A 57671-nucleotide genomic window follows, 5' to 3' on the forward strand; every position below is an offset into this window, starting at 1 on the left:
ATCCGCATCGACCACGCTCCGCGCCGGGCCGCCACCCGGGGCTCCGAAAGAGGCAGCCATCAGCGAGTTCGGGCCCGCACGCGCGGCCCTCGCCGACACCTACGTCGGGGAGGACGCGGTGCTGACCTACGCCCGGGCGCAGTCCGCGCGGACCGGCATCAGGGCGATCGGGCCGAGCGGCGGCGCCTGTCTGCGGCTGCTCGCGGCGGCGCTGGACGCCAAGGCGGTCGCCGAGATCGGCACCGGCACGGGCGTCTCCGGCGTCTACCTGCTGCGCGGGATGCGGCCGGACGGCGTGCTCACCACCGTGGACTCCGAGCCGGTGCGCCAGCAGCTGGCGCGCGAGGCCTACCAGGCGGCCGGGTTCGCGGCCAACCGGTCCCGGTTCATACCGGGCCGGGCGCTGGAGGTGCTGCCCCGGCTCGCGGACGGCCAGTACGACCTGGTGTTCTGCGACGGCGATCCGGCGGAGTCCCGGGAGTACCTGGCGGAGTCGCTGCGGCTGCTGCGGCCGGGCGGGATGGTCTGCTTCGAAGGGGTCTTCCAGGAGGGCCGGCTGGCCGAGCCCGAGCTGCAGGACCCGCAGACGCACGCGGTGCGCGACCTGGTCCGGGACGTCCGGGAGAGCGAGGCGCTGCTGCCGGCCCTGCTGCCGGTCTCGGACGGGCTGCTCTGCGCGGTCAAGCGCTGACGCCCGGCGCGCGGCGGGGACGGGCGGGCGGCACCGGCGGGCCGCCCGGGAGGCGGCTGTGGGCCGGTTCGGGGCCCGGGAACCACAGAGCCCGGGTCGACGAATCGTCGTACCCGGGCCCGGCAGCACATCTCCAGGAGATGGCGAGCACCCGCTGCGGTCAGCCGCAGGCCTTCTTCAGGGCCTCGCCGAGGGCGTCGGCCTCGTCAGGCGTGAGCTCCACCACGAGGCGTCCGCCGCCTTCGAGCGGAACGCGCATGATGATGCCCCGCCCCTCTTTGGTGACTTCGAGCGGGCCGTCACCCGTCCGCGGCTTCATGGCCGCCATGCTCGTTCCCCTTCCTGCAACCGCTCAGCTACGCACCGGCAGTCCGTCCACCGCCGGTATCGAACGCATTGATCGGAAGCCATTATCCCGCATGCCACCGCCTGATGACCAACATCACTCTCGGTGCAACCAGGGCCGGAACCATCCCAAGCGGGGCATTTCCCGGCATAAGCCCCGGCGCGGCGGCGGTCCGTACGCCACCGGAAGGTGCGATACCTCACACTCCCCACGCGGCCGCACGCTCCGGCATCCTGACACACGACCGACCCGTCGACGATCACAAGGGAGTCCCCTCGCCCATGTCCGATTCCGTGCTGTACGAGCTGGACGGCGGCCTGGCCGTCATCACCATCAACCGTCCGGAGGCGATGAACGCGCTGGACACCGCGACCAAGGTGGCACTGCGGGACACCGTGGCCGCAGCGGCCGAGGACCGGGCGGTGCGGGCGGTGCTGCTGACCGGCGCCGGCGACCGGGCGTTCTGCGTCGGACAGGACCTCAAGGAGCACCTCGGCATGCTCAAGCGGGCCGAGGAGACCGGCGAGGGCGCGCTGAAGACCGTCGCCGAGCACTACAACCCGCTGCTGCGTGCGCTGGCCGGGATGCGCAAGCCGACGGTGGCGGCGGTCGGCGGCGTGGCGGCCGGTGCGGGCGCCTCGCTGGCCTTCGCCTGCGACTTCCGGATCATCGCCGACACGGCGGGCTTCAACACCGCGTTCGCCGGGATCGCGCTGACCGCCGACTCGGGCGCGTCCTGGACGCTGCCCCGGCTGGTCGGGCACGCCAAGGCGACCGAGCTGCTGATGCTGCCGCGCACGGTGAAGTCGACCGAGGCGATGGAGCTGGGCCTGGCCACCAAGGTGGTCCCGGCGGCCGAGCTCGCCGCCACCGCCCGGGTCTTCGCCAAGGAGCTGGCCGAGGGCCCGACGGTGGCGTACGGGGCGATCAAGGAGTCGCTGGCGTACGGCGCCGGGCACACGCTGGACGAGCTGCTCGACAAGGAGGACGAGCTGCAGACCCTGGCCGGTGCGAGCGAGGACCACCGGATCGCGGTCCGCGCCTTCATCGCCAAGGAGAAGCCGAAGTACCTGGGGCGCTAGCGACCCTGCGGGCCGCGGGCGTGGCAGTCGGCGAGGTGGTCGTCGACCAGCCCGCAGGCCTGCATCAGCGCGTAGGCGGTGGTCGGGCCGACGAAGCGGAAGCCCGCCTTCTTCAGCGCCTTGGCCAGCGCCGTCGACTCGGGCGTGACGGCCGGCACCTCGTCCAGGCTGCGGGGGGCCGGCCGGTCCGGGTCACCGGCGAACTGCCAGATCAGGGCGTCCAGGCCGCCGTCGAGGTCGCGCGCGACCCTGGCGTTGGCGATCGACGCCTCGATCTTGGCCCGGTTGCGGATGATGCCGGCGTCGCCGAGCAGCCGCTCGACGTCGTCCGGGCCGAACTCGGCGACCTTCGCGATCTCGAAGCCGGCGAACGCGGACCGGAAGCCCTCACGGCGGCGCAGGATGGTGATCCAGGACAGCCCGGATTGGAAGGCCTCCAGGCAGACCCGCTCGAACAGCGCGTCGTCCCCGTGGACCGGCCGGCCCCACTCGGTGTCGTGGTAGACCCGGTAGTCGTCCGTCGAGTCGCCCCAGGCGCAGCGGCGCAGGCCGTCCGGGCCGACCACGGCCCCGCTCACCGGCCCTCGCCCGGCTTGGCGTCCTCCGGGCCGGCGGCCGGCTCGGCGCCCTTGCCCAGGTTGACGGCGGGCTCGACCACCTTGGCGAACTCCTCCAGGCCGGGCAGCGGCTCGGCGCCGGCGCCCGGGCGGCCGGTGGCCTCGACGGCGCCGCGCACCGCGGCGAGGGCCTCCAGCTCGGCGATCCGGGCGTCCCGGTAGGCCAGTTCCGCGCCCAGCCGGTCCAGGACGTCGTCCACCTCTTCCATCCGGTAGCCGCGCAGGGCCATCGGCAGCCTGATGTCGGCGACGTCGTCGTGGCTCAGCGGACGGTCCTGCGGCAGCCGCACGGCGATCCGGTCCTGCTCCGCCTCCGGCAGCGAACCGCCCCCGCCGAGCGCCACCAGTGCGGCGCCGCCGACCACCACGGCCATCGCCACCACGATCACCCAGAACACGTGCGGTCCTCCCGAACTCCCGGCCGGCCCCCGTCCTGGTGGGATCATGGTTCCCGAGAGGCCGGGGGCCATCATCGCACCCGCAGCAGCTGTGGAGGAGACATCGGTGGCACTGCGCCTGGGACCACGGGAATTCGGTGACGACGAGCTGGTGATCATGGCGATCGTCAACCGCACCCCGGACTCGTTCTTCGACAAGGGCGCCACGTTCGCCGACGAGGCCGCGTTCACCGCCGCCGACCGGGCGATGGCCGAGGGCGCCGCGATCCTGGACATCGGCGGGGTGAAGGCCGGGCCGGGCGACGAGGTCACGGTCGAGGAGGAGCTGCGGCGTACGGTGCCGTTCGTGGCGGAGCTGCGCAAGCGCCACCCCGAGGCCGTGATCAGCGTGGACACCTGGCGGCACGAGGTCGGCGAGGCGGTCTGCGAGGTGGGTGCGGACCTGCTGAACGACGCCTGGGGCGGGGTGGACCCGAAGCTCGCCGAGGTCGCCGCCCGGTACGGCGCCGGCCTGGTCTGCACGCACGCGGGCGGCGCCGAGCCGCGCACCCGCCCGCACCGGGTCGGCTACGAGGACGTGATGGCGGACATCCTGCGGGTGACCGTCGGGCTGGCCGAGCGCGCGGTGGAGCTGGGCGTGCGGCGGGACTCGGTGATCATCGACCCGGGGCACGACTTCGGCAAGAACACCCGGCACTCGCTGGAGGCGACCCGGCGGCTGCCGGAGATGACCGCGACCGGCTTCCCGGTGCTGGTCTCGCTCTCCAACAAGGACTTCGTCGGCGAGACGCTCGACAAGCCGGTCGACGAGCGACTGCTGGGCACGCTGGCGACCACGGCGGTCTCGGCCTGGCTGGGCGCGCAGGTCTACCGGGTGCACCAGGTGGCGGAGACCCGGCAGGTGCTGGACATGGTCGCCTCGATCCGGGGCACCCGCCCCCCGGCGGTGGCCCGCCGGGGGCTGGCTTGAGACCCGGGCCGTGGCCCCGGATCCCGGTCCCCGGTTCCGGAGCTCCCGGCTCCTGACACCTCGGTCCTAGAGCCCGTTCACCGGGCGGCGGGCGTCGGCGAGGATCTTCAGGACCTCGTCGATCTCGTCGGTGATGTGGAAGAGCTCCAGGTCGTGCGGGGCGGCCTTGCCCTGCGCGACGAGGGTGTTCTTCAGCCAGTCGAAGAGCCCGCCCCAGTACTCGCTGCCGAAGAGGATCACCGGGAAGCGGGTGACCTTCTTCGTCTGCACCAGGGTGAGCGCCTCGAACAGCTCGTCCAGCGTCCCGAGGCCGCCGGGCAGCACCACGAAGCCCTGCGCGTACTTCACGAACATCGTCTTGCGGACGAAGAAGTAACGGAAGTTCAGCCCGAGGTCGACGAACTCGTTGAGCCCCTGTTCGAAGGGCAGCTCGATGCCGAGGCCGACGCTGAGGCCCCCGGCGTCCGAGGCGCCGCGGTTGGCGGCCTCCATCGCGCCGGGGCCGCCCCCGGTGATCACCGCGTAGCCGGCCTCGGCCAGAGCGCGGCCGATGGCCACGCCGGCCGCGTACTCGGGCGAGTCGACCGGTGTCCGGGCGGAGCCGAAGACGCTGATCGCGGGCGGGAGTTCGGCCAGCGCGCCGAATCCCTCGACGAACTCGGAGGTGATCCGCAGCACCCGCCACGGATCGGTGTGCAGCCAGTCGGTCGGGCCGGTGGTGTCCAGCAGGCGCTGGTCCGTCGTGCTCTCGCCGACCTGGTCCCGGCGTACCAGCACCGGGCCCTTCTGCTTCTCGGGCCACGCCTTCTTCGGGCGCGGCTCGCCCACCCGCTCGGGACCGTGACCGTAGTGCTTCTCGTCTCCAGTGCCTGTCATGACGAAACCCTACGCCCGTTGATCCCCGTTTTCAGGCAACGGTGGGAGGTCGGTTGGGCAACCGGAAGGTGGCGTTCGGCCGCCGCCCGTCCGGCCGCCCGTCCGGTCGCCCGCGGTCGGAGGTCAGGCGGTGAGCCAGGCCCGCAGCCGCTCCTCGGTCTCCGCGATCGCGGAGAGCGAGCAGTGCTCCTCCCGCTTGTGCGCGAGGTTCGGATCGCCCGGGCCGTAGTTGACCGCCGGGACGCCGAGCGCACTGAAGCGGGCCACGTCGGTCCAGCCGAACTTGGCCCGGGCGACGCCGCCGGTGGCGGCCAGGAAGGCCTGCGCGGCGGGCTGGCCGAGGCCGGGCAGCGCGCCCGGGGCGGAGTCGGTGACGGCCACCTCGAAGCCGTCGAAGACCTCGCGCAGGTGCTTCTCGGCGTCCGCCTCGCTGCGGTCCGGCGCGTAGCGGAAGTTGACCGTCACCACGCACTCGTCGGGGATGACGTTGCCGGCCACGCCGCCGTCGATCCGGACCGCGTTGAGGCCTTCGCGGTACTCCAGGCCGTCGATCTCCACCCGGCGCGGCCGGTAGTCGGCGAGCCGGGTGAGCACCTCGGCGGCGTGGTGGATGGCGTTGTCGCCGAGCCAGCTGCGGGCCGCGTGGGCGCGCACGCCGGTCAGCCGGACCTGCACCCGCATGGTGCCCTGGCAGCCGCCCTCGACGGCGGCGCCGCTGGGCTCCATCAGCACCGCGAAGTCGGCGGCCAGCCAGTCCGGGTGCGCGGCCGCGAGGTGGCCGAGGCCGTTGCGGTGGGCCTCCACCTCCTCGCAGTCGTAGAAGACGAAGGTGAGGTCGCGGTTGGGCTCGGTCAGGGTGGCGGCCAGCCGCAGCTGCACGGCGACGCCGGACTTCATGTCGGAGGTGCCGCAGCCGTAGAGCAGGTCGCCCTCGACGTAGGAGGGCAGGTTGTCGGCGATCGGCACGGTGTCCAGGTGCCCGGCGAGCAGGACGCGCTCGCCGCGGCCGAGGCCGGTCCGGGCGACCACGTTGTTGCCGTACCGGTCCACGGTGAGGTGCGGGTAGCCGCGCAGGGCGGCCTCCACGGCGTCGGCCAGCGCCTGCTCGTCGCCGCTGACCGACGGGAAGTCGACCAGGGCGGCGGTCAGCGCACCGCCGTCGAGGGTGAGGTCCAGGGGCGTCTTCGGGCTGCTCATGGTCGCCAGCGTAGTCCCGGCGCCCCGGCCCGCCGCGCCCCCGCTGTGGCAGCGCTGTGACACCGGGACGGCAACCTACGGCCCCGCACATCCGTCCGAGTGGGTACGGTGTCGGTTCAGGTGATCGGTGGAGAGGGGCGGCGGTGGCCAGGAGGAAGAGCGGCAGGCGGAACGGCGACGCGGCGCCCCGGCGGCGCCGTCGGCCGCTGCGTGTGGTGCTGATCGGCCTGCTGGTGCTCGCGGCGGTCGCGGCCGGCCTGTTCTGGCTGCGCGACCAGAAGCTGACGCCCGAGGGGTGCTCGGTGAAGACCCCGGCCGGCGAGGGGACGCTGGAGGTCCCGCAGGCGGCCAACGCCGCGACGATCGCCGCCGTGGCGCACGCGCGCGGCCTGCCCGACCGGGCGGTGACGATCTCGCTGGCGACGGCGATGCAGGAGTCCAAGATCCGCAACCTGTCCGGCGGCGACCGCGACTCGGTCGGGCTGTTCCAGCAGCGGCCCTCGCAGGGCTGGGGCACGGTGGAGCAGATCCAGGACCCGGTCTACGCGACCAACAAGTTCCTGGACGGCCTGGTCAAGGTGCCCGGCTACACCCGGCTGCCGCTGACCGACGCGGCCCAGCAGGTGCAGAAGAGCGGCTACCCGCAGGCGTACGCCAAGCACGAGACCAAGGCGACGCTGCTGGCCTCCGCGCTCACCGGCCGCGAGGCCGCCTCGCTCAACTGCGTGGTGCACGACTTCGCCGCCCCCGAGTCGGACGAGGACGCCGCCTCGCCGAGCGCCTCCGCGGCGCCCTCCGCCTCCCCCGCCGCCGGGCCGGACCGGACGCAGGTGCTCACCGACCGGGTGCGCCGCGAGTTCGGGCGGACGGTCACCCCGGCCGCCGGCTACAGCTCCACCATCAAGGGCGCCGAGAACGCCGTCTCGCTCACCCCGGACCCGGCCGCCAGCACCGACGCCGGCCCGGAGGCGGAGCGCCAGAACGGCTGGGAGGTGGCGCACTGGGCGGTGACGCAGGCCCAGAAGCTCGGCATCGAGACGGTCGCCTACGACGGGAAGATCTGGCGCAAGGGCAAGTCCGAGGACGGCTGGAAGCCGCAGCCGACCGGAACCTCGACCAAGCTGGTGCTGGTCACCCTGGCCGCGCCCGGCAAGAGCTGACGCACTGGTGTCCGGGTTGCCGCTGAACGGGTGAAACCGGTCAACCCCGGTGGACGCCGGGCCGGCCGCCACCGACCGGGCGCAGAACCGTCACTGCCCTTGGCCCACCCGGCGTCCGACCGGTCCGGCGGGGTCCCTCCGGGCCGATGACGGCGGCCATACGATCCGATCGTCGGTCAGGTCCATTCCTTGCACCGGCCGAAACCTTCTGGCTTCTCAAGCGGTAATGACGTCGTCCGCCCGGCGGACGGGACGGACCCAAGACCCTTCGAGGAGCCCCATGTCTCACCCCCTCACGCGCCGGATCGCCCAGGCCGCGCTGCTCGTGGCGGCCGGCGCGACCCCGCTGGTCGCGGCCGGCTCCGCGTCCGCCGCCGACGCCCTGCTGCCCAAGTCCGACCTGGCGGCCCCGCTGGGCCAGCTGACCAACACCGACGCGGGTTCCACCCTCCAGCACACCACCCACGAGCTGGGCCGGGCCGCCGGCGACACCGGTGCCGCCACCGTCGCCGCGGGCGTGCCGGCCACCGCCGACGCCACCGGCAACATCGTCGCCCACCAGCTCCCCGAGGCGAACGAGAAGGCCGGCTCGCTGACCGCGCCGGTCGACAAGACCGCCGCCACCACCGGCCAGCTCTCCTACCTCACCCCGAAGGTCGCCGCCGCGCTGGCCGGCAAGGTCGGCGAGGCCGTCACCGGCAGCCAGGCCCCGACCGGCCGCAGCGCGGGCGCGGGCGCCAACCCGGTCGGCGGGCTCTCCCAGACCGCCGGACTGACCCAGGGCCTGCCCGGCACCGGCGCGCTCACCGGCGCCGTCCCCGGCGCCAACGCCCTGACCGACGCGCTGCCGCTCGGCGCGCTGCAGCGTGCGCTGCCCGCCGAGGCCACCTCCGCGGTGCCCGGCGCCGACGTGCTGGGCCTCGCCGAGCACGGCTCGGCCAACCGCCTGGGCGGCGCGGACCTCGGCCCGAACTCCCCGCTCTCCGGCCTCAGCCCGATCACCGGCCTGCTCGGCGCGATCGGCGGCGGCGGCCTGGGCGGCCTGCCGATCGGCTGATCCCGCCGATCCCGCCGGACCCCGCCGGTCCGCACTGATCCCGGCGGCGCCCGGTGACGACGGGAGGGGCCGGTGTCCTGCTGGACACCGGCCCCTCCCGTTTTCGTACGTGCTCAGCCGCGCAGCCGCTCCACGGCCGCCGCGACCCGCTCGTCTGTCGCGGTGAACGCGACCCGGACGAAGCGGCCGCCGGCCGGACCGTAGAAGTCACCGGGCGCCACCAGGATGCCCAGCTCCGCCAGTTCGGCCACCGTCTCCCAGCACGGCCGGTCCTGGGTCGCCCACAGGTAGAGGCTCGCCTCCGAGTGCTCGATCCGGAAGCCGTACGCCTCCAGCGCCGCCCGCAGCGCCGAGCGCCGGGCCGCGTAGCGCGCACGCTGCTCGGCCACGTGCGCGTCGTCCCCGAGCGCCGCGACCGTCGCCGCCTGGACGGGCGCCGGGACGATCATGCCGCTGTGCTTGCGCACCTCCAGCAGCTCCCGGATCACCACCGGGTCGCCCGCCACGAAGGAGGCGCGGTAGCCGGCCAGGTTGGAGCGCTTGGAGAGCGAGTGGACGGCCAGCAGGCCCTCGTGCGACCCGCCGCCGGCGGCGGACCCGCAGACGTCCGGGTGCAGGACGGAGACCGGGTCGGCGTCCCAGCCCAGCTCCAGGTAGCACTCGTCGCTGACCAGCAGCACCCGGTGCTCCCGCGCCCACTCCACCGCGCGGCGCAGCTCGTCCTTGCCGAGCACCCGGCCGGTGGGGTTGGACGGCGAGTTGACCCAGAGCAGGCGGACCCTGGAGCCGTCCAGCTCGTCCACCGAGTCGTACTCGACCGCCTCGGCCCCGCAGAGCCGGGCGCCCACCTCGTAGGTCGGGTAGGCGAGGCGCGGGTAGGCGACCTGGTCGCCGGGGCCGAGGCCGAGCTGGGTCGGCAGCCAAGCCACCAGCTCCTTGGAGCCGACGGTCGGCAGGACGGCCTGCGGGCCGATCTCGGCGCCGACCCGGCGGTGCAGCCAGCCGGCGACCGCCTCGCGCAGCTCCACCGGGCCCCAGACCGTCGGGTAGCCGGGCGTGTCGGTGGCGGCGGACAGCGCCTTCTGGATCACCTCCGGCACCGGGTCGACCGGAGTGCCCACGGAGAAGTCGCAGAGCCCGCCCGGGTGGGCGAGGGCGGTGCGCTTGTACGGCTCCAGCTTGTCCCAGGGGAAGACCGGCAGGAGGTCGGAAACGCGGCGCGCCGCTCCCGGATGGCCCGGGAACGGCGCGTGCGTGCTGTTCTTGGTGCTCACAGCTCAGTTGCCACCGATCGGGTCAGTGGCCGGCGTTCTGCGGCGGCAGAGCGGCGATGAACGGGTGGTCGCGCTCGATCAGGCCGAGCTTCGAGGCACCACCGGGCGAACCGAGGTCGTCGAAGAACTCGACGTTCGCCTTGTAGTAGTCCTTCCACTCCTCGGGAGTGTCGTCCTCGTAGAAGATCGCCTCGACCGGGCAGACCGGCTCGCAAGCGCCACAGTCGACACACTCATCCGGGTGGATGTAGAGCGATCGCTCGCCCTCGTAGATGCAGTCAACCGGGCACTCTTCGATGCACGCCTTGTCCTTGACGTCGACACAAGGCTGCGCGATGACGTAGGTCACGCTGTCGTTCCTCCTCGGAAGGGCTCGGCGGCCCATTCTGTTTTGCTCGCGTGCGCGGGTGAGCGCGGCGTCGTCGATGCCCGCCCCTAGTATCGCGGGTCGGAGACCGCAAATGCACAGGAGGTGGCCAGATGGTCGTCGACGGACCGGTCCAGGACCGTCCTGAGGTCCGGATAGACCGCTCTGACGTGGGACGACGCGTGTCCGTTCGGCGTGTCGCGGAGTTCTCGGACGGCCGCCCCGTGTTCCGCGATGTGATCGGCGTACTCACATCGTGGGACGATCACGGGCTGACCGTCGAGCCGCGCAACGGCGGTCCGGTCTCCTTCGACGAAAGGCTGCTGGTCGCGGGCAAGGTGGTGCCGCACTTCCCGGCCCGGCGTGCCCCGCTGCCGGGCGTGTCGCCGGTGGAGCTGCAGCGGATCGCCGCGCGCGGCTGGCCCGCCGTCGAGCAGGAGCCGCTCGGCGAGTGGACGCTGCGCGCCTCCGCCGGCTTCACCCGGCGGGCCAACTCGGTGCAGGCACTGGGCGACCCCGGGCTGCCGCTGCCCGAGGCGCTGGCCGCTGTACGGCGCTGGTACGCGGCGCGCGGACTGCCGGCCTGGGTCGAGGTCGTCACGCCCGGCGCGCCGGAGGACCTGCGGGCCGAGCTGGACCGGCTGGGCGCCGCGTACGCGCCGACCCTGGTCCGGGTGGCCGAACTGGCGCCGCTGAGCCGGATCGGGGCCAAGGAAGCCCGGGACCGGGTCCGGCTGGCGCGGACCGCCGGGCCCGACTGGACGTCACTGTACCGGCGGGTCACCGGCGAGCCGGCGGTCGAGGAGGCCGCCCGCACGGTGCTGCACGGCGGTCCCTCGGTCTGGTTCGCGACCGTCCACGACACCTACGGCTGCGAGACCGAAGGCGACGGCACCCCGCCGGTCCTTGCCGTCGGACGCTGCGTCATCGACGGCCCCTGGGCCTGCTTCGGCGCCGTCGAGGTGGCGCCGTGGGCGCGTCGCCGGGGCCTGGCCACCGCGGTGATGGCGGTGCTCGCCGCCCGGGCCGCCGAGGAGGGCGCGACCGGCGCCTACCTGCAGGTCGAGGCGGAGAACGACGGTGCGATCGCGCTCTATGACGGAATGGGCTTCGAGACCAGTCACACTTACCACTACGCCCGCCTCCCCGAGGCGTAGCGCGCACCCGCCCAGCAGCCCCTCCGTCCGCCCGTACGAAAGCCGTCGCCGCCACCGTGACCGAGCAGAGCAGAGCACGCTTCCGGACCGAGGCCCGGGCCGAGCACCCCGATCCGGTGCTGCTCTGCCTGCTCGCCGCCGCCGAGCACCCCACCCTCCCGGACTCGGACGACCTCGGCGAGGCGCCCACCCCGGAGGCCCTGCTGGCCGCCTGCGAGGCCGCCCTGGACCGGCACGCCGCCGCCGTCCGGCGGGCCGTCGCCGAACGCGCGCCGGCCGGGCCGGAGGAGACCGCCGCGCTGCTGGCCGCCGTCCTGGGCGGGCGGGAACGGTTCCACGGGCGGCAGTCCGACTACCGGCGCCTGGAGTCCTCGCTGCTGCCGGAGGTGCTGCGGCGGCGGCGCGGGCTGCCGATCATGCTCTCGCTGGTCTGGACGGCCGTCGGCCGGCGGGCCGGGCTCACCGTGCACGGCATCGCCCTGCCCGGCCACTTCATCGTCGCGATCGGCGGCCCGGGCGGCGGCGACGAGTACGTCCTGGCCGACCCGTTCCACGGCGGGCGGCTGCTCGACCCCGAGGACGCGGCCCGCCTGGTCCGCTCGGCCGGGCAGGAGTTCACGCCCCAGCTGCTCACCCCCGCCCAGCCGCTGGACATCGTGCTGCGGGTGCTCGGCAACATCCGCGCCTGGGCCGCCGACCGCCCCGAGCACGCCCGCACCCAGCTCTGGGCCGCCGAGCTCGCCCTGCTGCTCCCCCGCCACCCCGCCCAGCTGCGCCTGGAGCGGGCCGAACTGCTGGTGCGCACCGGCGACTTCCTGGGCGGCTCGGCCGAGATGGACGCCTACGCGGAGATCCTGGACGCCTTCGACCCGGACGCCGCGGCCAAGGTCCGGCTGGACGCCCGGGCGGCCCGGCACCGGCTCAACTGACCCGCCGGCTCACAACCAGCCCTTCTCCCGGGCGATCCGGACCGCCTCGGTGCGGTTGCGGGCCTCGGTCTTCTGGATCGCCATCGAGAGGTAGTTGCGCACCGTCCCCTCGGAGAGGTGCAGCCGGCGGGCGATGTCCGCGTTCACCGCGCCGTCCGCGGCGGCCGCCAGCACGTCCCGCTCCCGGGCGGTCAGCGGGTTGGCGCCCTCGGCGAGTGCCGCGGCGGCCAGCGCCGGGTCGATCACCCGCTCGCCGCGCAGCACCCGGCGGATCGCCTCGGCCAGCTCGGCGGCCGGGGCGTCCTTCACCAGGAAGGCATCCGCGCCGGACTCCATCGCCCGCCGCAGGTAGCCGGGGCGGCCGAAGGTGGTCGCGATCACCACCCTGGTCTGCGGCCGCTCCTTGCGCAGCAGCGCCGCCGCCTCGATGCCGGTCATCCCGGGCATCTCGATGTCGAGCACGGCGACCTGAACGTCGTGGGCGATCGCCGCGGCGACCACCTCGTCGCCCCGGCCGACCTGCGCGACGACGTCGATGTCCCCCTCCAGCCCGAGCAGCGCGGCCAGCGCCTCCCGGACCATCCCCTGGTCCTCCGCGAGCAGCACGCGCACGGAGGCAGGGGCACCGTCGTTCCGAATCTCACTCATGGGGTCAGACCCTATGGCGTGTCTGCCCGGTGGGGCTCGGCCCGGCCCCGGGGGACGCCCGGTGGGGCTCGGCCCGGCCCCGGGACGCCCCGGGCGGCCTCAGCCGGCCGGGGCCGCCGGGGCCGGGACGGTCCGCAGCGGGACCAGCGCCCGCAGCCGGAAGCCCTTCCCTCGCTCGCCGGGGCCGGTCTCCAGCCGGCCGCCGACCAGCGCCAGCCGCTCGTCCAGACCGGAGAGCCCGTTCCCCGGGGCGGACTTGCCCGGCCCCTTGCCGTTGTCGGTGATCTCCAGGACGGCGAACCGCTCGCCGTCGCCCTCCCAGGTCTCGTCCGCCCGCACGGTGCAGAGGGTGGCGCCGTCGCCGTGCCGGACGATGTTGGTGACGGCCTCGCGCAGCGCCCAGGCCAGCGCACCCGCCTCCTCGGTGGCCAGCCCGGGCCAGGCCTCGACCAGCTCCGGCGCCGTCTCCAGGCCGACCTGCGCGGCCGCCAGCGCCGTCCGGGCGGCGGCCAGTTCGACCGGCAGCGTGGGCCGGCGGAACCCGGTCACGGCCTCCCGCACGTCGATCAGCGACTGCCGGGCCACGTTCTCGATGTCGGCCACCTGCGCCCGCGCCGCCTCGTCCTTGCCGGCGTCCATGAACCGCCCGGCCAGCTCGCTCTTCAGCGTGATCAGCGACAGCGAGTGCCCCAGCAGGTCGTGCAGGTCCCGGGCGAGCCGCAGCCGCTCCTCGGAGGCGGCCAGGTGGGCGACGGCGGCCCGGGCCTCGCGCAGCTCCCGCATGGTGGCGACCAGCCGCTGCAGCCCGGTCATCGCGACGCCGGACAGGAAGGCGGTGAGCGCGATAGTCGGAATGTCGCCGCGGTCGGCGTGGCTGAGCAGCCCGACCACGACGGTGAGGCCGGCCATGCCGCCCACCCCGGCGAGCGCGTAGCGCACCGGCGAGATGATCGCGACGGCCACCGAGGCGTAGGTGAACAGCGTGAGCCAGGCCGTGCCCAGGGTGAAGGCGGCGACCACCGCGGTCAGCACCAGCGCCGCGACCACGACCCGGCCCGCCATCGGCGCCGCCCCGGCCTGGGAGCGGATCACCACCAGACTGACGTAGCCGGCCACGAACCCGGTCAGCGCGATCCAGCCGACCACGGTGGCGGCGGTGCCGTGGCCGCCGTGCAGCAGGTCGCCCACCGGGTAGAGCAGGTAGACCATCCAGAGCAGCATCCAGCTGACCTTGACCATCAGTTGGCGCCTGGTCTCCACCGGGGAGCCCGGGATGGTCATGAACGACGTACGCGCCACGCCCACCTCCGGATGTTCGTCGGACCGGTGGGCGTGGGGCGTTTCGGGCATGGTGGCCATCATGCCTGCCGGGTGTCCCGGCGGTACAGCACGGCGGCGGCAGCGACGAAGACCACCAGGAAGGCCGCCAGACCCGCGACGGCACCCAGGTCGAGCGTGTGGCCGGGCCGGGTGAAGGTGGCCAGCTTGTTGTAGAGGTACACCGGGTTGAACCGGGCGAAGGTCTCCAGTGTGCCGCTCACCGGGAACCACGTCCCGCCGAACAGTGCCAGCGCCATGTAGGTGATCATCACGATGGTCTGCACCGAGTCCGGCGCCGCCGCGTAGCCGAGCGCCACCCCGAGCGCCGCGAAGACGAAGCTGCCCAGCCAGAGCGCCGCCACCAGGCCGGCCCACTGGCCCGCCTCCAGCTCCACGCCCTGGGAGGCGCCGACCGCGAAGACCACCAGGATCGCGGGCAGCGTGGTCACCGCGCCGGCGGCGATCTTCGCCACGGTGTAGGCCCGGCCGGGCAGCGCGGTCAGCCGCAGCTGGCGGGTCCACCCGCTGCTGCGCTCCAGCGCGATCCGCTGCGCACTGCCGGTCAGCACCGACCCGACGGCGCCGAACGTGGCCATCGAGACCATGAAGTAGGTCTTCACCGGGAGGCCGCCGGCCGGCTCGCCGGTGCCGTAGGCGTTGATGAAGAAGACGTACATCAGCGCCGGGTAGAGGACGGTGAAGAGCAGGTACTTCCGGTTGCGCAGGGTGCGCAGGATCTCCAGGCGGATCAGGGTGGTCATCGCGCGGCCTCCGTCGCGAACTCGCTGCTGTCGGCGGCGTCCTGCTCGCCGGTGATGGTCAGGAAGGCCTGCTCCAGGCCGAGCCCGGTGACCTCCAGGCCGCGCGGGTACAGCCCCGCGCGGTAGAGCCCGGCGACGCCCGCGTCGGCGTCCGCGGTCCGGATCCGGACCGTCCGCACCCCGGGCACCCGGGCGCTGACGTCCAGCGCCAGCACACCGGGCAGGGAGCGCAGCGCCGACTCGTCGAACCGGCCGTCGGCGTCGTGCAGTTCGAAGGTGATCCGGCGCGCCCCGGCCTTCGCCTTGATCTCGGCCGACGAGCCGTCGGCGATCAGCCGGCCCCGGTGCAGCACGAGCACCCGGTCGGCGATCGAGTCCGCCTCCTCCAGGTAGTGGGTGGCGAACAGCACCGTGCGCCCGGCGTCGGCCTGGGCCCGCATGCTCGCCCAGAAGGCCTTGCGGACGGAGACGTCCATGCCGGTGGTGGGCTCGTCCAGGACGATCAGGTCGTTGGCGCCGGCGATCGCCAGGGCGAACCGCACCCGCTGCTCCTGGCCGCCGGAGAGCCGGTCGACCCGGCGCTCGGCCAGCTCGGTGATCCCGGCGTCGGCGAGCACCTCGCCGACCGCCCGGCCGCGCGGGTGCACGTCGCAGGCCAGCCGGACCAGTTCGCGGACCTTGACGTCGGCCATCAGCCCGCCGCTCTGCAGCATCGCGCCGACCCGGCCGGCGGCGATCGCGGCCCGCGGGGTGCCGCCGAACAGCTCGACGGTGCCGTGGTCGGGCTCGCGCAGCCCGAGCAGCAGGTCCAGGCTGCTGGACTTGCCGGCGCCGTTCGGGCCCAGCAGGGCCACCGTCTCGCCCGGCCGCAGGACGAGGTCGAGGCCGTCGACCGCGCGCACCCGCCCGTAGCTCTTGCTGACGTTCCGGAAGGCGGCTACCTCGGTGCCCATCGTCCCGGTCCTCTCCTCTGGTGGTGTCCTTCGCACCACCTCAGAGTCCCGTGCGCGGGGGCCGCGGCGTCAGTGCCCGCCGTCGTGCCTTCGGCATGACGGATGTCATACCGGCGGCCGGGCACCGGCCACCGGAGCCGCAGGCCGGCGGCGGCCCGGGCCGGATCAGGACCGGGCCCGGACCGCGCTCGGGCTCAGATCCCGAGCGACTTCTTCACGAAGTCGACCTGGAGCAGCAGCAGGTTCTCGGCGACCTCCTCCTGCGGGGTCATGTGGGTGACGCCGGAGAGCGGCAGCACGGTGTGCGGCCGACCGGCGGCCAGCAGGGCCGAGGAGAGCCGCAGGGTGTGCGCGGCCACCACGTTGTCGTCCGCCAGACCGTGAATGATCATCAGCGGCCGCTCCAGCCCGGCCGCGTACCCGCCGAGCGAGTTGGCCGCGTACACCTCGGGCCGCTCGGCCGGGTGGCCCAGGTAGCGCTCGGTGTAGTGGGTGTCGTACAGCTCCCAGTCCGTCACCGGGGCGCCGGCCACGCCCACGTGGAACACGTCCGGACGGCGCAGCACGGCGAGGGCGGCGAGGTAGCCGCCGTACGACCAGCCCCGGATCGCCACCCGGCCGAGGTCGAGCGGGAACTCCCCGGCGAGCGCCTGCAGCGCGTCCACCTGGTCGTCCAGGGTGGCGCCGGCGAAGTCGAAGGCGATCGACTTCTCCCACGCGGGCCCGCGCCCGGGGGTGCCGCGGCCGTCGGCGACGACGACCGCGAAGCCCTGGTCGGCGAACCACTGCGAGTTCAGGTGCGGGTTGTGCGCCTGGACGACGCGCTGGCCGTGCGGGCCGCCGTACGGGTCCATCAGGACCGGCAGCAGGCCGTCCCGCTCGCGGTCGTAGCCGGTGGGCAGGAAGACCGCGGCGGGGATGCGGCGCTCGCCGGCGAAGCGGAAGACCGGGCGGGCGGTGATCACCGGGGTCTCGGCGTAGGACTCGATGGTGGCGACGTCGTCCACCACCACGCCCTCCGGCAGGTCGCGGGCGACCTGCACCAGCGTGCCGGGCAGGTCGGGCTCGGCGGTGGCCCGGACGGTGATCCCGGCCGCGTGCACCGCGGTGCTGACGGAGGTGAACGGCCGGCCGTTGGCGGCCTCCCAGGAGAGCTGCTTGCCGTCGTGGCCGATCCGGCCGACGGCGACCCAGCCGGGCTCGGGGTCGGTCTCGGTGGCGCCGCCGGAGGCGGTGAAGAAGACCTCCTCCGCGGTCACCGCGAGCACCGAGCGCAGGTGCAGGTCGGCCCCGGTGACGGCGTGGTCGCCGACCACCAGCGCCCGCACCCCGTCCTCCCCCGCGGTGTCCGAGATCCGGACCAGCTTGCCGTCCGGGGTCCAGGCCGGGACGCCGGCGAACAGCTCCAGCCAGACCTCGTCGCGCTCCTCGTGCAGCACCTCGGTGGCGCCGGTCTCCACGTCCACACCCAGGATCTGCTGGCTGCGCTGGTCCCTGGCCTGGACCAGGAGCAGCGGCACACCACCGGCGGACCAGTGCACCCGGCCCAGGTACGGGAAGGCCTCGCGGTCCCAGACGACCTCGGTCCGGCTGCCGTCCAGGCCCAGGAGCCAGAGGCCGGTCTCGGCGTTGGCGGTGCCGGCGGCGGGGTAGGCGACCTCGGCCGGCTCGCTGCCCGGGTTGGCCGGGTCGGCGATCCACCAGCGGCCGACCGGGCTGTCGTCGGCCCGCTCGACCAGCAGCCGGTCGCTCTGCGGGGACCACCAGAAGCCGCGGTCCCGGCTCATCTCTTCCTGGGCGATGAACTCGGCCTGGCCCCACGTCACGTTCGGGCCGTCGGGCTGGGCGAAGGCCCAGTCGGCGGTGCCGTCGGTGCGGGTGAGCCGCAGCTCGCCGGCGGTGTTGGCGTACGCGACGAACGCGCCGTCCGGGGAGGGGCGCGGGTCCAGCAGCGGGCCCTCGGCGGGCAGCTCGGTGCTGCTGCCGGCCACCAGGTCGGCGAGGAAGAGCCGGCCGGAGAGGGCGAAGGCGGCGACCTTGCCGGCGCCGTCCAGGGCGTAGCCGACGATGCCGGCCGAGCCCTCGCGGCTGCGCTCGCGGCGGGCCTTCTCGGCCGGCGAGAGGTCCTCCTCGCCGCCGCCGAGCAGGGCCGCCGGGTCGGCGGCGACCCGCTCCTTGCCGGTGGCGGTGTCGAGGGTCCAGAGCAGGTTCGCCCGGTCGCTGCCCGACCGGGAGCGCAGGAAGACGACCCGGGAGCCGTCGGATGCGACGGCGAAGGACCGGGGCGCGCCGACGGTGTAGCGCAGGGTGCGCGCGTACTGCCTCGGGAAGGTGTCCGCAGGGGTGTGGGAGGTCATGACACCGACCTTATGACGTCAGGGCGCCGCCGCCCGGTGGATTGTGATCACTCGTTCGGAGCATCGGCCGCGGGTGTCCGCCGAACGGGTCCGCACCCCTTCCGACCGGCCCGTGCGCCCCATTTGTGCCACGATGCCCCGGCGTGTGCAGACTCACGGTGCGTAACGCGACCCTCACCCATCGGGTATGACTGGTCCCAGGAGTGATCGTCGGCCCCGTCCCGGGCCCCGGTCACCCGACCGCAAGTCCCGCACGGTCCCGACCGTCGCCCCCGCCCGGGGGCGGCGCACCCGAGAAGGGGTGTGAGCCGCCATGGCTTTGTCCATCTCCGCAGCCATGCTGATGCTGGTCATCGTGGTGGTGCTGATCCGCCGCTCCGGACTGAAGCTCGCGCACGCGATCATCTGCGCACTGCTCGGCTTCTACCTGGCGTCCAGCTCCATCGCCCCCTCGATCAGCGAGGTCACCAGCAACCTCGCCGGGATGATCAACGGCCTGAAGCTCTGACCCCGCGCGGCCGCTGGTTAGGCTTCCTCCCATGACCCCGACTAGCGGCCGCAGCCTGCTCCTGGTGCACGCCCACCCCGACGACGAGTCGATCGGCAACGGCGCCACCATGGCCCGGTACGCCGCCGAGGGCGCCCGCGTCACCCTGGTGACGTGCACCCTCGGCGAGGGCGGCGAGGTGATCCCGCCCGAGCTGGCCCACCTTGCGGCGGACCGGGACGACACCCTCGGCGCCCACCGGATCGGCGAGCTGACGGCCGCGATGCGCGAGGTCGGCGTCACCGACGTCCGCTTCCTCGGCGGCCCGGGCCGCTACCGCGACTCCGGGATGATGGGCGTGCCCGACAACGACGCGCCCGGCTGCTTCTGGCAGGCGGACGTGGACGAGGCGGCCGGCCACCTGGTCGCGGTGGTCCGCGAGGTGCGGCCGCAGGTGCTGGTCACCTACGACGAGAACGGCGGCTACGGGCACCCCGACCACATCCAGGCGCACCGGGTGGCGATGCGCGCGTACGAGCTGGCCGCCGATCCGGCCCACCGCCCCGAGCTGGGGCCGGCCTGGCGGATCGCCAAGGTGTACTGGACCCGGATGCCCCGCTCGGTGATCGAGCGGGGCCTGGCCGAGACCGCCGCCGCGGCGCCGTTCCCCGGCACCGCCGGGCCGGCGGACGTCCCGGGCGTGGTGGACGACGCCGTGGTCACCACCGTCCTGGACGGGGCCGCGCACGCCGGCCGCAAGGCGGCCGCGATGGCCGCGCACACCACCCAGATCACCGTGGCCGGCGCCTTCTTCGCGCTCTCCAACGACCTCGGCCAGCCGCTGATCGCCACCGAGTACTACCAGCTGGTGCGCGGCCAGGCCGGGCCCCGGCTGCCGGAGGACGACCTCTTCGCCGGACTGGACACCGCCGGCCCGGACACCGCCGGCCTCGGCACTGCCGCCGACCGCACCGCCACCGGCACCGCCGCCGACCGCACCGTCGAGGAGAGCGCCCGATGACCGAGCCCGCCGACGCCCGGCCGCCGCGCCGCTCGATCCCGGCGGCCGTCCTGGGCACCCGGGACGAGCGCCTGAAGGAGTCCCAGCCCCCGCTGGCGGGGCGGATCGCGGCTTATGTCCTGTTCTTCCTGCTGGGCTTCGCAGTCTCCGTCTGCGGAGCATTTGTGCAGGCCTTGTGGCCGCCCGTGGGAGTCCTGCTGGCACTCGCGGCGACCGGCGCCACCTTCTACGCCGGCCTGCGGATCGCCGGGACCAGGCTGGGCGCGGCGATCCCGGCGGCCGGCTGGTTCCTGGCCCTGCTGTTGCTGATGGTCCCTCGGCCCGAGGGTGACAATGTCCTCTGGACCAATGCCACGTCGCTCTCCTGGCTGTTCGTCGGATCGATCCTGGGCGTGATCTGCGCCACCCTGCCGACCCGCACCAGCTGGTTCCCCGGAGTCCCCGGCCCGCCGCGCTGACCGCCCCGCGCAGCGTCGTACCGCGGCCCGCACGACGAGCAGTCAGGGCCGCGCGGCCGTACTCTCATACCGGAGGAACCGGACGTATCAGGTTCTATCCGAACCAGTTCACCGCTCAGTTCTTCCCAGTATGGTGGTGCCGCAGAACGCCGTACCCGACGCCGCCCGCCAGGCCCGGCGCCCACGAACCGCGGTCGCGCCGCACGGCCCGGCCCGCGAACCCGGAGCAGAGCAGCATTGAGCAGCCGCGAATCTGAGAACGCCCACCCGACGCCTCGGCGCACGGGGCCGGACGCCTACCCGTCGGGCACCCCGCCCTACGGCACACCGGGGTTCCCCGGCGGCGACCGTGCGGGTGCCGGTGCCGCCCAGGGCTCGGGGCCGGGCGAGGACGAGGGCCCGAAGACCGAGACCACGCTGACCACGCGGGTCCGGATCAACATCCCCGGCTCGCGCCCGATCCCGCCGGTGGTGGTCCGCACCAGCGTCAAGAACGACGAGGCCGCCGGTGAGGAGGACGCGTCGGCCGCGGCCGACACCGGTCCCCGGCACCGTTCCGCCGCCGCCTCCTCCCCCGTGCTCGGGGTGATGGAGGGCGGCCCCCGGACGGCCACCCCGCCGAACCTGCCGCCCGAGTGGGAGATCCCGCCGGCCACCTCCGAGTCCGAGTCCACCGGAGCCTGGTTCCGGCCGCGCCAGAAGAAGGGCCCGGCCGCCGAGCCCGCCCCCGCGGCGGTCCCGGCCGGTGGCCCGGGCGCGGCGCCCGCCGCCGGCGCGGCCCCGTCGGCCGCCGAGGCGCGCCCGAACGGCGCCCAGCCGAAGAGTGACCGACCCAAGGGCGCCCGCCCGAACGGCGCCCAGCCCAACGGGGCCGGCCGCCCGCAGCAGCAGGGCCCCGGCGCGGCCCGCCCGGACGGCCGCTCCGTCCCGCCCCAGGCCGCCGCACCCGCGCCGCGCCCCGGCGGCGCCCCCGCCTCGCCGTTCGCCCCCGTCCCGGGCCCCCCGGCCGACGAGGCCGGCGTGTACGAGGACGCCCCGGCCGACCCGTTCGGCCCCGGTGCGCCCGCCGACCCGTTCGGCCCCGGTGCCGCGGCGCCGCGCCGCGTCCCGCAGGGCGCCGGCCGGCCGCAGGGCCCGGCCCGCCCGGCCGGCGGTGCGCCCGACCGGGCGAACCCGGAGGACACCTCGGTGGACGGCTTCGAGCCGATCCGCGAGGACGCCCCGCCGCCGGCCGCCATATCCGGCCTGCCGCAGAACGGCGCCGCCCACAACGGCCACCCGCAGCCCGGCCTGTTCGCCTCGGCCCCGGCCGGTGCCGACCCGTTCGCCGCCCAGCGCCCGCCGGCCGGCGCCGAGCCGTACGGCGCCGGCGCCCCGGGCGGGCTCTTCCCCGGCGCCCCCGGCCGCCCGGGCGAGCCCGGTGCACCGTCCGACCCCTTCGGCACCGGTCCCGGCCGCCCGCAGCCCGGCCCGGACGGCGAGGCCGCCCCGGCCCCCGCTCCCGCCCCGGCCCCGGCGCCCGCCAAGGCCGAACCGGCCAAGGCCAAGCGCGGCGGCACCGGCAAGAAGCTCGTCAAGCTCGGCACCTACGCCGTCGGCGGCGTCCTCTTCCTGGGCGCGGCCGCTTACGGCACCGGCCTGATGCTCAACCAGTCCGACATCCCCAAGGGCACCGTGGTGCTCGGCACGGACATCGGCGGCAGCAACCGCGACCAGGCGATCCACCAGCTCGACGAGAGCGTCGGCAAGGCCGGCCTGCTGCCGGTCAAACTGAAGATCGGCGACAAGACGGTGGACCTCGACCCGGCCGTCGCCGGACTCGGCTTCGACACCACGGCCACCGTGGACAAGCTCACCCAGCACTCGTACAACCCGGTCGACGTGATCACCTCGCTCAAGGGCGACGAGAAGGCCGTGCCGCCGGAGGTCAAGGTGGACCGGGCCAAGCTCAAGGCCGCCCTGGACGCGCTCGGCACCGGCTCCGGCCAGAACCTCTCCGAGGGCTACGTGAAGTTCGCCGAGACCGGCGAGCCGGTCGTGGTGCCCGGCAAGGCCGGCCAGGCTGTGGACTCCGCCGCCGCCGTCGACCTGGTCGAGCAGGCCTACCGCGACCGCGCCGCCGGCAAGCCGGAGCAGCCCGTCGCCGTCACCATGAACGCCGCCCAGCCCAAGATCTCCCCGCAGGCCCTGCAGGCCGCCGCGGACAGCCTGGGCAAGTCCGCGGTCAACGGGCCGATCCACATCCTGGCCGGCACCAAGAAGTGGGACTTCGGCCCGAAGACCGCCGCCAAGGCGCTCACCCTGGTGCCCGACGCCTCCGGCAAGCTCGTGCCCAAGTGGGACCTGGACGCGCTCAACGGCCAGCTGGGCGGCGTCTTCGACAAGGTCAAGGTGAAGAAGGGCGGTCAGACCGCCCTGATCACCCCGCAGGACGTCGCCGACGCCATCACCCCGCTGCTGGACAAGACCGGCGACAAGGACCGCACCTTCAAGTTCACCGTCGCCTGAGCCAACGCCGCCCGGTCGGCCCGAACCACCACCCGCCCCGTCGGCCGAGCCGCCGACGGGGCGGCGCCGTGGGGGGGGGGGGGGGGGGGGGGGGGCGCCGGGTGGGGGGCCCGCCCCTCGACAACTCGCCTCCCTGGTCAGCAAGATGTGACGCCGTACCATCACCCGTACCGTCCACCGCACCCGCACCAGGAGTACCGCCATGGGCCGCCGCCCCCTGCCCCGCCGCACGGCCCTGATCGCCTGCCTCACCGCGGTCTCGCTCTCGCTGGTGCTCTGCTCCTGCGGTTCCGGCGACGGGGACGGCGCCCAGGCCGTGCCGAGCGGTGTCGAGACGCCCAAGCTCACCGCCGTCGACATCAACGCGCACGACCGTGCCGACCTGCGCCAGGGCGGCACCCTGAACGTCGCGATCGCCCAGTTCTCCAACCAGTGGTCGCCGATCCACGCCGACGGCAACGAGTCATCCACGATGACCGTCACCAAGCCGCTGCTGCCGACGTTCTTCCGCTCCGACGCGGCCGGCACCCAGACCCCCAACCCGGCCTACCTGCAGGACGTCCACGCCGAGGTCGCGAACGGCCGCCAGGTCGTCACCTGGACGCTCAACCCGAAGGCGAAGTGGTCCGACGGCACGCCGATCACCTGGCGCGACATCGAGGCCAACTGGCGTGCGCTCAAGGGCGACGACCCGGCCTGGAAGGCGGGGAGCAGCACCGGGTTCGAGCTGGTCACGGCGGTCGAGCGGGGCAAGGACGACTTCCAGGCCGTGATGACCTTCGAGCGGCCGTTCTCCGAGTGGCAGTCGATGTTCAACGGCGCCGCGAACGCCCCGCTGCTGCCCGCGAGCCGGATCGCCACCCCGGAGCTGTTCAACACCGCCTACCTGGACGCGATCCCGGTCACCGCCGGCCCGTTCAAGGTCGAGAAGCTGGACCGGGCGGCCCAGACCGTCACCCTGGTCGCCGACCCGGCCTGGTGGGGCGAGAAGCCGGTGCTCGACCGGATCGTCTTCCGCGCCGTGCTGCCGAACGGGATGGCCGCCGCGTTCGCCAAGGGCGACGTCGACTTCTTCGACAACGGCCCGGACGTGGCCGGCTACCAGCTGGTCAAGAACATCAAGGGCGCCACCGTCCGCCGCGCCGGCGGGCCGGACTTCCGCCAGTTCACGCTGAACAGCAGGAGCCCGCTGCTGACCGACCCGACCGTCCGCCAGGCCGTGTTCCAGGCGATCAACCGGGACGCCATCACCCGCACCGACCTCAGCGGCCTGGACTGGCCCACCGTCACCCTCAACAACCACCTCCTGGTGTCCAATCAGAACGCCTACCGGGACAACTCCCTCGGCCTCAGCCGCTACGACCCGGCCGAGGCCGCCCGGAAGCTGGACGCGGCCGGCTGGAAGCTCGACGGCGACGTCCGCCGCAAGGACGGCAAGGAGCTGAACCTGCGGATGGTCGTCCCGGCCGGCGTCACCCAGGGCCAGAACGAGGCCGCCGCGACCACCAGGATGCTCAAGGACGTCGGGGTCAAGGTCACCACCGTCACCGTCGCCGCCAACGAGTTCTTCGACAAGTACGTCAACCGGCACGACTTCGACATCGCCGCCTACTCGCTGATCGGCACGCCGTTCCCGGCCAGCGGCAGCCGGGCCAACTTCGTCCAGAACGGCGGCACCAACACCTCCCAGGCCGGCAGCGCGTCCGCCGACGCCGCCCTCGACCGGGCCGCCGCCGCGACCGACGCGGCCACCGTCTTCGAAGCCATCAACCAGGCGGACGGCGAGCTGTGGAAGGTGGCCGGCGTGCTGCCGCTCTACCAGCGCCCGCAGCTCTTCGGCGCCCGCGCCAACCTCGCCAACCTCGGGGCGCACGGCCTCTCCGACATCGTCTGGGAGAACGTCGGCTTCACCAAGTAGCACCCGGAGCCGGAGCGGGCCGGGCCCCGGGGTGGGTGCGACCCCGGGGCCCGGCCCGCCGCGTGCTCAGGCCGCCGCGTGCTCAGGCCGTGCCGATGACGTCCCGGACCTCGGCGAAGTGGCACGCCGACTCGTGCGCCGCCGGACCGCTCAGCCCGGACGGCACCGCGAGCAGCGGGACCTCGGTGCTGCAGCGCTCCTGCGCCTTCCAGCAGCGGGTGCGGAACCGGCAGCCGGACGGCGGGTTGGCCGGCGACGGCAGGTCGCCGCTGAGCAGGATGCGCTCGCGCTGCTCCCGGCCGGTCGGGTCCGGCACCGGCACCGCGGAGAGCAGCGCCTGGGTGTACGGGTGCGTCGGGTGGGAGTAGATCTCGTCCTCCGTCCCGATCTCGACCATCTTGCCGAGGTACATCACGCCGACCCGGTCGGAGATGTGCCGGACGATCGAGAGGTCGTGCGCGATGAACATGTAGGAGAGCTCGAACTCGCTCTGCAGCTGCTCCAGCAGGTTGATCACCTGCGCCTGGACGGACACGTCGAGCGCGGAGACCGGCTCGTCACAGATGATCACCTCCGGCTTCAGCGCCAACCCGCGGGCGATGCCGATGCGTTGGCGCTGGCCGCCGGAGAACTGGTGCGGATAGCGGTTGATGTACTCCGGGTTCAGGCCGACCACGTCCAGCAGGTCCTGAACGGCCTTGCGGCGGTCGCCCTTCGGCGCCACCTCGGGGTGGATCTCGAACGGCTCCCCGATGATGTCGCCGACCGTCATGCGCGGGTTCAGCGAGGTGTACGGGTCCTGGAACACCATCTGGATGTTCCGGCGCACCGCCTTCAGCCCGGCGCCGGAGAGCCGGGTGATCTCCTCGCCCTTGAACAGCACCCGGCCCGAGGTGGCCCGCTCCAGGTTCATCAGCACCTTGGCCAGCGTGGACTTGCCACAGCCCGACTCGCCGACGATGCCGAGCGTCTCCCCCTTGCGCAGCTCGAAGGAGACGCCGTCGACCGCCTTCACCGCGCCGACCTGCCGCTTGAGGACGATGCCCTGGGTCAGCGGGTAGTGCTTGACCAGGTCGCTGACCTCCAGGATGGGCTCAGCCATGGAGGGTCTCCTTCCAGAAGTGGCAGGCGCTGCGGCGGCCCGGCAGGTCGGCGCCCTCGGCGTCCAGCACCGGGGTCAGCCGCGGGAGTTCGGTGCGGCAGCGGTCCGCCGCCCGGTCGCAGCGCGGGTTGAAGGCACAGCCCTCGGGGATCCGGAGCAGGCTCGGCGGCAGGCCCTGGATCGCGTAGAGGTTCTGCCCCTTCTGGTCCAGCCGGGGGATCGAGTTGAGCAGGCCCTTGGTGTACGGGTGGGCCGGCCGGGCGTAGAGCTCGTGCACCGGGGCGGTCTCCACGATCCGGCCCGCGTACATCACCGCGATCTTGTCCGCGACGTCGGCGACCACGCCGAGGTCGTGGGTGATCAGGATCAGGCCCATGTTGAACTCGGCCTGCAGCTCCGCCAGCAGGTCCATCACCTGGGCCTGGACGGTCACGTCCAGCGCGGTGGTGGGCTCGTCGGCGATGATCAGGTCCGGCTCCATGGAGAGCGCCATCGCGATCATGATGCGCTGGCGCATGCCGCCGGAGAACTGGTGCGGGTAGTCACCCACGCGCTGCCGCGCGGCCGGGATGCGCACCCGCTCCATCAGCTCGATCGCCTTGGCCTGGGCGTCCCGGCGCGAGGCGCCCTGGTGCACCCGGAACATCTCGCCGAGCTGGTAGCCGACGGTGAGCACCGGGTTCAGCGAGGAGAGCGCGTCCTGGAAGATCATCGCGATCTTCCGGCCGCGGACCGCCCGCCGCGCCTTGGGGGCCATGGTGAGCAGGTCCTTGCCGCGGAAGCGGATCGCGCCCGCGGTGATCCTCCCGGGCGGCATGTCGAGGATGCCCATGATCGCCTGCGCGGTCACCGACTTGCCCGAGCCGGACTCGCCGAGCACCGCGAGCGTCTCCCCGGCCGACACCGCGTAGCTCACGCCGTTGACGGCCTTGGCCACGCCGTCCCGGGTGTGGAACTCGATGTGCAGGTCGTCGACCTCCAGCAGCGGGGTGCCGGGCTCCAGGCTCTCCCGGCCGCCGCCGAGCAGCTCCACCGCGTCCGGGCGCGGCGCGCCGTCCCGGGCAGGCTTCGCCGGCTTCGTCGTGTCACTCATCGTCCGCGGCCCTCCTATCGCAGCTTCGGATCGAGGGCGTCGCGGACCGCGTCGCCGAGCATGATGAACGCCAGCACGGTGATGCTCAGCACGATGGCCGGGAAGAGCAGCACGTGCGGGGCGGTCAGGAAGCGGGACTGCGCGTCACTGATCATCAGGCCCCAGGAGATCGCCGGGGACTGGATGCCGATCCCGAGGTACGAGAGCGCCGCCTCGGCACCGATGTAGACGCCCAGGTTGATGGTCGACACCACGATCACCGGGGCGACGGCGTTCGGCAGGATGTGCCGGGTGACGATCCGTCCGGTGCCGGCGCCGAGCGCCCGGGCCGCGACCACGTAGTCGTTGTGCTTGTTGGAGAGCACCGCCGAGCGCATCAGCCGGTAGATCTGCGGCCAGCCGAGCACGGCCATCACCGCGGAGACCGTCCAGGCGTTGCCCTTGCCCCAGGTCGACATGATCAGCATGCCGCCGAGCAGCAGCGGGATGGCGAAGAAGATCTCGGTGATCCGGGACAGCGTGCTGTCCCAGAGCCGGCCCACCCAGCCGGCCCAGAGCCCGAGCGTGCCGCCGATGGCGACCACCAGCGAGGTGGTCAGGATGCCGACGATGATCGAGTTGCGGGCGCCCCACACGGTGCGGGTGTAGATGTCGCAGCCCTGCACGTCGAAGCCGAACCAGTGGTCCGCGCTGGGGCGCTTCAGCGAGTCGGCGAGGTTGCAGAAGCCGCCCTCGGTCGGGTCGCGGTCGGTGAACAGCTGCGGGGCGACGGACAGCGCCACCATGAGCACCACCAGGAAGGCGCCAATCAGGAACAGCGGGTTGCGGCGCAGGTCGTACCAGGCGTCGGTCCAGAGGCTGGCCACCCGCTCGGTGCCCGCGCCGCCGCCCTTGGCGGTGGCGGCGTCCGCGACGGCGCCCGCGGCCCGGGCGACCGGCCCGTTGCCGGGCGCCCCGTTCCCCGACGCCCCGTTCCCCGACGGTCCGGAGCCGGCCTGGCCCGGGATCGCCGCCTGCGTGTTCTCGCTCTTCGTCGGCTCACTCATAGCGGATCCTCGGGTCAAGGACGGCGTACAGCAGGTCGACCACCAGGTTGGCGAACAGGTAGACCAGCACCAGGGCGCTGACGATGCCCACCACGATGGTGCGTTCCCGCAGGTAGACGGACTGGAAGAGCTGGTGTCCGACCCCGGGGATGTTGAAGATGCCCTCGGTGATCACCGCGCCGCCCATCAGCCCGCCCAGGTCCATGCCGATGAAGGTGACGATCGGGATCAGCGCGTTGCGCAGGCCGTGCCGGATCACCACCCGGAACGGGCTGAGGCCCTTGGCGACCGCCGTCCGGACGTAGTCCGCCCGCATCACCTCGATCAGGCTGGTCCGGGTCAGCCGGGCGACGTACGCCAGTGAGGTCGCGGCCAGCACGTACGCCGGCAGCAGGTAGGAGCGGAAGCCCGCCTCCTCGTTGAAGGAGACCGTGAAGAAGTCGATGCCCCAGTCGTTCTTGAGCTTCACGCCCAGGAGCAGCTGGAGCACGAAGCCGATCACGAAGGTCGGGATGGAGATGACCATCAGGGTGGAGATCAGCACCAGGTTGTCGAGGAACCGTCCGCGCCGGAGGGCGGCCAGCACACCGGCGGCGACGCCCACCGCCATCTCCATCGCCACCGCGGCCAGCGCGAGGTTGATGGTGTACGGGAAGGCACGGGTCATCACGTCGACGACCTCGTTGCCGCGGTAGTCCTCGCCGAAGTCGCCCTTGAACAGTCCGACCAGGTAGTCCCAGTACTGGACGAAGAACGGGTCGTCCAGGTGGTAGCGGTCCCGCAGGACCGCGACCACGGCGGGGTCCTGCCGCTTCTCACCGGCCAGTGCCGTGATGGGGTCGCCAGGCAGCAGGAAGACCAGTGCGTAGATCAGGAACGTCGCGCCGAGGATCACAGGTATGGCCTGGATCATCCGGCGGACCACATAGCGGCCCATGCGGCCTCCTCGTGGTTCGGGGGCACGCCGGAGCCGGGCGGCGCGGGGGTGGCCCGCGCCGCCCGTCAGGGCGTACCGGTCAGCGGGTTCGAGGTCAGGCCAGCTCGACGTTGGCGAGGTCGATCCGGTTCTGGGCGTCGATGACCACGTTCTTCACGGCCTTGGTGTAGGCGCCGGAGGTCATGTACGTGTACACCGGGATGTACGGCAGTTCCTTGATCAGGATGTCGTCGGCCTGCTGGTAGAGCTTGATGCCCTCGGAGTCCGAGGTGGCCGCGTCGGCCTTGGCGAGCAGGGCCTCGAAGTCCTCGTTGACGTAGCCGCCGTAGTTGGACCCGTTCTCGATGGCGATCTTGGAGAAGATCGGCCGCAGGTAGTTCTCGATCGACGGGTAGTCCATCTGCCAGGCCATCCGGAACGCTCCGGAGTACTTGTGCTCACCGAGCGCGGTGAGGATCGCACCGAACTTCTCGAACGGCTTGAAGGTGACCTCGATGCCGAGGTTGGTCTTCAGCTGGTTGCCGACGGCCTCGATCCACTCCTTGTGGCCGCCGTCCGCGTTGTAGCCGATCTCAAGCGTGTTGCCGGGCAGGCCGCCGGCCTGGGTGAAGAGCTCCTTCGCCTTCGCCGGGTTGTACTTGGCGGCGTCGCCGAGCGCGCCCTGCCGGTAGCCCGGAATGATCGGGCTGACGAAGTCGTCGGCCGGCTTGCGGGTGCCGGAGAAGATCGTCTTGGTGATCGACTCCCGGTCGATCGCCATCGAGATCGCCTTGCGGATCTCCGGCTTTCCGAACGCCGGATTCGTCGAGATCGGGAATCCGAGGAAGCCGACCCCGGATTCCGGCTTGTAGATGTAGCGGTCACCGAACTCCTGCGCGACGGTCGACATCGCCGAGATCGGCAGCTTGTTGGTGATCTGGATGTTGTCCGCGCGCAGGTCGTTGTACGCGGTGTCCAGCTTGTCGTAAATCTTGAAGGTGACGGAATCCAGCTTCGCCTTTCCGTCCGCCGCCGGGAAGTTCTCGTACCGCTTCACCTTGATCTGCTTGTTGTGCTCCCACTTTCCGTCCATCTGGAACGGCCCGTTGCCGATCGGCGCCTCCTCGAAGGCCTTCGGGTCGGTGAAGAAGGCCTTCGGCAGCGGGTAGAACGCGGTGTAGCCGAGCATGGTCTTGAACTGCGAGAACGGCGCCTTGAGGGTCACCGTGAAGGTCTTGTCGTCGACCACCTTGAGGCCCTTGAGCTCCTTGGCGGCCGGCTTCTTGTCCTTGCCCGGCGCCAGCTCGTCGGCGCCGAGGATCTTGTCGTAGAAGGGCAGGCCCTCCTGCGCGTTGTCCTGGTTGGCCCCGTAGTTCCAGGCGTCGACGAAGTTCTGCGCGACGACCTTCTCGCCGTTGTGGAAGGTGTAGCCGTCCTTGAGCTTGATCGTCCAGGTGGTGGCGTCGGTGGTCTCGATCGACTGGGCGACCCGCAGGGTCGGGGCGTTGGTCTTGCGGTCGTACTCCACCAGGCCGGCGAAGAGCTGGGAGAGGACCTGCGCGCCCTCGGACTCGGCGGTGTTCTGCGGCACCAGGCCGTGCTGCGGCTCACCCGACTCGATGCTGATCGAGCCGCCCTTCTTGCCCGATCCGCCACTCCCCTGGTCCGCCGACTTCTTGTCGCCGCCGGTGCTGCAGGCGGAGACCGCCAGCGCCGTGCACGCCGCCAGCGCGGTCCAACGCATCGTCTTGGTGAGCCTCATTCAACTGCTCCTCGATTTAGGGGCTTACGAACGAACGGCAGGTCCCGCCACTCGGTGTGCCGGACATGGCGGAGGACGACATCGCAGGGCCGATCCACGCAGTTGGCGAGGTGACCGCTGATATGCGCAGAGCAACTATCGATCACCCGACCCCTTCCGCGGAATCGCCGTCACATCTCTTTTCAATTACATGCTCAGACCAAGTCGTGACAATGCTCGCCAATTCCTGCATATCGCGCCCGGAGGGCCCCGCTCCGGATTCCGGATAACGGACGACAGGTGCCGGTATCCGATGCTTTACGGAGCGTAATGATCAATTCCGCGGAGGAATTCCGGAGTTTCCGCAGGACAACAGCAGGGCGCGCCCTCCGGAGGGAGGGCGCGCCCTGTTTCGCCGGGTGGACCGGCGCTGTCAAACGGTTTCCGGCGGGTCGGCCGCACCCCCCGGCTCCGCCCCGCGCTCGGCCGCGAAGTGGCAGGCCGAGTCGTGCAGCGCGAGCCCGTCCAGCCAGGCGGGCGAGGCCAGCAGCGGGACCTCCAGGGCGCACTTCTCCTGCGCCTTCCAGCAGCGGGTGCGGAACCGGCAGCCGGACGGCGGGTTGGCCGGCGACGGCACGTCCCCGGTGAGCACGATCCGGTCGCGGGTCTCGCGCGCCTGCGGGTCCGGCACCGGCACCGCGGAGAGCAGCGCCTGGGTGTACGGGTGGGTCGCGTGGTCGTAGATCTCCGCGTCGGTGCCGATCTCGACCACCCTGCCCAGGTACATCACGCCGACCCGGTCGGAGATGTGCCGGACGATGGAGAGGTCGTGCGCGATGAACATGTAGGAGAGGTTGAACTCGCTCTGCAGCTGCTCCAGCAGGTTGATCACCTGCGCCTGGACGGACACGTCCAGCGCGGAGACCGGCTCGTCACAGATGATCACCTCCGGCTTGAGCGCCAACCCGCGGGCGATGCCGATGCGCTGACGCTGGCCGCCGGAGAACTGGTGCGGATAGCGGTTGATGTACTCCGGGTTCAGACCGACGACGTCCAGCAGGTCCTGAACGGCCTTGCGGCGGCCGCCCTTCGGCGCCACCTCGGGGTGGATCTCGAACGGCTCTCCGATGATGTCGCCGACCGTCATCCGGGGGTTCAGCGAGGTGTACGGGTCCTGGAACACCATCTGGATGTTCCGGCGCACCGCCTTCAGGCCGGACCCGGAGAGCCGGGAGATCTCCTCGCCCTTGTAGCGGACCGACCCGCTGGTGGCCGGCTCCAGGTTCATCAGCACCTTGGCCAGCGTGGACTTCCCGCAGCCGGACTCCCCCACGATGCCGAGCGTCTCACCCTGCATCAGGTCGAACGAGACGCCGTCGACCGCCTTCACCGCGCCGACCTGCTTCTTGAAGACGACGCCCTTGGTGAGCGGGAAGTGCTTGACCAGCTCCCGCACCTCCAGGATCGGCTCGCCGCGCCGCACCTCGTGGGTGAAGGCCACCTCCTCCGGCATCGACGCCCCCATCGCGGTGACCCCGTCAGCGGTCATGGAGGGTCTCCTTCCAGAAGAAGCAGGCGCTGCCCCGCCCGGCCAGCTCGGTGCCGTCGTCCTCGGTCACCGGGAAGAGCTCCGGCACCTCGCTCCGGCAGATCGCCTGGGCCCGCGGGCAGCGCGGATTGAAGGCGCAGCCCGCCGGGATCCGCAGCAGGTTGGGCGGCAGGCCCTTGATCGCGTACAGCTCCTGGCCCTTCTGGTCCAGGCGTGGGATGGAGTCCAGCAGGCCCCTGGTGTACGGGTGGGCCGGCCGGGCGTAGAGCTCGTGCACCGGGGCGGTCTCCACGATCCGGCCCGCGTACATCACCGCGATCTTGTCCGCGACGTCGGCGACCACGCCGAGGTCGTGGGTGATCAGGATCAGGCCCATGTGGTACTCGGCCTGGAGCTCGGCCAGCAGGTCCATCACCTGGGCCTGGACGGTCACGTCCAGCGCGGTGGTGGGCTCGTCCGCGATGATCAGGTCCGGCTCCAGTGCCAGGGCCATCGCGATCATGATGCGCTGGCGCATGCCGCCGGAGAACTGGTGCGGGTAGTCGCCGACGCGCTGCTTGGCCGCGGGGATGCGCACCCGGTCCATCAGCTCGACGGCCTTCTCCTTGGCCTCCTTGCGCGAGGTGTCGCGGTGCGCGCGGAACATCTCGCCGAGCTGGAAGCCCACGGTGAGCACCGGGTTGAGCGAGGAGAGCGCGTCCTGGAAGATCATCGCGATCTTCTGGCCGCGGATCCTCCGCCGCTCCTCCTTCCCCATCTTCAGCATGTCCTGGCCCCGGAAGCGGATCTCGCCCTTGGGGATGCGGGCCGGCGGCATGTCGAGGATGCCCATGATCGCCTGCGCGGTCACCGACTTGCCGGAGCCGGACTCACCGAGCACCGCGAGCGTCTCCCCGGCCCGCACACTGTAGTTGACGCCGTTGACCGCCCGGGCGACCCCGTCCCGGGTGACGAACTCGACGTGCAGGTCCCGGACGTCGAGCAGCGGCCCCTCGAAGGGTGCCTCCCGCTTCGGCTTCCCGGTGTCGACCTCTGTGGTCACGATCGCTCCCCTTCGCTCAGCGCAGCTTCGGGTCGAGGGCGTCGCGGACCGCGTCGCCCATCATGATGAAGGCCAGCACGGTGATGGAGAGCGCCGCGGCCGGGAAGAACATCACGTACGGCGCCGTCCGGATCACCTTCTGGGCCGAGGCGATGTCGATGCCCCAGGAGATGGTCGGGTCCTGGAGGCCGATACCGAGGAAGCTCAGCGTGGCCTCGGTGGCGATGTAGCCGCCGAGCGCGATGGTCGCCACCACGATCACCGGTGCCACCGCGTTCGGCAGGATGTGCCGGACCATCAACCGCCCGGTACCGGCGCCGAGCGCCCGTCCGGCCATCACGTAGTCGGCCTGTTTGACGGTCAGGACGGCGCCGCGCATGACCCGGGCGATCTGGGTCCAGCCGAGGACGACGAGCGCGAGGACCACGGCCCACACCGTGCGGCTGGAGAAGCCGTTCAGCAGCACCAGGGCCCCGAGCAGCAGCGGGACGCCGAAGAAGATGTCGATGATCCGGGAGAGCACCGCGTCCACGGCGCCGCCGAAGTAGCCGGCCACCATGCCGGTCAGGCCGCCGAGCAGGGTGACCCCGGCGGTGACGAAGATGCCGACGGTGATCGAGGCCCGGGCGCCGTACACCACCCGGGCGTAGATGGACCGGCCCTGGGCGTCGTAGCCGAACCAGCCGGCGCCGAAGAAGTCCGTCCAGTCCGGCCGCTTGAGGTAGTCGTGGACGAGGTCGGCCTTGCGCGGGTTGGCGTCGGTGAAGGCCCAGGGGAAGATCGACATGATGATCAGCAGCAGGATCAGCAGCGCGGAGATCAGGAAGATCGGGCGCCGCCGGAGGTCCCGCCAGGCGTCGCCCCAGAGACTGCGCGCCTCCTCCCGCTTGGTGGCGTTCTCCTCGACCAGGGTCTCCTGCTCGACCGCCATGCCCTGCTCCCCGGCGAAGTCCAGGTGGTCGACGCCCGGCTTCGGGTGCGGCTCGAAGTCGCCCTCGTCGTGCAGGTCAGGCATAGCGGATCCTCGGGTCCAGGACCGCGTAGAGCAGGTCGACGATCAGGGAGGCGACCAGGTAGACGATCACCAGGACGGTCACGATGCCGACCACGGTGGGGCCCTCCTTCTGGTTGATCGCCCGGTACAGGACGTTGCCGATGCCCTGCACGTTGAAGATCCCCTCGGTGACGATGGCGCCGCCCATGAGCGCGCCGAGGTCGGTGCCGAGGAAGGTGACCACCGGGATCAGCGAGTTGCGCAGCAGGTGCCGGCTGACGATGGTCCGCCGGGGCAGGCCCTTGGCGACCGCCGTGCGCATGTAGTCGGCCCGCAGGTTCTCGCCGATGGACGTGCGGGTGAGCCGGGCCACGAATGCGAGCGAGAGCGAGCCGAGCACGATCGCGGGCAGGATCAGCTGGGAGATGTCGGTGGAGTCCTGCACCGTCGGCGTGACCCAGCCCAGGTTGGTCGCGAAGATCGTCTGGGCGATGTACGCGAGCACGAAGACCGGGATCGAGATCACCACCAGGGTGAGGAAGAGGACCGCGGTGTCCTCGATGCTGCCGCGTCGCAGGCCGGAGACCAGGCCGAGCGCCAGACCGAAGATCAGCTCGAAACCGAAGGCGAGCAGCGCGAGCCTGATCGTCACCGGGAAGGCGTCCGCCATGATGTCGGTGACCGGGCGGCCGGTGAAGCTGGTGCCGAAGTCGCCCTGGAAGAGGTTCCCCATGTAGTGCAGGTACTGCTTCCAGACCGGCTGGTCGAGGTAGTACTTGTGCTTGAGGTTGGCCACCACCGCGGGGTCGGCGGCCTTCTGCCCGAACAGCGCCGAGACCGGGTCGCCCGGCAGCGCGTAGACCAACAGGAAGATCAGCAGCGTGGCGCCGAAGAACACCGGGATCATCTGCAGCACCCGCCGCAGCACGTAACTGCCCATCCGAGCCCTCCTTCCTAGGTGACCGATCGGCCGGGTGGCCGATGGGGCCGAGTGCCCGGGCCCCGCCCCCCGTGCGGGGAGGGCGGGGCCGGCCGAGTTGGGCCCCTCCTGCCCGATGCCGGGCAAGGAGTGGGCCCCTCCTGCCCGATGCCGGGCAAGGAGTGGGCCCCTCCTGCCCGGTGCCGGGCAAGGAGGGCAGGATCAGCCCTTGACCTCGACCTGGGTCCAGGCCGGGTTTCCGAAGGAGTCGAAGGCGACGTTCTGGACGTTGGTGGAGTAGCCCGAGTTGGTGCGGTAGTACCAGAGCGGGATGGCCGGCATGCCGCTGCCCAGCACCGCCTCCGCCTGCTGGTAGCCGGTCACCGAGCCCTGGACGCTGTCCGCCTGGTCCGCCTGGGTGGCCAGTTGGTCGAACTGCGGGTTGCTGTAGCCGAAGTCGTTGGACGCGGCGCCGGTGCGGTAGACGTCGGCGAGGAAGTTGGCGTTCAGCGGGTAGTCCTGCACCCAGCCGGTGCGGAACATGCCGTCGATCTGGTGCCCGGTGATCGCCGCGCGGGCGGTCTTGAAGTCGGGCTTCGGGTCGCCGACGCACTCCACGCCGGTGCTCTGCCGGATCGAGTTGCAGACCGCGTCGACCCACTCCTTGTGGCCGCCGTCGGCGTTGTAGGTGATCGTCAGCTTGTTGTTCGGGACGCCGCCGCCCTGGGCGATCAGCTGCTTCGCCTTGTCCGGGTTGAACGTGCAGAAGTCCCCGCACTGGCCCGACTTGTAGCCCTCGACGCCGTCCGCGACCCAGGCGCTGGCGGGCGCGCGCGAGCCCTGGAGCACCGTCTTGGTGATGGTGTCGCGGTCGATGGCCATCGAGATGCCCTGGCGGACGAGCGCCTTCTCCGGCGGGGCCCAGTCCGACTGGTACAGCGTGAAGCCGAGGTTCTGGATGGCGCCCTGCGGGGAGTCGATCGCGCGGTCGCCCAGGTCGTTCTTGTACGTGGCCAGCGCGGAGGGCGGCACCTGGTCCATCACGTCCAGGTTGTTGGACTGCAGGTCCGCGTAGGCGGCCTCGGCGGTGCTGTACATCTTGAAGACGACGCCGCCGTTCTTCGGCTTGTCCACGCCCTGGTAGTTCGCGAAGGTCTTGGTGACCACCTGCTGGTTGTGGTCCCAGCTGACGAACTGGTAGGGGCCGTTGCCGACCGGCTTCTGCCCGTACCCGGCAGGGTCGTTGAAGAAGCCGGCCGGCAGCGGGGAGAAGGCGATGTAGCCGAGCTTGTACTCGAAGTACGAGACCTTGCCGCTCAGCTTGATGGTGAAGTGCGTGTCGTCGACGACGGTCAGCCCGGACATCTTGGTCGCGGTCGGCTGGCCGCTCTCCGGGTGGACGTCCTTGTAGCCCTCGATGTCCGCGAACCAGGAGCTGTTGATCTGGTTGTTGGTGGACGTCGCACCCCAGTTCCAGGCGTCCACGAAGCTGCTGCTCGTGACCGGGGTGCCGTCGTGGAAGGTCCAGCCGGACTTCAGCGTGACGTTGAACGTCTGCGAGTCACTGGTGTCGATGCTCTCCGCGGCCTGCATGCGCAGCTTGGCGTTGCTCGGGTCGTAGTCGACCAGGCCCTTGAAGAGGTTCTGGATGATGCGACCGCCACCGGTCTCGTTGGCGTTGGCCGGCTGCAGCGGGTTCTGCGGCTCGCTGCTCTGGTAGCTGAAGGTCTTGTTGCTGTCCGACGAGCTGCTGCCGCCTCCGTCGCTGCTGCACCCGCTGGCCACCAGGGCCACGGATGTCGCACCGACGAGGACCCATCGAGCGCGGGTGGCTGCGGGCATGGAGGTCCCTCCTCAAGGTGTGTGTCGCATCACACCCCATGAGAAGCGCGGCCGTGCGGCGGCGCGAGCCGGGTACCCCCGGACGGGTGCAGGTGCCCGCCCTGCCGGGTTGACGAAACGCCGGAAGGGCCCGCGGCTCGAAAGCCACGGGCCCTTCCGGGTGACGCCTCGGGGATCAGACGGCGGCGGCCGTCTCCCGGACCTCGGCGAAGTGACACGCCGACTGGTGCTTGGCCGCACCGGTCAGCACCTCGGGCACCGCGAGCAGCGGGACCTCGGTGCTGCAGCGCTCCTCCGCCTTCCAGCAGCGGGTGCGGAAGCGGCAGCCGGACGGCGGGTTGGCCGGCGAGGGGATGTCGCCGGTCAGGATGATCCGGTCGCGGCTCTCGCGCGCACCCGGGTCCGGCACCGGCACCGCGGAGAGCAGCGCCTGGGTGTACGGGTGGGTGGCGTTGTCGTAGATCTCCTCGTCGCTGCCGATCTCGACCATCTTGCCGAGGTACATCACGCCGACGCGGTCGGAGATGTGCCGGACGATCGAGAGGTCGTGCGCGATGAACATGTACGAGAGCTCGAACTCGCTCTGCAGCTGCTCCAGCAGGTTGATCACCTGCGCCTGGACGGACACGTCCAGGGCGGAGACCGGCTCGTCGCAGATGATGATCTCGGGCTTCAGCGCGAGACCGCGGGCGATGCCGATGCGCTGGCGCTGGCCGCCGGAGAACTGGTGCGGGTACCGGTTGATGTACTCCGGGTTCAGGCCGACGACGTCCAGCAGGTCCTGGACCGCCTTGCGGCGGTCGCCCTTCGGCGCCACCTCGGGGTGGATCTCGAACGGCTCGCCGATGATGTCGCCGACCGTCATGCGCGGGTTCAGCGAGGTGTACGGGTCCTGGAACACCATCTGGATGTTCCGGCGCACGGCCTTGAGGGCCGCGCCGGACAGCTTGGAGATGTCCTCGCCCTTGAACAGGACCTGGCCGGAGGTGGCCCGCTCCAGGTTCATCAGGACCTTGGCCAGCGTGGACTTGCCACAGCCGGACTCACCCACGATGCCGAGCGTCTCGCCCTTCATCAGGTCGAACGAGACGCCGTCGACCGCCTTGACCGCGCCGACCTGCTTCTTGAAGAGGATGCCCTGGGTCAGCGGGTAGTGCTTGACCAGGTCCTTGACCTCCAGGATGGGCTCAGCCATGGAGGGTCTCCTTCCAGAGGTGGCACGCGCTGCGGCGGCCGGTGAGCTCCTTGCCGTCCTTGTCGGTCACCTGGTGCAGCTTCGGAATCTCCGAGCGGCACAGGTCGGTGGCGACGTCACAGCGGGGGTTGAACGCGCAGCCGGCCGGGACCTTCAGCAGGTTCGGGGGCAGGCCCTTGATCGCGTACAGCTCCTGGCCCTTCTGGTCCAGGCGCGGGATGGAGCGGAGCAGGCCCTTGGTGTACGGGTGCGCGGGGTTGGAGTACAGCTCGTGCACCGGGGCGGTCTCGACGATCCGGCCCGCGTACATGACGGCGATCTTGTCCGCGACGTCGGCGACGACGCCGAGGTCGTGGGTGATCAGGATCAGGCCCATGTTGTACTCGGCCTGCAGCTCCGCCAGCAGGTCCATCACCTGGGCCTGGACGGTCACGTCCAGGGCGGTGGTGGGCTCGTCGGCGATGATCAGGTCGGGCTCCATGGAGAGCGCCATCGCGATCATGATGCGCTGGCGCATGCCGCCGGAGAACTGGTGCGGGTAGTCACCCACGCGCTGACGCGCGGCCGGGATGCGCACCCGCTCCATCAGCTCGATGGCCTTCTCCCGCGCCTCCTTCCGGGAAGCGCCGCGGTGCACCCGGAACATCTCGCCGAGCTGGGCACCGACGGTCATCACCGGGTTCAGCGAGGAGAGCGCGTCCTGGAAGATCATCGCGATCTTCTGGCCGCGGATCTGCCGGCGCTGCTCCTCCTTCATGGCGAGCATGTCCTCGCCGCGGAAGAGGATCTGGCCCTGGCTGATCCTGCCGGGCGGCATGTCGAGGATGCCCATGATGGTCTGGGCGGTCACCGACTTGCCGGAGCCGGACTCGCCGAGCACCGCCAGGGTCTCACCGGCGGCCACGGAGTAGTTGACGCCGTTCACGGCCTTCGCGACGCCGTCCCGGGTGTGGAACTCCACGTGGAGGTCGCGGACCTCCAGCAGCGGGGTGCCAACCTCAAGGCGGCCGCTCTTCTGGTTCTTCTCGATCACGGTGGTCATCGGGTCGTCACCTCTTCTCTCAGCGGAGCTTCGGGTCGAGGGCGTCGCGGACCGCGTCGCCGAGCATGATGAAGGCCAGCACGGTGACGCTCAGCGCGGCCGACGGGAACAGCAGCACGTGCGGCGCGTTCAGGAAGCGGACCGACGCGTCGCTGATCATCAGACCCCAGGAGATCTGCGGCGGCTGCACACCGATGCCGAGGTACGACAGGGCGGCCTCGGCGCCGATGTAGACACCGAGCGAGATCGCCGCGACGACGATGACCGGCGCGATGGCGTTCGGCAGGATGTGCCGGAAGGTGATCCGGCCGCTGCCGGCGCCCAGCGCACGGGCCGCCATCACGTAGTCGTTGTTCTTGTTGGCCAGCACGGAGGCACGCATGATGCGGAAGATCTGCGGCCAGCCGAGGACGGCCATGACGACCGACACGGAGACGGCGTTGCCCTCGCCCCACATCGACATGATCAGCATGCCGCCGAGCAGCAGCGGGATCGAGAAGAAGATCTCGGTGAAGCGGGACAGGATCGAGTCGATGATCCCGCCCTTCCAGCCGGCCAGCAGGCCGAGCAGGGAGCCGACCACGGTGACCATCACGGTCGTCAGGATGCCGACGGTGATCGAGTTACGGGCGCCCCACACCGTGCGGGTGTAGATGTCGCAACCCTGGACGTCGTAGCCGAACCAGTGCTCGGCGTCCGGCCGCTTCAGCGAGTTGGCCAGGTCGCAGGCACCGCCGTCGAACGGGCTGCCGTCGGTGAACCACTGCGGCACGATCGACAGGACCACCAGGAAGGTGACCAGCACGGCGCCGATGATGAAGATCGGGTTGCGGCGCAGGTCGTACAGCGCGTCCGACCAGAGGCTCGCGACGCGCTCGGGCTTCTGCTTCTTCTCCGGGGCGGTCGAGGAGTTGTCCTCGGGCTGGGCCTCGGGGCCCTTGGTGATGGTGTCACTCATAGCGGATCCTCGGGTCGAGCACGGCGTACAGCAGGTCCACGAGCAGGGTGGTGACCAGGTAGATCATCACGAGCAGCGTGACGACGCCGACGATGACCGTGCCCTGCTTCTGGTACACGGACTGGGCGAGCAGACCGCCGATGCCGTGCATGTTGAAGATCCTCTCGGTGATCACCGCGCCACCCATCAGGCCACCGAGGTCGGCGCCGAGGAAGGTGACGATCGGGATCAGCGCGTTGCGCAGCGCGTGACGCCCGATCACCCGACGGCGCTTCAGGCCCTTGGCGACCGCGGTGCGGACGTAGTCCGCGCGCATGGTCTCCATCAGGCTGGTGCGGGTCAGGCGGGCGACGTAGGCCAGCGACATCGAGGCCAGCACGAAGGCCGGCAGCAGGTACGCGCGGATGCCGTCGTCCTCGTTGAACGAGACCGAGAAGAAGTCGAACCCGTAGTCGTTCTTCAGCTTGACGCCGAGCAGCAGCTGGAGCATGAAGCCGGTGACGAAGACCGGGATCGAGATCACCAGCAGCGTGCTGATGAGGACCAGCTGGTCCAGGAACTTGCCCTTGCGCAGGGCCGCCATGACACCGGCCGCGACACCGATGATCGCCTCGATGACGAAGGCCACCAGGGCGAGGTTCACGGTGTACGGGAAGGCGTCGCCGATCATTTCGCTCACCGAGCGACCGGTCAGGCTCTCACCCAGGTCACCCTGGAAGACGCCGGAGATGTAGTTCCAGTACTGAACGATGAACGGGTCGTTCAGGTGGTACTTCTGGCGGATCATGTCCGCCACGATCGGGTCGGCTCGCTTCTCGCCGGCCAGCGCCTGCACCGGATCACCGGGCAGGTAGTGGACCAGGGCGTAGATCAACAACGTCGCACCGATGAGGACAGGGATCGCCTGTATCAGTCGGCGGATCACATAGCGGCCCATCAGACCTCCATACTTTCGGACAAGGAAGGGAGGCGGGAGGACTCGGACTGTAGTCCGGTCCGCCCGCCCCCGTTCGTCTGACTACCAGATCAGCCGGCGAGCTCGACCTGAGCCAGGTTCATGCGACCCTGGGCGTCGGTGTCGAAGTTCTTGATCTTCTTGCTGTAGGCCGCGGAGGACATGTAGGTGTACACCGGGATGTACGGCAGGTCCTGGACCAGGACGTCGTCGGCCTGCTGGTAGAGCTTCAGGGCCTCGTCGTCGGTCTTGGCCTGGTCGGCCTGGTCGAGCAGGGTCTCGAACTTCTCGTTGACGTAGCCGCCGTAGTTGGAGCCGTTGTCGATGGCGATCTTGGAGAAGATCGGACGCAGGTAGTCCTCGATCGACGGGTAGTCCATCGACCACGCCATGCGGAAGGCGCCCGAGTACTGCTTGTCGCCCAGCGCGTCCAGGATCTTGCCGAACTTCTCGAACGGCTTGAAGGTGACCTCGACGCCGAGGTTCTTCTTCAGCTGGTTGCCGACGGCCTCGATCCACTCCTTGTGGCCACCGTCGGCGTTGTAGCCCAGCTCGATGGTGTTGTTCGGAACACCGCCGGCCGTGGTGAAGAGCTCCTTGGCCTTGGCCGGGTCGTACTTGGCCGCGTCGCCCATGGCGCCCTTGCGGTAACCCGGGATCAGCGGGTTGACGAAGTCGTCGGCCGGGACGCGGGTGCCCGAGAAGATGGTCTTGGTGATCGCCTCGCGGTCGATCGCCATCGAGATCGCCTTGCGGATCTCCGGCTTGCCGTAGGCGGCCGGGTTGGTGGCGATCGGGAAGCCGATGTAGCCGACGCCCGACTCCGGCTTGTAGATGTAGCGGTCGCCGAACTCGGCCTTCACGCCGGCCATCGCCGAGATCGGGAGCTTGTCGGTGGCCTGGATGTTGTCGGCGCGCAGGTCGTTGTACGCGGTGTCCAGGTTGTCGTAGATCTTGAAGGTGACGCCCTGGAGCTTCGCCTTGCCGTCCGAGGCCGGGAAGTTCTCGTAGCGCTTGACCTTGATCTGCTTGTTGTGCTCCCAGGAACCGTCCATCTCGAACGGGCCGTTGCCGATCGGCTTGTCGCCGAAGGCCTTCGGGTCGGCGAAGAACGCCTGCGGCAGCGGGTAGAACGGGTTGTACCCGAGCATGGTCTTGAACTGCGAGAACGGCGCGGCGAGGGTGACGGTGAAGGTCTTGTCGTCGACGACCTTCAGGCCCTTGAGCTCCTTGGCGGTGGGCTTCTTGTCCTTGCCCGGGGCCAGCTCCTCGGAGCCCTCGATCTTCGCGTAGAACGGCAGGCCCTCGGCGGCGTTGTCCTGGTTGGCACCCCAGTTCCAGGCGTCCACGAAGGACTTGGCGGTGACCTTCTCGCCGTTGTGGAAGGTGTAGCCGTCCTTGATCTTGATCGTCCAGACCTTGCTGTCCGTGGTCTCGATCGACTCGGCCACGCGCAGCTTCGGGGCGTTGGTCTTGAAGTCGTAGTCGACCAGGCCGGCGAAGAGGGCGTTCTCGACCTCGGTGCCCTCGGACTCCGCGGTGTTCTGCGGAACCAGACCGTGCTGCGGCTCGCCGAGCTGGACGGCGATGGAGCCGCCGCCGGAGGAAGCCTTGTCGTTGCTCTTCGAGCTGGTGCTGCAAGCGGTCGCCGCGAGGGCGATCGCGGTCGCCGCGACGAGCCACTTGGTCTGGGTTGCACCGCGCATGGGGGATGCCTCCTGAAATCGACTTTTCAACGAGGAGAGCACCTCGGGCGGCTGACGCCGCTTCCGTTGTGCCGTCCGCGCTCGTGGTTTCGGCGCGCACCCCTGCGCGTTAACCCTTGACCCGAGCCTGACTGCACCCACTATCCGTCACGCACGGACACGAAAGTGAACACTGCCGATCTCAATTAGGTCACATGAACGGTCGGTAAGTTTCGAAAATCGGACATATGAGACATACTCAGACAGGTACCAAACGGACAGTCGTCATGGATGACGGACTGCCGTGTTCGCTCAGCGGACACCCTGCCGCGGTTAGCGCTATTCCGTTTATACGCGCGTCGACAACTTGGAGTAGTTGAAAAAGATCGCCCCCCTTCCCATTGGAAAGGGGGGCGATCGTTTCAGGCCAAAGGGCCTCAGAAGGGGGAGATCACGCCTTCTTCGCGCGCGAGGCGGTACGGCCGCGGTCCTTCTGGTCGAGGACGACCTTACGGATGCGAACAGTCTCCGGGGTCACCTCGATGCACTCGTCCTCGCGGCAGAACTCCAGCGACTGCTCCAGCGAGAGCTTGCGCGGGGGGACGATCGACTCGGCCACGTCGGCGGTCGAGGACCGCATGTTGGTGAGCTTCTTCTCCTTGGTGATGTTCACGTCCATGTCGTCGGAGCGCGAGTTCTCGCCGACGATCATGCCCTCGTACACCTCGGTGCCCGGGTCGCAGAAGAGCACGCCGCGCTCCTGCAGGTTGGTCATCGCGAAGGCGGTGACGACGCCGGCCCGGTCGGCGACCAGCGAACCGTTGTTGCGGGTGGTCAGGGTGCCGAACCACGGCTCGTGGCCCTCGTGGATCGAGTGCGCGATGCCGGTGCCGCGGGTGTTGGTGAGGAACTCGGTGCGGAAGCCGATCAGGCCGCGGGACGGGACGACGAACTCCATCCGGACCCAGCCCGAGCCGTGGTTGGACATGTTGTCCATCCGGCCCTTGCGGATACCCATCAGCTGGGTGACGGCGCCCATGTGCTCCTCGGGGACGTCCACGGTCAGACGCTCCACGGGCTCGTGGGTCTTGCCGTTGACCTCCTTGGTGACCACCTGCGGCTTGCCGACGGTCAGCTCGAAGCCCTCGCGGCGCATGGTCTCGATCAGGATGGCCAGCGCCAGCTCACCACGGCCCTGCACCTCCCAGGCGTCCGGGCGCTCGGTGTCCAGGACGCGCAGCGAGACGTTACCGATCAGCTCGCGGTCCAGGCGGTCCTTCACCTGGCGGGCGGTGACCTTGCGGTCGACCCGGCCGCCGGACTTGGCGTCCGCGCCCTTGCCGCTGCCGCCGCGGCCGACCAGCGGCGAGGTGTTGGTGCCGATGGTCATCGAGATGGCCGGCTCGTCCACCGTGATCAGCGGCAGCGCGATCGGGTTCTCCGGGTCGGCCAGGGTCTCGCCGATCATGATGTCCGAGATACCGGCGACGGCGCAGATGTCACCGGGGCCCGCCACCTCGGCCGGCTTGCGGGTGAGCGCCTCGGTCATCAGCAGCTCGGAGATGCGGACGTTGGAGATGGTGCCGTCGCGCTTGATCCAGGCCACGGTCTGGCCCTTGCGCAGCTCGCCCTGCTCGACGCGGAGCAGCGCGATGCGGCCGAGGAAGTTGTCGGCGTCGAGGTTGGTGACGTGGGCCTGGAGCGGCGCGTCCTCCTCGAACGTCGGGGCCGGGACGTGCTCCAGGATGGTGGAGAAGAACGGCTCCAGGCTGGTGCTGTCGGCCGGGACGGTGCCGTTCTCCGGCTTGGTCAGCGAGGCGACGCCGTCACGCGCGCAGGCGTAGACGATCGGGAACTCGATCTGGTCCTCGTCCGCGTCCAGGTCCAGGAAGAGGTCGTAGGTCTCGTTGATGACCTCGTCGATCCGGGCGTCCGGGCGGTCCGTCTTGTTGATGCAGAGGATGACGGGCAGCCGGGCCGTGAGCGCCTTGCGCAGCACGAAGCGGGTCTGCGGCAGCGGGCCCTCGGAGGCGTCGACCAGCAGGACGACCGCGTCCACCATCGACAGACCACGCTCGACCTCGCCACCGAAGTCGGCGTGGCCCGGGGTGTCGATGATGTTGATGGTGATGGGCGCGCCACCGTCCTTGGGGTGGTACTTGACCGCGGTGTTCTTCGCGAGAATGGTGATGCCCTTCTCGCGCTCCAGGTCGTTCGAGTCCATCATGCGGTCGTCGAGCTGCTGGTGGGCCGCGAAGGCACCGGCCTGCTTGAGCATGGCGTCGACCAGGGTGGTCTTGCCGTGGTCGACGTGGGCGACGATGGCGACGTTACGGATGTCGTTGCGCGTGGGCATGCCTAGCGGATTCTCCCGGAATCGTGGGTTACGGCGCCCGGCCGCGAGACGCCGACCGGCGATCCCTGTTGATCGCCGCCGCCCGTTCCGCCTGCTACTACCGGTCCACCCGCCGGGCAGGACATGCCACGGCTTCCTCCTATCGTACGGGGAACCACCCAGGTGGGCCGAAACGGCGGCCTCGGGCGGGACCAAGATCACAGGTGGATCACACACCTTTCACCCCCGCGTCGCCTTCCGCCACGCTGTCCGGCGGTGATCCAAAGCGTCCACCGGTACCTCACCGGGGCTTCCCCCGGTGCCGGCCCACTCCTCGCAGCGCCCGCCGAGGAACGGGCCGTCAGGGGGTGAGCAGGCCGATGTCCTGGAAGCGGGGCCAGCCGTAGCCCCAGGCGCCGGCGGCCGCGATGCCGTCGCGGACGGCGACCAGCTCGGGGCGCTGGTAGAGCGGCACCGAGTGGCCGAGCTGCCAGATCCGGGTGTCGGCCTCCTGGAGCAGGGCGAGGTGCGCCGCGGGGTCGAGCTCGGCCGCCGCCCGGTCGAAGAGGCGGTCGATCTCCTCCGTCCCCGTGCGGCCGTAGTTGCTGCCGGCCTCCAGTGAGCCGTCCGCGCCCGGCCGGGGCTTGGCGTAGACCGGGCGCTGGTCGACCGCCGGGGACGGCCCGGCGGGCCAGGAGAACAGGGCGAGGTCGTAGTCGCCGGCGGCCAGGTGGCCGGGGACGAACGTGTCGGCCGGGACGGCCGTGGCCCGGAGGGCGATCCCGGTCCCGGCGAGGTCGGCGGTCAGGGCGTCGGCGGTGCGCCGGGCGGTCGCGGAGTCGGCCGGGAGCAGCAGCGACAGGGCGAGCTCCCGGCCGTCCCTGGTCCGGGTGCCGCCGTGCGCGGGCCGCTTCCAGCCCGCCGCGTCCAGCAGCCGGCCCGGATCGGCGCGGCCGATGGCGTCGGCGTTGTCCCGGTAGCCGTCCTGGTCGCCGGCGAGCAGGTGGCTGCCGAGCGGGGCGCCGGCGAGGCCGAGCGGAGCGAGCGCGGCCTCGGCGATCCGCCGCCGGTCGACGGCCCGGGCCAGGGCGAGCCGGACGGACGGATCGGTGAGCGGTCCCCGGGCGGCGTTGAGGGTGAGCTGGGTGAGCGAGGGCGCGGACGCCCGGTGCACGGTGACGCCGGGGAGCGATTCCGCGCGCCGCAGCGCCTTGTCGGCGGCCTGGGCCTGGTCGGCCGAGGTACCGGGAGCCGCCGATGCCCGGTCGACCGCCGTGGTCACCGGCGCGATGTCGAGCCGGTCCTGGTCGAGCGCGTCCAGCCGCTGCTCGGCCGGGACGGCCAGGAAGTCGATCCGGTCGGCCTTGGGCCGCTCCCCCCACCAGAGCGGATTGCGCGCCGCGGTGGCCCGGCCGCCCGCCGGGTCGTACCCGGTGAGCCGGAACGGCCCTGCCGTCAGGTGCGGGCCGCCGGCCGCCGGCCGGTTGAAGGCGGCCGGGGTCGCGGTCTCGGCGGCGGGGTAGAGCGGGCCGAACAGCGAGCGCCACTCGGCGTACGGCTGCCGGAAGGCGACCCTGACCTCGTGCGGGCCGGTGCCCTGGGTGATCGAGTCGATCGCGCCGTACCCGGCCGGCCGGGTGGCCCCGTAGGCCGGGTCGAGGCCGGAGAGCGCGGCCCGCTGGGCGGCGAAGTCGGCCGCCGAGAGCGGGGTGCCGTCGCTCCAGACGGCGTGCGGATTGAGCCGGTAGGTGACCACCTGCGGCAGCTGCCCGGGCGGGGTGGACTCGGCGGAGTCCAGGTAGTCCGGGTCGGCGACGAGCCGGCCGTGCTCGTCCGGCCGGAACAGCGCGGGGTAGAGGGCGTGCGCCAGCAGCGCCGAGTCGGCGGTCGCGGCGCCCTGGTAGACGTTCAGCGTGGCCGGGACGGCGTCCAGCGCCCAGCGCAGCGTGCCGCCGTCCCGGACGGCGTCCCGCTCGTAGGGGCGGACGTCACCGGTGACCGCGACCGGGTCCGCGGAGGAGGGGACGGGCGCCGGGGTGCGGGCCGGGGCCGGGGCGCCGGAGCAGCCGGCCAGGGGGCCGGCTGCGAGCAGCAGCGCGGCGGCTGCGGAGGTGAGCTGGCGGACGCGCATGGCGGCCATCGAACGCCGCCCGGCTGCGGCCGGGCCCGCCGACACGTCGGCCGCCCGGCGACTGCACCCGGTCGGCGGAGCTGTGACTCGCCCGCTCGCCCGCTCGCCTCCGGGGCGGGGAGCGGACCGGCCGAGCCGGCCGGGGGCGCGGCTACAGGGACAGCTCGAACCAGACGATCTTGCCCTTGGGCGTGCGCCGGCTGCCCCAGCGTTCCGCCAGCAGGCTGACCAGCTGGAGCCCGCGACCGCCCTCGTCGGTCTCCTGGGCGCGGCGCTGGCGCGGCTGGGCGTAGCCGTCGTCCCAGACCTCGCAGACCATGGTGCGGTCGCGCAGCAGCCGGAGCCGGATCTCGCCCCGGCCGTGCCGGAGCGCGTTGGTGACCAGCTCGCTGACCAGCAGCTCGGTGGTGTCGACCAGCTCGTCCAGGCCGCGCGCCAGCAGCCAGCTGCAGGCCAGCTCGCGGGCCTTGGCCACCGAGGTCGGCTCCGGCGGCAGGACCCAGTTGCCGACGGCGTCCTCGGGGAAGGCGTGCACCTTGGCCATCAGCAGGGCGATGTCGTCCTCGCCGTGGTGCGGGATGAGCTCGCCGAGGACGTGGTCGCAGAGGTCCTCCAGCCCCCTGCCCTCGGCGGACAGCGCGGTGCGGAAGGCCCGCAGGCCCTCGTCCAGCTGGTGCTTGCGGCTCTCCACCAGGCCGTCGGTGTAGAGGCCGAGCACGGCGCCGTCCGGCAGGGTCAGCTCGACCTCCTCGAACGGCTCGCCGCCGACGCCGAGCGGCAGGCCCGGCGGGACGTCGAGCATCCGGGCCGGCTCGCCGGGGCTGAGCAGGACGGGCGGCAGGTGGCCGGCGTTGGCGAAGGTGCAGCGCCGGGTCACGGCGTCGTAGACCGCGTAGACGCACGTCGCCAGGTAGACCTCGCGGGCCTCCTCGTCGGCGCTCGACGTGAGCCGCCCGTACGGGGTGGGCGTCACCGCGGGCGCGGTGTCGTCGCCGAGGCCGCGGGCGATCTCGTCGAGGGCGGAGAGCACCTCGGCCGGGTCGAGGTCGAGCATGGCCAGGGTGCGGACGGCGGTGCGCAGCTGGCCCATCGCGACGGCGGCCCGCAGGCCGCGGCCCATCACGTCGCCGATGACCAGCGCGGTGCGGTTGCCGGGCAGCGGGATGACGTCGAACCAGTCGCCGCCGACCTCGGTGTTGTTGTTGCTGGGCAGGTAGCGGCAGGCGATCTCCAGGCCGCTGGCGGCCGGGTTGCCCGGGGGCAGCAGGCTGCGTTGGAGGATCAGCGCGCGCTCGTGCTCGCGGCGGTAGAGCCGGGCGTTGTCGATGCAGACGGCGGCCCGGGCGACCAGCTCCTCGGCGATGGCGACGTCGCGGGCGTCGAAGGGCTCGCTGCCGATCGCGCGGGAGAGCTGGACCAGGCCGAGCACCTGGTCGCGGGCGACCAGCGGCACGATCAGCGTGGATCGCAGCAGCGGGTCGGGCCCGGGCTCGGGGACGACGCTGCGGCCGGTGCGCAGCGCCCGGGCGTGCGGGGAGCGGCGCGGGTAGCAGAGGGTGCCGCCCGCCTCGGCGATCGGCAGGCCGGTGACCGAGCCGAGCACCGACGAGGCACCGCCGACCACGCTGGAGACGGCGACCCGGCGCAGTTCGCCGCTGCCGTCGGTGAGCACGGTGTCGCCGAGCCGGCCGGCGCTGGGCACGCTCTCCCCGGAGAGCAGCGCGGTGTAGAGGTCGACGGTGGCGAGGTCGCAGAACGGCGGGACGACGACGTCCAGCAGCTCCTTGGCGGTGGTCTCCAGGTCGAGGGTGGAGCCGATGTGGGCGCTGGCCTCGTTCAGCAGGGCGAGGTTGCGGCGGACGCCGTCGGCCTCGCGCTCGGCGACGTGCCGGCTGGTGACGTCGGAGACCTGCCCGGCGACGCCCATCGGCTGGCCGGCCGAGCCGTTGAGGCGGTAGAGCGAGACGGCCCAGAGCCGGTTGCCGTCCCGGGTCGGGACGGCGGAGTGGAAGCGCAGGTCGAAGACGGGCTCGCCGGTGGCGAGGACCTTGCGGAGGGCGGCGGTGAGCCGGTCGGCCTCCGAGGTCGGGAAGATGTCGTGGGCGGTGAGGCCTTCGAGGTCGGTGGGGGCCAGGCCCATCCCGGAGGCGAAGGCGTCGTTGACGCGCTGCAGCCGCAGCCGCTCGTCGAAGAGGACGAAGCCGGTCGGCGTCTGGCCGAAGACGGCCACCGAGGCGGCGAGGTCGGTCTCGATCCGGCGCAGGCGGCCGAGGTCGACGGCGAGACAGGTGGCGCCGGCGGTGGGCAGCGCGCTGTCGGGCATCAGGTAGAGCTCGGCGAGCCCCTCGCCGCCGGTGGCGTCGCGGTAGGGCGCGGTGCCGACCCACTCCTCGCCGGCCAGCGTGCGCTCCAGCCGGGCACGGCCGCGCTGCCAGAGCTCACGCGGGACGAAGGTGCTAATCGGGTCCGCGCCGACCGCCTCGGCGGCGGGCAGGCCGAAGAACTCGGCGGCGCGCTCGCTCCACTGGCTGATCCGGCCGTCGGGGCCGATCGCGAAGGTCGCCACCCGGATGTACTCGTAGATCGAGCCCGGATCCCCGGCGCCCCACTGGTCGGTGCCGGCCGCGGTGCGGGCGGCGCCGCCGTGGCGGTGCGCGGCGGCCGTCGCGGCCGCGTGGGCGGGCAGGTGCGGCGAACCGGCCTGCCCGGGCACAGCGGCATGACCGCTGTTGCTCGGCGCGTTACGCGCCGGGGTGCTGTTCAACGGACCGACCCCTCCAAACCCGCGACCGTCCGGATGCCGAGAAGACCGAGTATTCATCATCGAGGGGTACGTTCACACGCCCTCAACATCACAACATCAGATCGGGCGAAGGTTTTTGTCCTACCGCCCGCGCAACCACAATGCCACGCTCGCGCCCCCTGCCGGAGCGCGCGCTCCCCCCGGCCGACCGATGGCATATGCAGCCCCGTTCTACTCGCGTCCTACTCGGCTCCCGACTCGTCGGGCTCATTACCCGGCAGCGCCTGCTCGAACCAGACGACCTTGCCCATGCCCTCCGCCCGCGCGCCCCACCGGAGCGCGAGCCGGCGCACGAGCTCCAGGCCCCGGCCGCCCTCGTCGGCCTCCGCCGCGTGGCGCTCGCGGGGCGGGTCGGGCAGCGGGTCGGAGATCTCCACGAGCAGCGTCTCGCCCAGCGTCAACCGTACTCCGATGGGTGCGCTGGCATAGCGGACGGAATTGGTGACCAGCTCGCTGACCAGCAGCTCGGCGGTGTCGGTCAGCTCCTCGACGCTCCACTCGGCGAGCGTGGCCCGGACCAGCCGGCGGGCCCGGGAGACGGCGGTCGGCTCGGCGGGCAGCGTCCAGCCGGCCGTCGGGGTGCCCGCCTGGCCGTGGCCGAGCCGCGCCAGCAGCAGCGCCACGTCGTCCGGCTCGCGGCCCTGCTCCATGGTGCCCAGCACCGCCTCGCAGGCCGCCTGGATCGACGCGTAGGGCTGCTGGAGGACGGTGATCAGCCGGCCCAGGCCGACGTCGAGGTCCTTGTCGCGGGACTCCACCAGGCCGTCGGTGCAGAGGGCGAGCAGGCTGCCCTCGGGGATCTTCAGCTCGACCGCCTCGAACGGGACGCCGCCGACGCCCAGCGGCGCGCCGGAGGGGAGGTCGAGGATCCGGCCGGTGCCGCCGGGCAGCGGACCGCCGGTCCGGGTGGGCTCCTCCGTCTCGTCGGCCGGGACGACCAGCACCGGCGGGATGTGGCCGGCCTTGGCGACCGTCAGCCGGGCGGTGGCCGGGTCGAACACCGCGTACACGCAGGTGGCCAGCAGCGCCTCGTCCGGCCCCTGGGCGAGGTCGTCGGCGAGCTCGTGGACGTGCCGCAGCAGCACGTCCGGCGGCAGGTCGAGGGCGGCCAGCACGCGGACGGCGGTGCGCAGCCGGCCCATGGTGGCGGCGGCCCGCAGGCCGTGGCCCATCACGTCGCCGACCACCAGGGCGGTGCGGTCCCCGGGCAGCGGGATGACGTCGAACCAGTCGCCGCCGACCTCGGTGCCGCTGCTGCCCGGCACGTACCGGTAGGCGACCTCGACGCCGGTGGGCTGCGGGACCTGCTGCGGCAGCAGGGTGCGCTGCAGGGTGAGCGCGGCGGTGCGCTCGCGGGCGTAGAGCCGGGCGTTGTCGAGCGAGCTGCCGGCCCGGTCGGCCAGTTCGACGGTGAAGGCGAGGTCGTCGCGGTCGAAGCCCTCGCGGTAGCCGGCCCGGCTGACCAGCAGCAGGCCGATCACGATGCCCCGGGCGCGCAGCGGCACCACCAGCATCGAGTGCACGCCCAGGTCGTGCGCCGCCTGCATCTTCGGGTCGCCGGGGTAGGTGACGTCGCTCAGCTGGTCTGCGCCGGAGAGCAGCTCGGGGACGCCGGTGCGCAGCACCCGGCCGCAGGCGGAGTCCTCGGCGAAGGTGATCCGGGCTCCGCGGCGCAGCATCACCTCGACCTCGGGGCCGTCCTGGACGGAGGCGGTGCCGAGCTGGAGCAGCGAGGTGCGGCGGTCGTGGCCGTGCCGGGGCAGGTCGTCGCCGTGCGCGACGGCCTGCAGCAGGATGACCGCGGAGAAGTCGGTGAGCCGGGGGACGACGGCGCCGGCCAGCTCCTGGGCGATCCGCGAGGCGTCCAGCAGGTCGCCGACCCGGGAGCCGAACTCGTTCAGCAGGGAGAGCCGGCGCCGGGCGTGCTCGACCTTGGCCACCGCCCGGTAGCGCTCGGTCACGTCCATCACCGTGCCGGAGATGCCGAGGACCCGGCCGGCCCGGTCGGTCATCCGGCTGTAGGAGATCGAGCGGTAGCCGGAGCGCGCGGTGACCGGCGAGGCGAGGGTGACGTCGATGACCGGCTCGCCGGTGGCCAGGACCTGGCGCTGGATGGCGGTGATCTCGTCGGCGGCCCGCTCGGGCAGGGTCTCGCCGGTGGTGCGGCCGACGTGGTCCTCGGTGGCCATGCCGTTCATCGCGGCCAGGGTCCGGTTCACGGCGGTGTAGCGCAGGTCGGTGTCGAGGACCGCGATCCCGAGCGGGGACTGCTCGAACAGCGCGTCGCGGACGGCGAGGTCGCGCTCGACGGCCCGGACGGCGGCCGCCTCGGCCAGGTTGGCCTGCAGGAACGGGGTGCCGTCGCCGTCCACCAGGAGCGAGATCCGGGCGTCGACGGCCACCGGGACGCCCTCGCGGTCGCGCAGCTCGGCGGGGCCGGTCCAGCGGCCGTGCCGCAGGGTGGCCTGGATCGCGACCCGGATCCGGGCCACCTGGTCCTCGTCCGGGATCAGCTCGTCGATCCGGCGGCCGACCAGCAGCTCACTCGGCCAGCCGAGCAGCTCCTCGGCGGCCGGGCTCCAGAGGACCACCCGGCCGGCGGTGTCCAGAATCGCGATGGCCACCTTGACCACGTCGAGCAGGTTGCCCTCGGCGCGCGCGCCGGAGCCGCCCGGCTCCGCACCGGCGGCGCCGGGGAACGGCCGGCCGGGGCGGCTGCGGACGGCGGCGGGCGAGGTCGCGTCGGCCACCACGAGGGAGGGCGCGGGCCGGTCCGGGGGCTCGGCGGAGGCGGCGGAAGGATCAGCGGCCACCGGGGTACCGGCCGGGGCGGTGGCGTTCCTGCGGCGGCGGCCGGCCGGCGGCTGGGGCGGCGCCGGGCGCACACCGCGGCGCAGCCGCGCGCGGGCGGCCGCGCTCCCCCTGGCGCCCGTGCGTCGCGCGCCCCCGCCGCCGCTACCGGTACTCGACACCGACGGGGCCTCCGGCTCTGGTCGGGATCGGCGTCGCCGGCTGGAACGGCTCACCGATGGTGACGAATAGTGCCGAAAAGTGACATACCCAGCAGAACCCAGGCTATCCCGGCTTCTGGGGCTTCTTGTCCGATTGACCTACCTGGCGTATTGCGCGCGGCGGGCCCAGCTGCTCCGGTGGCCGGGCCCCGGGCGAAGCGGCGTTCCGGAGCTCGGCTGCCCGGGCGCACGGCCGCCCGGACGGATGGCCGTTCAGGCGGACGGCTGCGCCGGGTCGAGCAGCCGGGCGACGTCGGGGAGGACGGCCCGGTCGTGGTCGATCCAGTCGACCTCGGCCAGTTCGCCCGGGCCGAGCCAGCGCAGCTCGTCGTGGTCCTCCAGCGGCCGGGGCTCGCCGGAGAGCAGCTCGGCCACCCAGAGCCGCAGCTCCAGGCCCGGACGGACCAGCCAGGCCCCCGGCAGCCGCTGCAGCGCCCTGGCCCGGACGCCCAGCTCCTCCAGCAGCTCGCGTTCGAGCGCCTGCGGCTCGGTCTCGCCGGGCTCGGCCTTGCCGCCGGGGAACTCCCAGCGCCCGGCCACCTCGGCCGGCGCACTGCGGCGGGCGGCCAGCACCCGGCCGCCGTGGATCAGCGCGCCGCCGACCACGATCCGGTTCGCCGTGCCGCTCGCGCCGGGTTCCATGAGGTCCCCGGTGTCCGTCGGGTCGCCGGCTGCGGTGGCGGCTCCGGCTGCGGTGGCGACTCCGGCTGCGCCGATGCCACCGCGGCCGCCGATCGCCCCGGTGGCCTCCATCGGCCGGGCCGTGGGCTCGGCCCAGTACAGCTGCTTGTGACCGCGCGCCTCGAACTCGGCCGCCAGCCGCTCCGCCTCGTCCCGGGCCAGGCCCTCCGCGACCGGGAAGCGGTTGCCGTTGTCGTCCTGCCGCATCACCCGAAAGGTGTCCATGGCGGTGAGCTTAGGACCTGCCGGAGCACCGCCCGGAGCGCGGTGCTCCGGGCCGGGGCCCCGGCCCGCGTGGGGGCTCGGGCCGGGGCCGCGTCCACCGGACGCTACGCGCACCGCGCTACCGGCGCGTACGACCCCTGTTAACGCCGGGTAACCGTTGCGCCGAGTCAGGGTGGGGCTGGCCGGCGCCGGTCCCCGGGGGCTTCCCCGGCCTCCCGGTTCCGCCGGCCCCGTCAGACTTGGATGTCGCCGACCTGCTCGCCGGTCGAGAGTCCGAGCTCGCGCCGGATCTCGGTGGTCAGCCTGGTCGACTTGGCCACCAGCGTCTTCGCCCGCCGGACCTCGCGTTCGAGCGCCGTCCCGTCGGTGGTCTTCGCCGCGGTGTCCCAGGCGGTCGCCGCCTCCCGCTGGGCGGCCACCAGCTCGGCGACCTTGGGCCGGGCACCCTCCGGCCAGTTCGTCGACGTCTTGGAGAGGTCCTCGGCCTCCTTGCGGGAGGCCTCGGCCATCTTCCGGGCCCACGCCCGGTACTCGGCGTGCGCCTCGTCGATCTCGGCGTCCGGCTCGTCCCAGTACGCGCTGTTGAAGGCCCGGGCGGCCTCCAGGTAGGCGAGCTGGGCCGGGTTCAGGCCGGCCCGGTCGGTGCGGACGCTCCCGCGGTGCAGGCCGTCGCGGTCCTCGTAGGCGCAGGTGACGTCGCGCTCGCCGGACTTCCAGTTGGCCCGGCTCGGGTAGAGGTAGACCTCGTCCATGCCGTCCGGCACGGCCCAGTAGTCGAGGGCGTACTCGTCGAGCACCGGGGTGCAGAGCGCGGCGGCGCGCTCGCGGACCCGGGTCTCGCCCGGGTAGCCCGGGCCGTCGCTCTCCGGGATGCGGGCGGTGCCGGCCACCTCGCCCTGGTGCGGGAGCATGCAGGGCACCCGGCTCACCCAGAAGACCGCCTGGTCCGCGGTACCGGACCCGGGGTCGGCGCCGGAGTGGTCGCCGGGCAGGTTGTAGCAGTCGCCGGCCTTGAGCGAGGACCAGACCACGGCCCCCGGCGGGGCCTTGGGGGCACGGGCGGGGCGGTCGGCGTCCTCCGTGGCGTCGACGCCGGCGGCGACCACGCCGAGGAGGCCCACCAGGAGGGCCAGCGTGCCGAGCGCGCCGAGGACGACGCCGGTGACGGCCATGCCGCGGCCGCGCTCGTTGCGCCGGTGGAGCTGGATCAGGGCGACGATGCCGAAGACCAGCGGGAGCGGCCAGAGGCAGAGCAGGCCGGTGATCAGCGCGGCGACGGCGAAGCCGTTGGTGGCGCCGGGATCCTGCGGGTAGGCGTAGCCGGGCTGGTAGCCGCTCAGTGCGCCGGGCGGGACGGTGGCCCAGCCGGTGGCGGCGGGCGGGGGGACCGGCGCGGCGGGCGGCGGGGTGTGCGGCGGGGTGTGCGGCGGGGTGTGCGGAGCGGACGGGGCGGTGCCGGACACCGGAGCCGCCCAGGGATCGTCCGGGGCGGCGGCCGCCGGCCCGGCGGGCGTGACCGGCTCCCCGGCGGCCGCCGGGGCCGGCTTGGTCAGCTCGACCCGGTCGGCGGGCGCCGCCGCAGCGGCCGGGGCCGTGCCCTCGTCCGAGTCCGGCCCGGCCGCCGACGTCGCCCCCGCCATCGCCTCCACCGTCACCGCCGCATCCGGCCCGGCTCCGTCGGACGCGGGTGCCGGCGCAGCTGCCGGCGCCGGCGCGGGCGCATCGGGCTCGGGCTTGGACACGTTGGACTCCCCGGCCCGCCGCTCGCGGGCATCAGCTCGGCAGTTCGACTCGAACGCTCCGTGGACCGACCGACCGCCGAACGGCGGGCGACCATGGGAACGGACGCGCGACTCTACCCGATCTTGCGAAGGGCTCTTCGCGCATTTCCCCGGCCCGCCGCACCACCCCCGAAACCGCCCTGGGGCCTGTCCTGTGGATCAGGTCGGATCACGCCGCCGACCCGGCCTGATCCACAGGCCAGGCCCTAACCGCGCGCCAGCACCTCCCCGTGCAGCATCGCGAACCAGCCGTCCCCGTCCGCGGCCCAGGCGCGCCAGCCGGCCGCGATCCGCTCCAGCTCCGCGCGGTCCGCGAACCCCTCGGCCACCGCCGTCCTGGCGATGCCGGTGCCCACGATCCGGTCGGCCCACATCCCGCCCCACCAGGCGCGCTGCTCCGGCGTCGCGAAGGTCCAGCTGCTGGACGTGGCGGTCACCTCGGTGAAGCCCGCCGCGCGGGCCCAGGACAGCAGCCGCCGGCCGGCGTCCGGCTCGCCGCCGTTGGCCCGCGCGACGTCCCGGTACAGCTCCAGCCAGCGCTCCAGCTCCGGCGCCTGCGGGTACCAGGTCATGCTCGCGTAGTCGACGTCCCGGACCGCGACCACGCCGCCCTCCGCCGTCACCCGGCGCATCTCGCGCAGGGCGGCCACCGGGTCGGCCACGTGCTGCAGCACCTGGTGGGCGTGCACCACGTCGAACTCGCCGTCGGCGTAGGGCAGCCGGTGGACGTCCGCGACCGCGAAGACCACGTTGGCCAGCCCGCGGCCGGCGGCGAACCGGGCCGCCGCCTCCAGCACCTCGGCCGAGGTGTCCACGGCCACCACCCGCCCGGTGGGGCCGACCAGCCCGGCCAGGTCCGCGGTGATCGTGCCGGGGCCGCAGCCGACGTCCAGAACGGCCTGCCCGGGCCGCAGTTCGGGCTTCAGGTAGGCCGCCGAGTCGTCGACGGTGCGCGAGCTGTGCGAGCGCAGTACCGGCTCCTGGTGGCCGTGGGTGTAGACGGCGTCGCGCTGCTGTCCGGTCATGGCGGATCCCCCTCGGGTGCGGTCGATCTCCGACGCCTCCGACGCTACTCCTCATCCCGCATGACGAGAAGATTCGTCTCATATGGCGATCGGAGTGCAGCACGCGAAAGCCCCCGCCCGTTACCGGGCGGGGGCTCGCTACTTGCAGCGGGGGTCAGTTGACGGTAAACCAGGTGCTCCGCGACTTCTTCCACTCCGGGTGGGTGAGGTCCTTGGCCTCGACGCCGTCACCGTAGAGGACGGCCGAGCCGTCGTCGGTGATCAGCTGCACCCGGGCGCCCGGGACGGTGAGGTCCGGCACGTCCGGCACCGCCTCCCAGCCGCCCGCGTCGGAGGTCGGCAGGTTCAGCAGCTTGACCGGCTGCGAACCGGGCCGGCCGTCCCAGCGGTAGAGCGCGTACGGGTCGGAGTTGTCGTCCGCCGCCCACGAGCCGGCCACGATGACGTACTGGCCGAGCGCGTTGCGCCGGATGTCCCGGACGGAGAGCCCGCCGAGGTCGAGCTCGATCGGGGCACCGAACGTGGCGTGCGCCGAACCACCCGGCAGCGATGAGAAGTTGGTGACCGGCACGATCAGCGCCCGGCCGCCGGTGACCGCCGGGGTCAGCGGCGCGCGGAAGCCCACGTACGCGGTGGTGGTGCTGCCCGGCGCGAACTCCAGGCCCTCGACGTTGAAGCCGTCGATCTGCTTGGGCACCTGGCCGTCCGCCGCGCCCGCCGCGAAGCCGTAGCGGTTGCCGTTGGCCTTGTCCCAGGCGATCAGGTCGGCACGCAGACCGGTGTACTTGCCCGCGAGCGCCAGCTGGGTGCTCGCCCCCGAGCCGGTGACGGTGGTGGCGAAGACGGTGTGCCGCTCCGTCTTGATCACGCCGTCCTTGTTGTTGCCCAGCGAGCCGGTCCAGTAGATCGTGTTGCCGACCCGGGTGGCGCCCTCGATGTCGATCTCCTTGGAGACGCCGAGCGCCGAGCCGAAGTCCCAGGTGCGCACCGGCGCGCCGGAGGCGTTGCGGTCGTAGAGCCGCAGCACGTTGGACTCGTCGTCGGCCAC

The 57671-nt window shown here is 72.3% G+C and carries 47 protein-coding genes (1 of these 47 only partly in view); 12 read left to right on the plus strand and 35 right to left on the minus strand.

The window, feature by feature from the left end; all coding sequences use genetic code 11:
- Positions 1-58 precede the first annotated feature (58 nt).
- A complete protein-coding gene (locus tag ACIPSC_RS11380) occupies positions 59-691 on the plus strand; it encodes an O-methyltransferase (RefSeq protein ID WP_238950323.1) in 633 nt (210 codons plus the stop codon).
- Between the two features lie 160 nt (positions 692-851).
- Here the strand turns inward: ACIPSC_RS11380 and ACIPSC_RS11385 are convergent, their stop codons facing one another.
- A complete protein-coding gene (locus ACIPSC_RS11385; protein WP_014137929.1) occupies positions 852-1019 on the minus strand; it encodes a DUF3117 domain-containing protein in 168 nt (55 codons plus the stop codon).
- 299 nt (positions 1020-1318) lie between these two features.
- Here ACIPSC_RS11385 and ACIPSC_RS11390 point away from each other — a divergent pair, with 299 nt between their 5' ends.
- The gene (locus ACIPSC_RS11390; RefSeq protein ID WP_400824809.1) at positions 1319-2119 is read left to right on the plus strand and encodes an enoyl-CoA hydratase-related protein; all 801 of its coding nucleotides are present in this window, start codon (positions 1319-1321) and stop codon (positions 2117-2119) included.
- Here ACIPSC_RS11390 and ACIPSC_RS11395 read toward each other — a convergent pair.
- The gene (locus ACIPSC_RS11395; RefSeq protein WP_400824811.1) at positions 2116-2697 is read right to left on the minus strand and encodes a DNA-3-methyladenine glycosylase I; all 582 of its coding nucleotides are present in this window, start codon (positions 2695-2697) and stop codon (positions 2116-2118) included. The two genes, ACIPSC_RS11390 and ACIPSC_RS11395, sit on opposite strands and share 4 nt — an antisense overlap.
- Positions 2694-3134: a DivIVA domain-containing protein gene (locus ACIPSC_RS11400; RefSeq protein ID WP_400824812.1), complete on the minus strand. Its 441-nt coding sequence runs from the start codon at positions 3132-3134 to the stop codon at positions 2694-2696. The genes ACIPSC_RS11395 and ACIPSC_RS11400 overlap by 4 nt, the downstream gene beginning before the upstream one ends.
- Before the next feature lie 157 nt (positions 3135-3291).
- Between ACIPSC_RS11400 and folP the strand changes: the two genes are divergently transcribed.
- Positions 3292-4104 carry a dihydropteroate synthase gene (gene folP, locus ACIPSC_RS11405; RefSeq protein WP_400824994.1) on the plus strand — a complete coding sequence of 271 codons (813 nt, stop codon included), beginning with the start codon at positions 3292-3294 and terminating at the stop codon, positions 4102-4104.
- Positions 4105-4170: 66 nt separating this feature from the next.
- On the opposite strand, the gene ACIPSC_RS11410 is transcribed toward folP, so the two are convergent.
- On the minus strand, positions 4171-4980 hold the full coding sequence (locus ACIPSC_RS11410; RefSeq protein WP_400824813.1) for a TIGR00730 family Rossman fold protein: 810 nt from the start codon (positions 4978-4980) through the stop codon (positions 4171-4173).
- A gap of 123 nt (positions 4981-5103) precedes the next feature.
- Positions 5104-6177, minus strand: a complete 1074-nt coding sequence (dapE, locus tag ACIPSC_RS11415) for a succinyl-diaminopimelate desuccinylase (RefSeq protein ID WP_400824815.1) — start codon at positions 6175-6177, stop codon at positions 5104-5106.
- 143 nt (positions 6178-6320) lie between these two features.
- On the opposite strand from dapE, the gene ACIPSC_RS11420 reads away from it, so the two are divergent.
- Positions 6321-7337 (plus strand): hypothetical protein, encoded by a 1017-nt coding sequence (locus ACIPSC_RS11420; protein ID WP_400824816.1) that lies wholly within the window; start codon positions 6321-6323, stop codon positions 7335-7337.
- Positions 7338-7617: 280 nt separating this feature from the next.
- On the plus strand, positions 7618-8394 hold the full coding sequence (locus tag ACIPSC_RS11425) for a hypothetical protein (RefSeq protein ID WP_400824818.1): 777 nt from the start codon (positions 7618-7620) through the stop codon (positions 8392-8394).
- 113 nt (positions 8395-8507) lie between these two features.
- On the opposite strand, the gene dapC is transcribed toward ACIPSC_RS11425, so the two are convergent.
- Positions 8508-9668 carry a succinyldiaminopimelate transaminase gene (gene dapC, locus ACIPSC_RS11430; RefSeq protein ID WP_400824819.1) on the minus strand — a complete coding sequence of 387 codons (1161 nt, stop codon included), beginning with the start codon at positions 9666-9668 and terminating at the stop codon, positions 8508-8510.
- Positions 9669-9690: 22 nt separating this feature from the next.
- The gene (fdxA, locus tag ACIPSC_RS11435; protein ID WP_238950001.1) at positions 9691-10017 is read right to left on the minus strand and encodes a ferredoxin; all 327 of its coding nucleotides are present in this window, start codon (positions 10015-10017) and stop codon (positions 9691-9693) included.
- Positions 10018-10217: 200 nt separating this feature from the next.
- On the opposite strand from fdxA, the gene ACIPSC_RS11440 reads away from it, so the two are divergent.
- Together ACIPSC_RS11440 and ACIPSC_RS11445 are read left to right on the plus strand one after the other, a co-directional pair.
- Complete coding sequence (locus ACIPSC_RS11440; protein ID WP_400824820.1) at positions 10218-11192, plus strand: GNAT family N-acetyltransferase; 975 nt, start codon at positions 10218-10220, stop codon at positions 11190-11192.
- 56 nt (positions 11193-11248) lie between these two features.
- Complete coding sequence (locus tag ACIPSC_RS11445; protein ID WP_400824822.1) at positions 11249-12121, plus strand: transglutaminase family protein; 873 nt, start codon at positions 11249-11251, stop codon at positions 12119-12121.
- Between the two features lie 9 nt (positions 12122-12130).
- On the opposite strand, the gene ACIPSC_RS11450 is transcribed toward ACIPSC_RS11445, so the two are convergent.
- The 5 genes from ACIPSC_RS11450 to ACIPSC_RS11470 form a co-directional block, all read right to left on the minus strand.
- The gene (locus ACIPSC_RS11450) at positions 12131-12769 is read right to left on the minus strand and encodes a response regulator (protein WP_400824824.1); all 639 of its coding nucleotides are present in this window, start codon (positions 12767-12769) and stop codon (positions 12131-12133) included.
- A gap of 99 nt (positions 12770-12868) precedes the next feature.
- Complete coding sequence (locus ACIPSC_RS11455) at positions 12869-14119, minus strand: sensor histidine kinase (RefSeq protein WP_400824826.1); 1251 nt, start codon at positions 14117-14119, stop codon at positions 12869-12871.
- Positions 14120-14127: 8 nt separating this feature from the next.
- Positions 14128-14850: an ABC transporter permease gene (locus ACIPSC_RS11460; protein ID WP_400824827.1), complete on the minus strand. Its 723-nt coding sequence runs from the start codon at positions 14848-14850 to the stop codon at positions 14128-14130.
- On the minus strand, positions 14847-15803 hold the full coding sequence (locus tag ACIPSC_RS11465) for an ABC transporter ATP-binding protein (RefSeq protein WP_400824829.1): 957 nt from the start codon (positions 15801-15803) through the stop codon (positions 14847-14849). The genes ACIPSC_RS11460 and ACIPSC_RS11465 overlap by 4 nt, the downstream gene beginning before the upstream one ends.
- Before the next feature lie 194 nt (positions 15804-15997).
- Positions 15998-18160, minus strand: a complete 2163-nt coding sequence (locus ACIPSC_RS11470; protein WP_400824831.1) for a prolyl oligopeptidase family serine peptidase — start codon at positions 18158-18160, stop codon at positions 15998-16000.
- A 313-nt stretch (positions 18161-18473) separates the two neighbouring features.
- Here ACIPSC_RS11470 and ACIPSC_RS11475 point away from each other — a divergent pair, with 313 nt between their 5' ends.
- From ACIPSC_RS11475 to ACIPSC_RS11495, 5 genes are all read left to right on the plus strand, one after another.
- On the plus strand, positions 18474-18668 hold the full coding sequence (locus ACIPSC_RS11475) for a DUF2304 family protein (RefSeq protein ID WP_238949974.1): 195 nt from the start codon (positions 18474-18476) through the stop codon (positions 18666-18668).
- 31 nt (positions 18669-18699) lie between these two features.
- The gene (gene mshB, locus ACIPSC_RS11480) at positions 18700-19668 is read left to right on the plus strand and encodes an N-acetyl-1-D-myo-inositol-2-amino-2-deoxy-alpha-D-glucopyranoside deacetylase (protein WP_400824832.1); all 969 of its coding nucleotides are present in this window, start codon (positions 18700-18702) and stop codon (positions 19666-19668) included.
- Positions 19665-20126 (plus strand): DUF6113 family protein, encoded by a 462-nt coding sequence (locus ACIPSC_RS11485; RefSeq protein ID WP_400824833.1) that lies wholly within the window; start codon positions 19665-19667, stop codon positions 20124-20126. The genes mshB and ACIPSC_RS11485 overlap by 4 nt, the downstream gene beginning before the upstream one ends.
- Positions 20127-20363: 237 nt before the next feature.
- On the plus strand, positions 20364-22634 hold the full coding sequence (locus ACIPSC_RS11490) for a hypothetical protein (protein WP_400824835.1): 2271 nt from the start codon (positions 20364-20366) through the stop codon (positions 22632-22634).
- A 202-nt stretch (positions 22635-22836) separates the two neighbouring features.
- Positions 22837-24552 (plus strand): ABC transporter family substrate-binding protein, encoded by a 1716-nt coding sequence (locus tag ACIPSC_RS11495; RefSeq protein WP_400824836.1) that lies wholly within the window; start codon positions 22837-22839, stop codon positions 24550-24552.
- A gap of 82 nt (positions 24553-24634) precedes the next feature.
- On the opposite strand, the gene ACIPSC_RS11500 is transcribed toward ACIPSC_RS11495, so the two are convergent.
- From ACIPSC_RS11500 to ACIPSC_RS11610, 23 genes are all read right to left on the minus strand, one after another.
- Positions 24635-25654 (minus strand): ABC transporter ATP-binding protein, encoded by a 1020-nt coding sequence (locus tag ACIPSC_RS11500; RefSeq protein WP_400824837.1) that lies wholly within the window; start codon positions 25652-25654, stop codon positions 24635-24637.
- On the minus strand, positions 25647-26747 hold the full coding sequence (locus ACIPSC_RS11505; RefSeq protein WP_400824838.1) for an ABC transporter ATP-binding protein: 1101 nt from the start codon (positions 26745-26747) through the stop codon (positions 25647-25649). Before ACIPSC_RS11505 ends, ACIPSC_RS11500 begins: the two co-directional genes overlap by 8 nt.
- 14 nt (positions 26748-26761) lie before the next feature.
- A complete protein-coding gene (locus tag ACIPSC_RS11510) occupies positions 26762-27793 on the minus strand; it encodes an ABC transporter permease (RefSeq protein ID WP_400824840.1) in 1032 nt (343 codons plus the stop codon).
- Positions 27786-28730, minus strand: coding sequence for an ABC transporter permease (locus ACIPSC_RS11515; protein WP_400824841.1), 945 nt, complete (start codon positions 28728-28730; stop codon positions 27786-27788). The genes ACIPSC_RS11510 and ACIPSC_RS11515 overlap by 8 nt, the downstream gene beginning before the upstream one ends.
- Positions 28731-28824: 94 nt before the next feature.
- The gene (locus ACIPSC_RS11520) at positions 28825-30471 is read right to left on the minus strand and encodes an ABC transporter substrate-binding protein (protein WP_400824842.1); all 1647 of its coding nucleotides are present in this window, start codon (positions 30469-30471) and stop codon (positions 28825-28827) included.
- Positions 30472-30883: 412 nt separating this feature from the next.
- Positions 30884-31975, minus strand: a complete 1092-nt coding sequence (locus ACIPSC_RS11525; protein ID WP_400824996.1) for an ABC transporter ATP-binding protein — start codon at positions 31973-31975, stop codon at positions 30884-30886.
- Between the two features lie 13 nt (positions 31976-31988).
- Positions 31989-33041 (minus strand): ABC transporter ATP-binding protein, encoded by a 1053-nt coding sequence (locus tag ACIPSC_RS11530; RefSeq protein WP_400824844.1) that lies wholly within the window; start codon positions 33039-33041, stop codon positions 31989-31991.
- Between the two features lie 16 nt (positions 33042-33057).
- The gene (locus ACIPSC_RS11535) at positions 33058-33972 is read right to left on the minus strand and encodes an ABC transporter permease (protein WP_400824998.1); all 915 of its coding nucleotides are present in this window, start codon (positions 33970-33972) and stop codon (positions 33058-33060) included.
- Positions 33973-34048: 76 nt separating this feature from the next.
- Positions 34049-34975: an ABC transporter permease gene (locus ACIPSC_RS11540; RefSeq protein ID WP_400824845.1), complete on the minus strand. Its 927-nt coding sequence runs from the start codon at positions 34973-34975 to the stop codon at positions 34049-34051.
- A 201-nt stretch (positions 34976-35176) separates the two neighbouring features.
- Complete coding sequence (locus ACIPSC_RS11545; RefSeq protein ID WP_400824847.1) at positions 35177-36796, minus strand: ABC transporter substrate-binding protein; 1620 nt, start codon at positions 36794-36796, stop codon at positions 35177-35179.
- Between the two features lie 175 nt (positions 36797-36971).
- Positions 36972-37991, minus strand: a complete 1020-nt coding sequence (locus ACIPSC_RS11550) for a dipeptide ABC transporter ATP-binding protein (RefSeq protein ID WP_313765377.1) — start codon at positions 37989-37991, stop codon at positions 36972-36974.
- A complete protein-coding gene (locus ACIPSC_RS11555; RefSeq protein WP_313765376.1) occupies positions 37984-39033 on the minus strand; it encodes an ABC transporter ATP-binding protein in 1050 nt (349 codons plus the stop codon). The genes ACIPSC_RS11550 and ACIPSC_RS11555 overlap by 8 nt, the downstream gene beginning before the upstream one ends.
- A gap of 19 nt (positions 39034-39052) precedes the next feature.
- Positions 39053-39991, minus strand: a complete 939-nt coding sequence (locus tag ACIPSC_RS11560) for an ABC transporter permease (RefSeq protein WP_400824849.1) — start codon at positions 39989-39991, stop codon at positions 39053-39055.
- The gene (locus ACIPSC_RS11565; RefSeq protein WP_313765374.1) at positions 39984-40928 is read right to left on the minus strand and encodes an ABC transporter permease; all 945 of its coding nucleotides are present in this window, start codon (positions 40926-40928) and stop codon (positions 39984-39986) included. The genes ACIPSC_RS11560 and ACIPSC_RS11565 overlap by 8 nt, the downstream gene beginning before the upstream one ends.
- An 89-nt stretch (positions 40929-41017) precedes the next feature.
- The gene (locus ACIPSC_RS11570) at positions 41018-42652 is read right to left on the minus strand and encodes an ABC transporter substrate-binding protein (protein ID WP_400824851.1); all 1635 of its coding nucleotides are present in this window, start codon (positions 42650-42652) and stop codon (positions 41018-41020) included.
- A gap of 430 nt (positions 42653-43082) precedes the next feature.
- Positions 43083-44987, minus strand: a complete 1905-nt coding sequence (gene typA / locus ACIPSC_RS11575) for a translational GTPase TypA (protein ID WP_400824853.1) — start codon at positions 44985-44987, stop codon at positions 43083-43085.
- Between the two features lie 340 nt (positions 44988-45327).
- Complete coding sequence (locus ACIPSC_RS11580) at positions 45328-47097, minus strand: ABC transporter family substrate-binding protein (protein WP_400824854.1); 1770 nt, start codon at positions 47095-47097, stop codon at positions 45328-45330.
- Between the two features lie 151 nt (positions 47098-47248).
- Positions 47249-49861 carry a SpoIIE family protein phosphatase gene (locus ACIPSC_RS11585; protein WP_400824857.1) on the minus strand — a complete coding sequence of 871 codons (2613 nt, stop codon included), beginning with the start codon at positions 49859-49861 and terminating at the stop codon, positions 47249-47251.
- A 221-nt stretch (positions 49862-50082) separates the two neighbouring features.
- Positions 50083-52713 (minus strand): SpoIIE family protein phosphatase, encoded by a 2631-nt coding sequence (locus tag ACIPSC_RS11590; RefSeq protein ID WP_400824858.1) that lies wholly within the window; start codon positions 52711-52713, stop codon positions 50083-50085.
- Between the two features lie 411 nt (positions 52714-53124).
- Entirely contained in the window at positions 53125-53817 is a 693-nt protein-coding gene (locus ACIPSC_RS11595; protein WP_400824860.1) for an NUDIX domain-containing protein, read from the minus strand.
- A gap of 233 nt (positions 53818-54050) precedes the next feature.
- Positions 54051-55559, minus strand: a complete 1509-nt coding sequence (locus ACIPSC_RS11600) for a DUF4190 domain-containing protein (protein WP_400824862.1) — start codon at positions 55557-55559, stop codon at positions 54051-54053.
- A gap of 245 nt (positions 55560-55804) precedes the next feature.
- Positions 55805-56623, minus strand: a complete 819-nt coding sequence (locus ACIPSC_RS11605) for a methyltransferase domain-containing protein (RefSeq protein WP_400824864.1) — start codon at positions 56621-56623, stop codon at positions 55805-55807.
- A gap of 154 nt (positions 56624-56777) precedes the next feature.
- Positions 56778-57671 carry the 3' portion of a hypothetical protein gene (locus ACIPSC_RS11610; RefSeq protein WP_400824865.1) on the minus strand. Its footprint extends 489 nt past the window's final position, so only the last 894 of its 1383 coding nucleotides appear in the window; its start codon lies off the right edge, out of view; it ends in the stop codon at positions 56778-56780.

The sequence above is a fragment of the Kitasatospora sp. NPDC090091 genome (assembly GCF_044747365.1).
In the GTDB taxonomy this organism is placed as follows: Bacteria; Actinomycetota; Actinomycetes; order Streptomycetales; family Streptomycetaceae; genus Kitasatospora.

Coding starts and splice junctions, on each gene's coding strand:
- ACIPSC_RS11500 (WP_400824837.1), bottom strand. CDS start 25,654: ATGGCTGAGCCCATCCTGGAGGTCAGCGACCTGGTCAAGCACTACCCG.
- ACIPSC_RS11465 (WP_400824829.1), bottom strand. CDS start 15,803: ATGGGCACCGAGGTAGCCGCCTTCCGGAACGTCAGCAAGAGCTACGGG.
- ACIPSC_RS11580 (WP_400824854.1), bottom strand. CDS start 47,097: ATGCGCGTCCGCCAGCTCACCTCCGCAGCCGCCGCGCTGCTGCTCGCA.
- ACIPSC_RS11390 (WP_400824809.1), top strand. CDS start 1,319: ATGTCCGATTCCGTGCTGTACGAGCTGGACGGCGGCCTGGCCGTCATC.
- typA (WP_400824853.1), bottom strand. CDS start 44,987: ATGCCCACGCGCAACGACATCCGTAACGTCGCCATCGTCGCCCACGTC.
- ACIPSC_RS11450 (WP_400824824.1), bottom strand. CDS start 12,769: ATGAGTGAGATTCGGAACGACGGTGCCCCTGCCTCCGTGCGCGTGCTG.
- ACIPSC_RS11535 (WP_400824998.1), bottom strand. CDS start 33,972: ATGGCGGTCGAGCAGGAGACCCTGGTCGAGGAGAACGCCACCAAGCGG.
- ACIPSC_RS11555 (WP_313765376.1), bottom strand. CDS start 39,033: ATGACCACCGTGATCGAGAAGAACCAGAAGAGCGGCCGCCTTGAGGTT.
- ACIPSC_RS11595 (WP_400824860.1), bottom strand. CDS start 53,817: ATGGACACCTTTCGGGTGATGCGGCAGGACGACAACGGCAACCGCTTC.
- ACIPSC_RS11570 (WP_400824851.1), bottom strand. CDS start 42,652: ATGCGCGGTGCAACCCAGACCAAGTGGCTCGTCGCGGCGACCGCGATC.
- ACIPSC_RS11485 (WP_400824833.1), top strand. CDS start 19,665: ATGACCGAGCCCGCCGACGCCCGGCCGCCGCGCCGCTCGATCCCGGCG.
- ACIPSC_RS11475 (WP_238949974.1), top strand. CDS start 18,474: ATGGCTTTGTCCATCTCCGCAGCCATGCTGATGCTGGTCATCGTGGTG.
- ACIPSC_RS11455 (WP_400824826.1), bottom strand. CDS start 14,119: ATGCCCGAAACGCCCCACGCCCACCGGTCCGACGAACATCCGGAGGTG.
- ACIPSC_RS11520 (WP_400824842.1), bottom strand. CDS start 30,471: ATGAGGCTCACCAAGACGATGCGTTGGACCGCGCTGGCGGCGTGCACG.
- ACIPSC_RS11525 (WP_400824996.1), bottom strand. CDS start 31,975: ATGGGGGCGTCGATGCCGGAGGAGGTGGCCTTCACCCACGAGGTGCGG.
- ACIPSC_RS11515 (WP_400824841.1), bottom strand. CDS start 28,730: ATGGGCCGCTATGTGGTCCGCCGGATGATCCAGGCCATACCTGTGATC.
- ACIPSC_RS11425 (WP_400824818.1), top strand. CDS start 7,618: ATGTCTCACCCCCTCACGCGCCGGATCGCCCAGGCCGCGCTGCTCGTG.
- ACIPSC_RS11605 (WP_400824864.1), bottom strand. CDS start 56,623: ATGACCGGACAGCAGCGCGACGCCGTCTACACCCACGGCCACCAGGAG.
- ACIPSC_RS11565 (WP_313765374.1), bottom strand. CDS start 40,928: ATGGGCCGCTATGTGATCCGCCGACTGATACAGGCGATCCCTGTCCTC.
- folP (WP_400824994.1), top strand. CDS start 3,292: ATGGCGATCGTCAACCGCACCCCGGACTCGTTCTTCGACAAGGGCGCC.
- ACIPSC_RS11540 (WP_400824845.1), bottom strand. CDS start 34,975: ATGGGCAGTTACGTGCTGCGGCGGGTGCTGCAGATGATCCCGGTGTTC.
- ACIPSC_RS11460 (WP_400824827.1), bottom strand. CDS start 14,850: ATGACCACCCTGATCCGCCTGGAGATCCTGCGCACCCTGCGCAACCGG.
- ACIPSC_RS11510 (WP_400824840.1), bottom strand. CDS start 27,793: ATGAGTGAGCCGACGAAGAGCGAGAACACGCAGGCGGCGATCCCGGGC.
- ACIPSC_RS11550 (WP_313765377.1), bottom strand. CDS start 37,991: ATGGCTGAGCCCATCCTGGAGGTCAAGGACCTGGTCAAGCACTACCCG.
- ACIPSC_RS11545 (WP_400824847.1), bottom strand. CDS start 36,796: ATGCCCGCAGCCACCCGCGCTCGATGGGTCCTCGTCGGTGCGACATCC.
- ACIPSC_RS11385 (WP_014137929.1), bottom strand. CDS start 1,019: ATGGCGGCCATGAAGCCGCGGACGGGTGACGGCCCGCTCGAAGTCACC.
- ACIPSC_RS11560 (WP_400824849.1), bottom strand. CDS start 39,991: ATGAGTGACACCATCACCAAGGGCCCCGAGGCCCAGCCCGAGGACAAC.
- ACIPSC_RS11410 (WP_400824813.1), bottom strand. CDS start 4,980: ATGACAGGCACTGGAGACGAGAAGCACTACGGTCACGGTCCCGAGCGG.
- dapE (WP_400824815.1), bottom strand. CDS start 6,177: ATGAGCAGCCCGAAGACGCCCCTGGACCTCACCCTCGACGGCGGTGCG.
- mshB (WP_400824832.1), top strand. CDS start 18,700: ATGACCCCGACTAGCGGCCGCAGCCTGCTCCTGGTGCACGCCCACCCC.
- ACIPSC_RS11505 (WP_400824838.1), bottom strand. CDS start 26,747: ATGAGTGACACGACGAAGCCGGCGAAGCCTGCCCGGGACGGCGCGCCG.
- ACIPSC_RS11470 (WP_400824831.1), bottom strand. CDS start 18,160: ATGACCTCCCACACCCCTGCGGACACCTTCCCGAGGCAGTACGCGCGC.
- ACIPSC_RS11495 (WP_400824836.1), top strand. CDS start 22,837: ATGGGCCGCCGCCCCCTGCCCCGCCGCACGGCCCTGATCGCCTGCCTC.